We start from the raw sequence: 55,891 nt of genomic DNA, 5'->3' as shown, positions 1-55,891 counted from the left end.
CCTCGTCGGCGCGCCGCCGCTGTTCCTCCAGCAGCTCCTCCAGTCGCTCCAGGAGCCGGGCCGGGGCGGGGACCGCCTTGCGCACGGCGAACTCCTCGACGAGGAGCCGGGTTTCGACGACGTCGGCGATCTCCTGCGCGGAGACGGCGAGGACCAGGGCGCCCTTCTTGGGGTAGAGCTTCAGCAGCCCTTCCATCTCCAGCTTGAGCAGCGCTTCGCGCACGGGCGTACGGGACACCCCGACGGCCTCGGCGAGCTCCCCCTCGGTGAGGAGCGTCCCGCCCTGGTAACGGCGGTCGAGGACGGCTTGCTTGACATGGGTGTAGACGCGGTCGGCTGCGGGAGGGGCGGAAGGCATGCACACAGCATAGATACAAGAGGGGTGCATCAGGGGCCTGTCATGGGGATGTGGGGCGGAACTCACAAGCCCCACGAGCCTCCTGTGCCCCACGTCACGTGGTCCGCGTCACATGGGTCGCTCCTCCTCAGGAATTTCCGGACTCCCGTACATCCCTCGGGGGCGTTCGAGGGTCTCCTCTTGGGCACCGGTTTTCCCGCCCGCCAGGTTGAGGCGTTTTCGACGTACTCGAGACTCGAACTCGGAGCGTTTTGTTTTGATATCGATGAACGCGGCCGTGCGCCGCACCGCGACGGTTGTCCTCACGGGCGGTCTGCTGCTGACCGCCTCCCCGCTCGCGGCACCGGCCGCGGCGGCCACGCCGATCCCCTCCATCAGCGCCAAGGGCGGCTTCATGGTGGACCAGGCGGACGGCAAGGCCATCTACGGCAAGGCGAACACGACCCGCCGCCAGATGGCCAGCACGACGAAGATCACGACCGCGATCGTGGTCCTCACCACACCGGGCGTGGACCTCAATCGCAAGGTGACCATCAAGCAGGCGTACCGCGACTACGTCGTCCGCACGGGTGCCAGCACCGCCGACCTGAAGACCGGCGACAAGCTCACCGTCCGGCAGCTGCTGTCCGCGCTGATGCTGCCCTCCGGCTGCGACGCCGCGTACGCCCTCGCCGACACCTTCGGCACAGGTACGACCACCGCCGCCCGCACCAAGTCGTTCATCGGCAAGATGAACGCCAAGGCGAAGCAGCTCGGCCTGACCAACACCAACTACGACTCGTTCGACGGCATCTCGACGACCGGGGCCAACTACACGACCCCGCCGGAGCTGGCGAAGATGGCCCGCCACGCCTTCAGCAGCTCCGTCTTCCGCGAGGTCGTCAAGGCGACCTCGTACCGGACCACGGCGACCACCAGCACCGGCGCCACGCGCACGTACACCTGGTACAACACCAACAAGCTGCTCGGCTCCTACAGCGGCGCCAACGGCATCAAGACCGGCACCGGTACGGCCGCCGGCCCGTGCCTGGTCTTCGCCGCCACCCGCGGCACCAAGACCTACGTGGGCGTCGTCCTGAACGCCCCCGACCGCTTCAACGACGCGGCCAAGCTGCTGGACTTCGGCTTCGGTTCCACGACGGCCAGCACCATGGAGCTGCGCTCGCTGCCGACGGGCGCCCAGCGCGACTGACCGGCACGCACACGGTGAAGGGCCCGGACGCGCCGTCGCGTCCGGGCCCTTCCGCCTACCGGGCTCAGGCCCAGGTGATCAGCCGCTTGGGCTGCTCCAGGATCGCGGCGATGTCCGCGAGCACCTTGGAGCCCAGCTCGCCGTCGACCAGCCGGTGGTCGAACGAGAGCGCCAGCGTGGTGACCTGACGGGGCTTCACCTTGCCCTTGTGGACCCACGGCTGGAGCTTGATCGCCCCGACCGCGAGGATCGCCGACTCGCCCGGGTTGAGGATCGGCGTCCCGGTGTCGACGCCGAAGACGCCGACATTGGTGATGGTCACCGTGCCGCCCTGCATGGCCGCCGGGGTCGTCTTCCCCTCGCGGGCCGTGGACACCAGTTCACCCAGGGAGGCGGCCAGTTCGGGCAGCGTCTTGTCGTGCGCGTCCTTGATGTTCGGCACGATCAGGCCGCGCGGCGTGGCGGCCGCGATGCCCAGGTTGACGTAGTGCTTGAGCACGATCTCCTGGGCGGCCTCGTCCCAGGAGGCGTTGATCTCCGGGTTGCGCTTGATCGCGACCAGCAGGGCCTTCGCCACGAGCAGCAGCGGATTGACCCGGAGCCCGGCCATGTCCTTGTCGGACTTGAGCTCCTCGACCAGCTTCATCGTGCGGGTGACGTCGACCGTGATGAACTCGGTGACGTGCGGCGCGGTGAAGGCGGAGCCGATCATCGCCTGGGCCGTCGCCTTGCGGACGCCCTTGATGGGGATCCGGGTCTCGCGGCCGGCCGCCGGCTGTGCCTGCGGCTGGGGCTGCGGGACCTCGACGGCCTGCGGCTGTACGGGGACGGCCGCGGGCGCGGCGACCGAGGCGGCGGCCAGGTCCACCGCCGCGTGCACGTCCTCGCGGGTGATGATCCCGTCCGGGCCGGTCGGGGTCACCGTCGCCAGGTCGACCCCCAGGTCCTTGGCCAGCTTCCGCACGGGCGGCTTGGCCAGCGGCCGGGTACCGGCGGGCGCGGTGGCGGCGGGGGCGGCCTGGGGGACGCTCACATGGCCGTTCAGCTCGCTCTGGACGGCCGCCTGGACGGCCGCCTGCTCCACCGGGGCCGCGGCCCCCTTGCGCGGGCGGCGCTTGGTGGACGTCTCGGCGACGCCGTAGCCGACCAGCACGGGCTGGCGGCCGGTCGGCTCGGCGGCCTCACCGGCACCGGCGGCCTCCTTGGCGGCGGGCTCCTCGGCGGCGGGCTGGGCGGTCTGCGGCTGCTCGCCGGCGTCACCGCCGACGTTCACCGAGATGATCACCTCGCCGACGTCGACCGTCGTGCCCTCGGGGAAGCGCAGCTCGTGCACGACGCCGTCGTACGGGCTCGGCAGCTCGACGGCCGCCTTCGCCGTCTCCACCTCGCAGACGACCTGCCCGTCGGTGACGGTGTCACCGGGCTGGACGTACCACTTGAGGATCTCGGCCTCGGTGAGCCCCTCGCCGACGTCCGGCATCTTGAAATCGCGGATCACAGCGGGTCTCCCTAGTACGCGAGCGAGCGGTCGACGGCGTCGAGCACCCGGTCGAGGCCCGGCAGGTATTCCTCTTCCAGCCGTGCCGGCGGATACGGCGCGTGGTAGCCGCCCACGCGGAGGACCGGTGCCTCCAGGTGGTAGAAGCAGCGCTCGGTGATGCGGGCGGCGATCTCGGCACCGGAACCGTAGAAGACGGGCGCCTCGTGGACGACGACCAGCCGGCGGGTCTTCTCCACCGACGCCTGGACGGCGTCGAAGTCGATCGGGGACATCGACCGCAGGTCGAGGACCTCCACCGACCGGCCCTCCTCCGCGGCGACCGCGGCGGCCTCCAGGCACAGCTTCACCATCGGGCCGTACGCCGCGAGGGTCAGGTCGGTGCCCTCGCGCACGGTGCGGGCCTTGTGCAGCTCGCCCGGGATGGCCTCGGTGTCGACCTCGCCCTTGTCCCAGTAGCGCCGCTTCGGCTCGAAGAAGATCACCGGGTCGTCGCTCTGGATGGCCTGCTGGAGCATCCAGTACGCGTCCGACGAGTTCGACGGCGAGACCACCTTGAGGCCCGCGACGTGCGCGAACAGCGCCTCGGGCGACTCGCTGTGGTGCTCGACGGCGCCGATGCCGCCGCCGTAGGGGATGCGGACGACGACCGGCAGCTTGATCTTGCCGAGCGCACGGGCGTGCATCTTGGCGAGCTGGGTGACGATCTGGTCGTACGCGGGGAAGACGAACCCGTCGAACTGGATCTCCACGACCGGGCGGTAGCCGCGCAGCGCGAGTCCGATCGCGGTGCCGACGATGCCCGACTCGGCGAGCGGGGTGTCGATGACCCGCTCCTCGCCGAAGTCCTTCTGGAGCCCGTCGGTCACCCGGAACACGCCGCCGAGCTTTCCGACGTCCTCGCCCATGACGAGGACCTTGGGGTCGGTCTCCAGGGCCTTGCGCAGCGACTCGTTGAGCGCCTTGGCGAGGGGAAGCTTCTGTACAGCCATGGTTACTTGACCTCCCCGTCCGCGAAGGACGCCTGGTAGGCGGCGAACTGCGCGCGCTCCTCGTCGACGAGTGCGTGCCCGTCGGCGTACACATGGTCGAACATCGCCATGTGATCGGGGTCGGGCATGGCTCGAACGGCCTCGCGGACACGCTTGCCGAGCGACTCCGACTCCGTCTCCAGCTCCTCGAAGTACGCGGCGTCCGCGAGTCCCTGCTTCTCCAGGTACGTGCGCAGCCGCAGGATCGGGTCCTTGGCCTCCCACGCCGCCCGCTCGTCGTCGAGGCGGTAGCGGGTCGGGTCGTCGGAGGTGGTGTGGGCGCCCATGCGGTAGGTGAACGCCTCGACGAGCGTCGGGCCCTCGCCGCGGCGGGCGCGCTCCAGGGCGGAGCGGGTCACGGCCAGGCAGGCCAGGACGTCGTTGCCGTCGACGCGCACGCCCGGGAAGCCGAAGCCCTGCGCGCGCTGGTAGAGCGGGACGCGGGTCTGCTTCTCGGTCGGCTCGCTGATGGCCCACTGGTTGTTCTGGCAGAAGAACACGACCGGGGCGTTGTAGACCGCGGAGAAGGTGAACGATTCGGCGACGTCGCCCTGGCTGGAGGCGCCGTCCCCGAAGTACGCGATGACGGCGCTGTCGGCACCGTCCTTGGCGACGCCCATGGCGTAGCCGGTGGCGTGCAGGGTCTGCGATCCGATGACGATCGTGTACAGGTGGAAATTGTTGCTGGTGGGGTCCCAGCCGCCGTGGTTAACGCCACGGAACATTCCGAGCAGATTGGTCGGATCGACCCCGCGGCACCAGGCGACTCCGTGCTCGCGGTAGGTGGGGAAGACGTAGTCGTCGTCCCTGAGGGCCCGGCCGGAACCGATCTGGGCGGCCTCCTGCCCGAGCAGCGAGGCCCACAGGCCCAGCTCGCCCTGGCGCTGGAGGGAGGTGGCCTCGGCATCGAACCGGCGGGTCAGCACCATGTCGCGGTACAGGCCGCGCAGCTCTTCGGGGCTGAGGTCGATGTCGTACTCCGGGTGCTGAACGCGCTCACCCTCGGGCGTCAGCAGCTGTACGAGCTGGGGCTCGGCGCTCTGGGCGCCGGATGCCTTGGTTCCGCTCGCGCTGGTGCGCTTACTGCTGCGTCGCGGCTTGCGCGCGGCAGTGCCTTCCACGGTCACGTGCGTGCTCCTCCGTCTGTCCGGCCCCCGGGGTCCGCCGGGTGGGCCAGTGGGACTCGCCTGTCTCCGTACGTGTGCACGGGGTGGGTGCCCTCGGCCGGGAACAGGCGTGACAGGTGCCCCGGCGAGCTCCCTGTCCTAGGCACGTTACCCAGTGCACCGCATTACTGCGAAACCCCCTTTGACCTGCGTTTTTGCTTGGATTTCCAAGTAAATCGCAAAGGGGTGGACAAATGACTGGTCAGAGCCTTGTGAGCCGCCGGAACAGGGGGCACGTTATCCCGCGCACCCCGGGCACGGGAAGAGTCAGTATGTGAGACTGAGGCCGTGCGTGAAGATGGAAAAATCACCGTATTTCTGTTGGACGACCACGAAGTCGTCCGACGCGGCGTTCACGAAATGCTCTCCGTCGAGGACGGCATCGAGGTCGTCGGAGAGGCCGGTACGGCGGCAGACGCCCTGGTCAGGATTCCGGCGACCCGTCCGGACGTCGCGATTCTCGACGTACGCCTCCCCGACGGCAGCGGTGTCGAGGTGTGCCGCGAGGTACGGGCCCTGGATGAATCCATCAAATGTCTGATGCTCACCTCCTTCGCGGACGACGAGGCCCTCTTCGACGCGATCATGGCCGGTGCCTCCGGGTACGTCCTCAAGGCCATCCGGGGCAACGAGCTCCTGAACGCGGTACGGGACGTGGCGGCCGGCAAGTCCCTGCTGGACCCGGCGGCCACGGCGCGCGTGCTGGAGCGGCTGCGCGACGGCGACGGCCCCAGGGGCGACGACCGGCCGGGCGACGACCGGCTGGCGGCCCTGACCGAGCAGGAGCGCCGGATCCTCGACCTGATCGGTGAGGGGCTCACCAACCGCGCGATCGGCGAGCGGCTGCACCTGGCGGAGAAGACCATCAAGAACTACGTCTCCGGCCTGCTGTCGAAGCTGGGCATGGAGCGCCGCTCGCAGGCGGCGGCGTACGTGGCACGGATGCGGGCCGAGCGCCAGCACTGACGTGCGCGAGCGAACCGCTGGGCCGGGTGCGCCCCGGCCGAGCCGCACGAGCACGGTGGTCCCGTCCCGCCGCACCACGGCCCGGGTCGTCACCCGACCGGGTGCTCGCGCGGTGCGGACCGGCGACGCCCCGGATGGACGGCGATTCGTTCGAACCGGCGCCCTCGCGAATCGAACCCGGGTTCGCCGCCGTCCACTACCTGGACTGTTCCGCCGAGCGACTTTTTCAACACGCTGCGTGATCTAACATTTGGTGAGTGCCGCGCTCATCTGCAACCGCCGCCCCACCCGTGAGTGCGCTACTGCGCCGCTACGACAACCCGGGCGAGCCCCTCTCCTGCGTACCCGTCACCCAGGGCCTCCTCAACCGCGGTTACCGGCTCGCCACCACCCACGGCGCCTACTTCCTCAAACAGCACCTGGACGCCCCCACCGCCGACCGCGACACCATCGTCCGCCAGCACCGCGCCACCCAGCGCCTGCACGCCCTCGGCGTCCCCGTGGCCCCGCCGCTGCCCGACGCGGAGGGCGACACCGTCGCGGAGATCGAGGGACGCTGCTACGCCCTGCACCCGTGGATCGAGGGGCGCCACCGGGCGGGGGCCCAGCTCTCGACGGCCGGCTCCCGCCGCCTCGGCGCGCTGCTCGGGCTGGTGCACACCTGCCTGGAGCAGGTCATGGAACCCCACAGCGGCCGCCGTCACCGCAGCGCCGACCCGGACGAGACGTTCCGGGTCATCGACCGGCTGCTGGTGCTGGCGCGGGCCCGACGGCCCCGGGACGCCTTCGACGAGCTCGCCGAGCACCGGCTGCTGGAGCGGCGGCGGCTGCTGGCCGACCACGCGCACCGCCGGCCGCCTCCGGCGTCGGCGGGCGGCTGGGTGCACGGGGACTTCCACCCGCTGAACCTGCTCTACCGGGGCGCCGAACCCGCCGCGATCATCGACTGGGACCGGCTGGGCGTGCAGCCCCGGGCGGAGGAGGCGGTCCGGGCCGCCGCGATCTTCTTCGTACAGCCGGCCGGTGGTCTGGAGCTGGACAAGGTCCGCGCGTACGCCCGCGCGTACCGGCGCGCGGCCGGGGCGGATTCGGCGGAGCTGGCGGCGGCGGTGCACCGCGTGTGGTGGGAGCGGCTGAACGACTTCTGGATACTGCGCTGGCGCTACCAGTTGCACGACCGCAGGGCCGACCCGCAGTTTCCTGCGGCGTCGGCCCTGGCGGTGTGGTGGACGCGGGAGTACGAGGCGGTGTGCGACGCCTTCGCCGGATGAGCGGCCGCGCGGGCGGCCGCCCGCGCGGCTCAGGCGCCGCCGACGCCGGTGGTGGTCCCGCCCTGGTCGGTGGTGCCGGTGGTGGTGCCGCCCTGGTCGGTACCGCCGTCCGTGGTGCCGCCCTGGTCCGTGCCACCGTCCGTGGTGCCGCCCTGGTCGGTCTGACCGTCGGTCGTGCCGCCCTGGTCGGTCTGACCGTCGGTCGTGCCGCCCTGGTCCGTCTGACCGTCGGTGGTCCCGCCCTGGTCCGTCTGACCGTCGGTGGTGCCACCCTGGTCGGTGCCCTCGGTGGTGCCGGGGCTGGACGGCTGGCCGCCGGTGGGCGGGGGCGGGTTGTTCGTCTGGGGCTGCGACGGATAGTCGGGGTTCTGGTTGCCCCAGTTGCTGCCGTTGCCGCCGTTGCCGCCGCCCGTCGAGCCGCCCGGGTCCTGCGACTGCTCGTCCGTCTTCTGGTCGGACGGCGTGGGCTTGGTGGTGTCGCCGGGCTTGGACGGCGCGGTGGAGGCCGGGGGCTTCTTGTCCTTGTCGTCCGTCGTCTTCTTGGTCTGGTCGAGCGCGTACGCCACACCCGCCACGATCGCGATCAGGGCGAACGCCGCGAACAGCCACATCTTGCCCCGGCCGCCCCTACGGCCCTGCCCGCCGTCGTACGCGTAGGCGCCGTCGTCCGGGTTCGGCGGCGGCAGGAGCGGGCCCTGCGAGGTGTCGCCGTGCATCGGGTGGCCCATCGCGGTGGTCGCCGCGACACCGCCCGCCGCCGGGCGCCCGCCCTCGTGCATCTCGACCGGACCGGTGTTCCAGGTACCGGCGTGGCTGCCCTGCTGCTGGAGCATCTGGAGCCCGTACTGGACCAGCCCGCGCATCTCCTCGGCGCTCTGGAACCGGTCGTCCGGGTCCTTCGCGAGGGCGCGCATGGCCAGGCCGTCGAGCTCCGGCGGGGCGACGTCGGAGACCTCGGACGGCGGGACCGGGATGTCCTGGACGTGCTGGTAGACGACCGACAACGGTGTCTCGCCGGTGAAGGGCGGCCGCAGCGCCAGCAGCTCGTACAGCAGACAGCCCGTGGCGTACAGGTCCGAGCGGTGGTCGACGGCCTTGCCGAGGGCCTGCTCGGGGGAGAGGTACTGAGGGGTGCCCATGACCATGCCGGTCTGGGTCATCGTCGACTGCGCGCCGTGCAGGGCGCGCGCGATGCCGAAGTCCATCACCTTGACCGCGCCGCCGTGCGTGATGATCACGTTCGCAGGCTTGATGTCCCGGTGCACGATGCCGTGCTGGTGCGAGTAGGCGAGGGCCTCCAGCACACCGGAGACGATGATCAGCGCCTGCTCGGGCGGCGGCGCCTCCGCGTTGATCAGCAGGTCACGGATGGTGCGGCCCTCGACCAGCTCCATCACGATGTACGGCACCGACTGGCCGTTCACCACGTCCTCGCCGGAGTCGTACACGGCGACGATGGCGTGGTGGTTCAGCCCGGCGACCGACTGGGCCTCGCGCGTGAAGCGGGCCTTGGACACCGGGTCCTCGGCGAGGTCCGCGCGCAGCAGCTTCACGGCCACGGTGCGTCCCAGCCGGACGTCCTCGGCCGCGAACACCTCCGCCATGCCGCCGCGGCCGAGACGATGGGTCAGCCGGTAACGGCCGTCTCCGACGAGTCCGCCGACGCCCCACTCGGCGGACTCCGGCGCTCCGCCGCCGCCTGCCTCGGATTCGGATGCCATCAGTCCTCGCCGTCGTTTCTGTCCGCTTGCTCTGCGCGTGCGGTGTGCCGCCGTGTCTTAAGGGGTACTACGCCACGTCACGCTACAGCCTTCGCGCGCCGCGCCGGTTCGAGATTGACCGGCCATCCAACCGCCTCCACGTACACCTGTGCAAATTCCACGCCGGTTCCATGGCGGTGCCGTACGGGTCCGGTAACACTTCCGAGACGCTTCTTGTGCGTACGGTCACGGAACGGGCACCCGGCTTGACGTGTCACTGCCCTCGGGCAGACTTGGCCCGTAAAAACCGGATCACCGCGATTCACCGCGGCCACCACGGACGCGCGCGCACGGGGGAGCAAGACATGAGCCAGGACGGCGCACAGGGCCGCTATGCGGGCGGCTCGGTGGCGAACGGCCGGTACCAGCTTCGCGACCTGCTCGGCGAAGGCGGCATGGCGTCCGTATATCTGGCGTACGACAGTGCGCTGGACCGGCAGGTCGCCATCAAGACGCTGCACACCGAGCTGGGGCGCGAGCAGTCGTTCCGCGAGCGCTTCCGCCGCGAGGCACAGGCCGTCGCCAAGCTGCAGCACACCAACATCGTCTCGGTGTTCGACACCGGCGAGGACGACCTCGGCGGCTCGCTGATGCCGTACATCGTCATGGAGTACGTGGAGGGCCAGCCGCTCGGCTCGGTGCTCCAGGCCGACATCCAGGCGCACGGTGCCATGCCGGCCGACAAGGCGCTGAAGGTGACCGCCGACGTGCTCGCCGCGCTGGAGACCAGCCACGAGATGGGCCTGGTCCACCGGGACATCAAGCCGGGCAACGTGATGATGACCAAGCGCGGCGTCGTCAAGGTCATGGACTTCGGCATCGCGCGGGCCATGCAGTCGGGCGTCACCTCGATGACGCAGACCGGCATGGTCGTCGGCACCCCGCAGTACCTGTCGCCGGAGCAGGCGCTGGGGCGCGGTGTCGACGCGCGCTCCGACCTGTACTCGGTCGGCATCATGCTGTTCCAGCTACTGACGGGGCGGATCCCGTTCGACGCGGACTCGCCGCTGGCCATCGCGTACGCCCATGTGCAGGAGGAGCCGGTCGCGCCGTCCTCCATCAACCGGTCGATCACCCCGGCGATGGACGCGCTCGTGGCGCGCGCGCTGAAGAAGAACCCGAACGAGCGCTTCCCGAGCGCCGCCGCGATGCGCGACGAGTGCCTGCGGCTGCTGTCGGCGGGCCAGGGCCAGACGGGCGCGCCGGTCATCGTGCAGGGCGCGCCGCACGCGAACAGCGGCGCGGGCGTCGGCTCCGCGGTGTTCCCGCCGGTCGACCACACCACCCCGGCGCCGGGCCCGCACAGCGTCCAGACGCCGTACCAGCCCTACGGCACCCCGGCACCCACTCCTTCTTACGGGTACCCGCAGCAGCCGCAGCCGCAGGCTCCCGCGTACCAGACGCCCGCCCCGCCGCCGTACACGATCTCCCCGCAGGGCCCGGCGCCGGCTCCTTCGAGCGGAAGCGGCGGCGGCAAGAGCAACATGCCGGTGATCGTGGGCGCGATCGCGGTCGCCGTGCTCGTGATCGGCGGCCTCGTCACGGCGGTGTCCCTGAGCGGCGGCGAGGACGACCCGGGCACGGACCCCCGTGGCGGCGCCAGCCAGTCGTCGGAGGAGTCCCAGGCGGGCCACAAGCCCCCGGAGCGCCACCGGACGATGGAGACGACCGAGTGCACGGACGCCTCGGAGGACAGTGACGACCCGGCGAAGGTCCAGGCGCCCAGCTTCACCTACAAGGACATCATCTCGGTGAAGAGCTGCCTCCAGGCGGCGGGCTGGAAGTACACGGTCAAGGAAGTGGACGACCCCCAGTTCGCGGAGGACCAGGTCGTCGACCAGTTCCCGACCGAGGGGACGGCCGTGGTGCCCGGCAACCAGACCTTCGAGCTGACCGTCGCGACCGGAGACTCCGGCTGATCGGCGCACGGCCCCGGCCACCGGTGCGGGTCGACCGCAGCCACCGTCTCCGGCAGGGACCCCGTGTCGCAGCCACCGTCTCCGGGGCAGGGGCCCCGTGTCCCTCCTGTGGGTGGCTCCGGGGGCGCCCGGGATGCCGGAGGGCCACCGGCGTGTGACGCTGAGTGCGTTGTGGAGCCGGTCGCGGTTGCGACGGCTCCTGGCGGCTCGGTACGGGAGGGGGTCACTCGGTGGCTCCAAGGTTCGACGCACGGTGCGTGACGGTGGTCGCGGTGCTGCTGCTGGCGGCGTCCTCGGTGGCGGGCGTCCCGGCCGCGTACGCGGAGGACACCGACCCCGCCGCCGATCCCGGCGTGGGTCTCGTCCGGCCCAGTGACGCCGCCAGTGCGCCTGTTTCCGCTTCTCCGTCCTCGTCGCCCTCCGCCTCCCGGTCGGGGGCCGGGGTCGGTACCGGGCCCGGTTCCGGTTCCGTGCTCGGGCCGACGCGGAACGCCGCCGCCTCGCCGTCCCTCGCCGGGCGGCCGGCCGGCGAGGGGCGACAGCGGCCGGGGCGGCCCGCCTCGCCGTCCGTGAGCGCGCCCCCTGAGGAATCGCCGGCCCCGTCGTCCGGCCCGGCCGACCCGCCACGTACCAAAACGGCAACAGCGCCGCGGCTGCCGTGGGGCGAGGAGCCCGAGGCGGAAGCGGTACCCGAGACGGAGTCCCCGGCGGCCGCCGACCCGCCGCACTCGCCGCCCGCCGCCGCGTACGAACACGCCGCGCAGGCCGCGGACACCCTCGCTGACCGGCAGATTCCCGTACTCACCCTGGGCGTGGGGCTGGCCATGATGGGGCTCGGGCTCGGCTTCCTCGGGTTGCGGATAAGGCGCCGCTGACAGGTCGCCGTCCTCCTTGAGACGGACGTTCGAGGTCCCCCTGAAGACGCTTGTCGGCATCGGCATACTCGGTATACATACTGAGTATGTCCATCCGCCACGGGCTCCTCGCCCTTCTCGAACGCGGCCCACGCTACGGCTCACAGCTCCGTACGGAGTTCGAGTCGCGCACCGGCTCGACCTGGCCACTGAACGTCGGCCAGGTCTACACGACACTCAGCCGCCTGGAACGCGACGGTCTGGTCGAACAGGGCGGCGAGGACGAGGCGGGGCACGCGCTCTACGCGATCACCGACGCCGGCCGGGAGGAACTCCGGGTCTGGTTCGAGAAGCCGGTCGACCGCACCAGCCCCGCCCGTGACGAACTGGCCATCAAGCTCGCCATGGCGGTCGGCGCCCCCGGGGTGGACATCCGCAACGTGATCCAGTCGCAGCGCCGCCACACCATCAAGGCGATGCAGGACTACACCCGGCTCAAGGCGCAGGCCATCACCGCGCTGGAGAGCGGGGCGGCGCGGGAACGGGACGACGTGGCGTGGCTGCTCGTCCTGGAACAGCTCATCTTCCAGACGGAGGCCGAGGCGCGGTGGCTCGACCACTGTGAGGCGCGCCTGATCCGGCTCTCCGCCTCCGCCACCGCCGCTACGAACACCACCTCGAACGCCCGGGCCGCCGTACCCCCGCACGTGCCCGAGCCGAGCCGGGCGGCCCCCCGGCCGGGGACCTGACCCCCCCGCCGTCCGCCGCACCGACCATCCCGTACACATCCGCTCCGTACGCCTGCTCCGCGCGCGTACGTCCAAGGGGGGACCCCTCTCCATGACATCGCCAGCCCGCTCGTCCCAGCAGCCCCCGCAGCCCGTGCTGCAACTCCAGAACCTGACCCGTGTCCACGGGTCCGGGGCCACCGAGGTGCACGCCCTGCGCGGCATCGACCTCGACGTCTTCCCCGGTGAACTCGTCGCCGTGATGGGCCCCTCGGGCTCCGGCAAGTCCACGCTCCTCACCATCGCGGGCGGCCTGGACAACCCCAGCTCCGGCCGGGTGATCGTGGAGAACACCGACATCACCGCCGCCGACCGCAAGACGCTCGCCGCCCTCCGCCGGCGGAGCATCGGGTACGTCTTCCAGGACTACAACCTCATCCCGGCGCTCACCGCCGCCGAGAACGTCGCCCTGCCGCGCGAACTCGACGGGATGTCCGCCCGCAAGGCCCGCCGCGAGGCGATCGCCGCCCTGGAGGAGATGGATCTCGGGCACCTCGCCGACCGGTTCCCGGACGAGATGTCCGGCGGTCAGCAGCAGCGCGTGGCCATAGCCCGGGCGCTGGTGGGCGACCGGCGGCTCGTCCTCGCCGACGAACCGACCGGCGCCCTGGACTCGGAGACCGGCGAGTCCGTGCTCGCGCTGCTGCGCGCCCGGTGCGACGCGGGCGCGGCGGGCGTCCTGGTCACGCACGAGCCGCGGTTCGCCGCCTGGGCGGACCGGGTGGTGTTCCTGCGGGACGGCGCGGTCGTCGACCAGACGATCCGCAGCGACGCCGACTCCCTGCTCACGGGCCAGGCGGCCGAGCGGTGAACAACTGGTTCCACTCATGGCGCGCCGCGGTGCGTATCGCCCGCCGTGACGCCTGGCGCTTCAAGGGCCGCAGTTTCCTCGTCCTGGCGATGATCGCCCTGCCGATCCTCGGTGTCAGCGCCGCCGATCTGACGGTGCGCACGGCGGAGTTGTCCACCGAGGAGCACCTGGCCCGCACGCTCGGTGCCGCCGACGCCCGGATCATCGATCCCCGCCTCGGCGGAGTGCCGATCTTCCAGCACCCGGTGGAAGAGAACGCCATGCCGGTGGGCGACTTCGAGGACAAGCCGTGGCCCGAGGGCGAGACCGACGTCGCCAAGGCCTTCCCCGCCAACTCCACGGTCCTGACCGACTCCGTGGGCGGCGGAAAGGTCCGCACCGCCCACGGGCTCCTCCAGACCGAGATCCGGGAGCTCAAGGCGGCCGACCCGATGGCCAGGGGCATCCTGTCCCTCCAGGACGGCCGGTTCCCCGAGAGGCCCGACGAGGTCGCGGCGACGACCCACTTCCTGGAGTCCAGCGGGCTCGGCATCGGCTCGACGGTGGCCGCGCGGGGGCTCGACCGCGAGTACCGGATCGTCGGCGCCTATGAGCTGCCCGACGACCTCAAGGCCGACCAGCTCAATGCGCTGCCCGGAGCCTTCCTGGACCCGCTGGGCAAGGCGGTGGACGCCGCCGGGCTGGCGGGGACGGGCAAGAGCACCACGCACCTGCTCGCTCTGCCCCGCTCGGCGGGTGGTGATGGTTTCACGTGGAACATGGTCAAGGAGGCCAACGCCAAGGGCGTCCAGGTGATGTCGCGTGCGGTCGCCCTCGCCCCGCCGGCCGACTCCGACGTACCGATGTTCCAGCAGGAGGGCTGGGGCAACTACGGCGACAGCGCCGCCGCCAAGGCCGCCGCTCTCGCCGCCGCCGGAACGATCGTCGGTCTCGCGATGCTGGAGATCTGCCTGCTGGCCGGCCCCGCCTTCGCCGTCGGCGCCCGACGCTCGCGGCGCCAGCTCGGGCTGGTCGGTGCCAACGGTGGCGACCGCCGCCACATCAGGGCGATCGTCCTGGCCGGCGGCCTGGTCATCGGCGCTGCCGCCGCCGTCGTCGGCACGGTGCTCGGACTGGTCCTGACCTTCGCGCTCCAGCCCGTGCTGGAGGACTACATGGGCCAGCGCTTCGGCTCCTTCGACATCCGGCCGCTCGAGCTGCTCGGTATCGGGCTGCTCGCCGTCCTCACCGGCCTGCTGGCCGCGGTGGTTCCGGCGGTCACGGCGTCCCGTCAGACGGTCCTCGCCTCACTCACCGGCCGCCGGGGCGTGCGCCGCGCCAGCCGGGTGCTGCCCGTCGTGGGCCTGATCGCCGCCCTGCTGGGTGCCGCGATCGCGCTGTACGGTTCGGTCGTCTCGGACGAGTTCCTCCTCGTCGCGGGCGGCAGCGCCCTCGCCGAGCTGGGTGTCGTCGCGATGACCCCCGCGCTGGTGGGCCTGTTCGGACGCACCGGCCGCTGGCTGCCGCTCTCGCCGCGCCTGGCGCTGCGGGACGCGGTGCGCAACCGGGGGCGTACGGCCCCCGCCGTCGCCGCGGTGCTGGCCGCGGTGGCGGGCACGGTCGCCGTGGCCACGTACCAGGCGAGCGACGACGCCCAGCAGCGGGCGGCCTACGAGGCCCGGCTGCCGCACGGGGCGGTCTCGGTCGTGGTCACGGAGGGCGGCGGCCGGGACGTCCCGGCGGTGAGCGACGCGGTGCAGAAGAACCTGCCCGTCGATGTGCGGGCGGATGTGAGCCGGATCGTGGTGGGCAAGGCCACCTGCGAGATGTACGGGGACGCCAAGGGCTGCGGCCGGCACGAGGTCGTCATCCCGGTGGCCAACCGGTGCCCGCTGTGGGTGTACACCCCCGACGGCTCGGACCCCGCGGAGAAGTACACCAAGGCCGAGCGCCGCAAGCTCGCCAAGGACTGGCGGTGCAGCGAGACGCCGAGCATGGCGTACACCGAGACCGGCCTGGTCGTCGCCGACGCCAAGCTGCTGAAGGTGCTGGAGATCGAGGACCCGGCGGCCGAGAAGGCGCTGGCCGAGGGCAAGGTCGTGACGTTCTCCCGCACGATGGTCGACGCCAAGGGCAAGCTGGGCATCAAGCTGATCACCGACACCGCCAAGGCCGACGAGGTCATGGGGCAGGGCAAGGAAGCGCCGGGCGAGATCAAGTCGTTCGACGTGTACCAGGCCGCCCGGGGCACCAACGCCTACGGCCTGGCGGGCATCGTGCCGCCGGCCGCGGCCAAGGCGGCGGGCATCACGACGGTGCCGTTCGGCGCGTACTTCTCTACCGACCGGACGCCGACCACGGAGCAGCGCCAGAAGCTGGACGAGGAGCTCGCCACGACGGGTGCCGGTGCCGAGCTCCACGTGGAGGAGGGCTTCGTCAGCGAGAACAGCATCGTGCTGCTGGCGCTGACCGTCTTCGCCGGGCTGATCACGATCGGCGCGGCCGGTATCGCCACCGGTCTGGCCCAGGCGGACGCCGAGGCCGACCTGAAGACGCTGGCCGCCGTCGGTGCGCCGCCGCGCGTGCGGCGGACGCTGAGCGGCTTCCAGTGCGGGGTGGTCGCCGTGATGGGCGTGCTGCTCGGTTCGGCGGCAGGCGTCCTGCCGGCGGTCGGGCTGCGGCTGACCGAGCGGCGCCAGCAGCTGAGCTGGTACGAGACGGCGCTGGACCAGGGCGGGCTGATGGACATGCCGCAGGTGCCGATCATCGTCCCGTGGGGGACCCTGGCCGCCCTGCTGGTCGCCGTGCCGCTGGGCGCCGCGCTCCTGGCCGCCCTCGTCACCCGCTCGCGCGGGGCGCTGGCCCGCCGCGCGGCGACGTAACGGGCACGGTCCTCGACGTTGTGCCCCCGTACGAGGGTGGATCACCCTCGTACGGGGGCAGACCGTGTGATGACGCACCCGTGCGAGAGAATGGCTGGCATGGAGATGCCGAGGAATGAACGGTCGCACGAGAACCCTCAGATCCTGGTCGTGGGCCAGGACGGCATGGCGCTCGGCGGCGGTGACGGTGACGACGAGTCGCGCGAGGTCCCGGTGACGGAGATGGTCGAACAGCCCGCCAAGGTCATGCGCATCGGCAGCATGATCAAGCAGCTTCTGGAAGAAGTACGCGCGGCACCTTTGGACGAGGCCAGCCGGGTGCGCCTGAAGGACATCCACGCCAGCTCGGTGAAGGAGCTGGAGGACGGTCTGGCACCGGAGCTGGTGGAGGAACTCGAGCGTCTCTCCCTGCCGTTCACGGACGAGGCCATCCCCTCCGAGGCGGAACTGCGCATCGCGCAGGCTCAGTTGGTGGGCTGGCTGGAAGGCCTGTTCCACGGCATCCAGACGGCGCTGTTCGCCCAGCAGATGGCGGCCCGGGCCCAGCTTGAGCAGATGCGCCGGGCGCTGCCGCCGGGCGCCCCGACCGATGACGACGACGACCGCGGCCACGGCGCCATCCGCTCGGGCCCGTACCTGTAGTCCCACCTGAAGCACCCGGCCGAGGCCCATACCTGTAGTCCCCTGAAGCACCTGGCCAAGGCCCGGCCCACCCCGTGTGTGCCGGGCCTCGCGCCCCGGCTCAGGCGGCGGTCGGTGCGACCAGCAGGACCTTGCCGACGTGGGAGCTCGCCTCCAGCGTCCGGTGGGCCTCCGGCGCCTCCGGCATGGGGTACGTGCGGTCCACCACCGGGCGGATCGAGCCCGTGCCGATCAGCGGCCAGACGTGCTCACGTACCGCCGCGATGATCGCCGTCTTCTCCTCCAGCGGCCGCTTCCGCAGCGACGTCGCCGTCACCGCCGCCCGCTTGTTCAGCAGAGCCCCCAGATCGAGCTCGGCCTTCCGCCCGCCCTGGAGGCCGATCACCGCGAGTCGCCCGTTCACGGCGAGCGCCTTCACGTTCCGCTCCAGGTACTTGGCGCCCATGATGTCGAGGATGACGTCCGCGCCCGCCCCGTCCGTCGCCTTGTGCAGCTCCTCGACGAAGTCCTGTTCGCGGTAGTCGATCAGGATGTCCGCGCCCAGCTCGGCGCAGCGCGCCAGCTTCTCCGGACCGCCCGCCGTCACCGCGACCCGGGCGCCCACCGCCTTGGCGAGCTGAACGGCCATCGTGCCGATGCCACTGGCGCCTCCGTGGACCAGCAGCGTCTCGCCCGGCCGCAGGTGCGCGACCATGAACACGTTCGACCAGACCGTCGCGGTCACCTCGGGCAGTGCCGCCGCCGTCACCAGGTCCACGCCCTCGGGCACGGGCAGCAACTGCCCCACCGGCACGCTGACCTTCTCGGCATAGCCACCGCCCGCCAGCAGGGCACACACCTCGTCTCCGACGGCCCAACCCGTCACCCCCGGCCCGAGAGCCGCGATACGGCCGGAGCATTCGAGGCCCGGGTACGGGGACGCACCGGGCGGCGGATTGTAGAAGCCCTGCCGCTGCAGGAGATCGGCACGGTTGACGGCGCTCGCCACCACCTCGACGAGGACCTCGCCCGTGCCGGGCACGGGGTCGGGCACCTCCGCCCAGACGAGCGCCTCGGGGCCACCGGGTTCGGGAATCGTGATCGCATGCATGGCCGCGAGGCTACTCCGGCGGTGTGCTGAGCGGCGGCACACTGCTCGCCCGCACGATCGTGATCAGACGGTCCGTCAACTGAAGCGGGCTCGCCGCCGGATCGTCGTAGCCGAGCAACCGGTGCCCGCGCAGGACACTGATCACCAGATCGTCCGTCTCGCGCACGTTCTTGCCCACCTCGGCCTTTATGACCGGCCGTTCGACCAGGTCGAGACCGCTGCCCTGCTGGATGAGGTCCTCCATCACCGTGCCCGCGCTGGGGCTCAGTACGGACAGGCCCAGCAGCCGGCCGGCCGCGCTCGCGCTGGTGATCACGGCGTCCGCTCCGGACTGGCGCAGCAGCGGCGCGTTCTCCTCCTCCCGCACCGCCGCGACGATCTTTGCGCCGCGGTTGAGCTGGCGAGCGGTCAGCGCCACCAGCACCGCGGTGTCGTCGCGCTGTGTCGCGATGACGATCTGCCGGGCGCGCTGCACTTCGGCGCGCAGCAGTACGTCGCTGCGGGTCGCGTCGCCGATCACGCCCGTGAACCCGTCCGCGTTCGCCGTCTCGATGACCTTGCTGCTCGGGTCGACGATGACGATCTGGTCCCTCTTCAGGCCCGTGGCGCACAGCGTCTGAATCGCCGACCGGCCCTTCGTACCGAAGCCGATGATGACGGTGTGGTCGCGCAATGTGGACCTCCAGCGCTTGAGCCGCCACTCTTCCCGGGTCCGTTGGGTGAGGACCTCGAGAGTGGTACCGACCAGGATGATCAGGAAGAGCACGCGCAGCGGCGTCACGAGCAGCACGTTGACCAGCCGCGCGCTGTCGCTGTGCGGAACGATGTCGCCGTAACCCGTCGTCGACAGGGTCACGGTCGCGTAGTAGACGGCGTCAAGGAAGTCGACGCCCTCGTCGGCGTTGTCGTGATAGCCGCCACGGTCGACATAGACGATGAGGACGGTCAGCGCGAGGACGAACAGCGCCATCAGCAGCCGCTTGCCGACCTGACGGAGAGGCTTCTGGACGATCGGGTTGGGGAGCCGGATCTGGCCGCCCACGAGTTGCTCCTCGGCGCGGCGGGCCATCGCATCCTGGCCAGGAAGTTTCACGTGAAACACCCCTCGGTGGTCGCAGCCCAGGGCAGGTCGAGGATCTCCAGTACGTCACCGGGGCGGGCGCCACCCGGCGGGACGACCGCCAGCCCGTCGGCCGCCGCGATCCCGCGCAGCATGGCCGGGCCGTTGTAGTGCAGGGGTACGACGGGCCCGGAACCGTGCCCGGGGGCGTGATCGGGGGTGCGGCTGGGGCCGTGGTCGGGGGTGCGGCTGGAGCCGTGCCCGGGGGCGCGGTCGGGGGCGCGGCCCGTCGTACGGGTGACAGGCACGAGCCGGGTGTCGTGGGGGTGGCCGTGCACCTCGTCACGCACGGCGGCCCGGTACGGTGCCGGGGCCCGGCGTCCGGCGAGACCTCGGAGCAGCGGCTCGGCGAGGGTGAGGAGGCCCGAGACGGCCGCGAGCGGGTTGCCGGGCAGACCGACCAGGTAGGTGGCCGGGGTGAGCCGGGCGAGCAGCATCGGGTGACCGGGGCGGACCTTCACCCCGTCGACCAGCAGCTCGGCCCCCGCCTTGCGCAGCACGGGGTGGACGTGGTCGACGGGACCCGACGCGGTGCCTCCGGTGGTGATCACCACGTCCGCCCCGGACTCGGTCACCGCCGCGTACAGCGCGTCGGCGTCGTCCCCGATGCGCCGGGTCACGCCCACGTCCGCGCCGAGCGCGCGCAGCCAGGGCGCGAGCATGGGGCCGAGGGCGTCACGGATGAGCCCGTCGTGCGGAAGACCGGCCGTGAGGAGCTCGTCGCCGAGGACCAGGACGTCCACCCGTGGGCGTTCCACAGTGGTGAGCTCGTCGTACCCGGCGGCGGCGGCCAGTCCCATGACGGCGGGCGTGACGGGCGTTCCGGCGGGCAGGAGCTGGTCGCCGGAGCGGCACTCCTGGCCGCGCGGCCGGATGTCCTGCCCGTGGGTCACCTCACGCCGGGCGTGCAGGTGGCCGGTCGCGTCCGTACGGGAGTGCTCACTGCGGACCACGGCGGTGGCGCCGACCGGGACGCGGGCGCCGGTGGCGATCCGTACCGCCTCGCCGTCGGGCAGCGGGGGCGTCCGGGCGTGCCCGGCCAGGACGGAGCCGCCTTCACTGATCCGCCAGGGGCCAGGGCCCGCGACGGCCCATCCGTCCATGGCGGAGGTGTCGAACGACGGCAGGTCGGTGAGCGCCGCCAGCGGCTGGGCGAGCACTCTGCCCAGCGACTCCGCGAGCGCCACCCGCCGGGTCCGGGCGGGGCGGGCCGCGCCCAGGCGTGCGGCGACGGACCGGGCCTCGGCCCAGGGTGTGGCGCGGTGCCGCTCCTGCTTCGGGGCCTGGGGCCCGACCAGGGCGAGCGCTTCGTCGACGCCGTCGGCGTCCGGATCGGTCATCCGGCGCCGGTCCCGCTGTCGGTTCCGTTGCCGGAGTCGCCGCCGGTCCCGCCGTTCGCTCCCCCGGCGGTCCCGCCGTCGGCCTCGTTCGCCCAGCGGCCGGCCAGGGCGGACGCCTTGCGTGAGGCTTCGGCGACGGCCGCGGACACGGCTTCCGGGCCGCCCTCGGCGGCCCTGGCGGCGGCGTACCCGACCAGGAAGGTGGTGAGCGGCGCGGCGGGCCGGGCGACGCCGTGGGCGGCGTCGCGGGCCAGGTCGAGCAGGACGCCGGTGTCGACGTCCAGTTCGATGCCGAGCTCGTCCTTGACTGCGGTGATCCATTCGTCCAGCACGTTCCCATGCTCCCTGATCGCGGCCCGGGCGGTGGCGATGTCTTCCCAGGTGTCGCAGTCGAAGGAGGCGAGGGGGGCGGACGGGATCCGGAGGACGTCCAGCTCCTGCACGAGCAGACGCAGGGGCAGTCCTGTCAGGTTGCCGTGTTCGGCTGCCAGGAGGGCCAGTTCGCGGCGCAGCGGTTCGGTCCGGTACGCGGCGACCAGCGGCTGGTCCCGCCCGCCGGGGTCCACGGACAGCACGCCCTCGGCGCTCCCGCCCGCCAGCGCGTCGACCAGGGCGCGCACACCACCGTCCTTGAGGAACGGCAGATCACCGCTGAGGACGACCACGGTGTCGGCCTCCACATGCCGCACGCCCGCCGCCAGCGCGGCCAGCGGCCCGCTGCCCGGCGGTTCCTCCCGTGCCCAGACCACGGGCCGCACGGTGGCCCGCCGCCCGCCCACGACCACGGCGCGTCCGGCCTCACGGGAGGCTCCGAGCACGCGGTCGAGCAGGGTCCGCCCGCCGATGCTCACGGCCGGCTTGTCCACGCCCCCGAGCCGCCTGGCGGCACCCCCGGCGAGCACGACGACGTCAAATGGGCTCACGGCACCAGTATCTCCAGGCGCGCTTCCGCACCCACCCCCGGGGCGGCCGTGGCCGGGGGCTGTACGCCCCCGGCCCGGGTCTCCGGACCGTCAGAGGGTCCGCAGCAGCACCGCCGGATGCTCCACACAGTCCGCCACGTAGCGGAGGAAGCCGCCCGCCGTGCCTCCGTCGCACACGCGGTGGTCGAAGGTCAGCGACAGCTGGACGACCTGCCGGACGGCCAGCTCGCCCTCGTGCACCCACGGCTTGGGGATGATCTGGCCGACGCCCAGCATCGCGGCCTCGGGGTGGTTGATGATCGGGGTCGAGCCGTCGACCCCGAACACGCCGTAGTTGTTCAGCGTGAACGTCCCGCCCGTCAGCTCGGCGGGCGTCAGGGTCCCGGCCCTGGCGGCCTCCGTCAGACGGGCGAACTCCGCCGTCAGGGACTCCGCCGTACGGCTGTGCGCGTCACGGACGACAGGGACGACCAGGCCGCGGTCGGTCTGCGCCGCGAAGCCCAGGTGCACCTCGGGCAGACGCACGATCTCCCGCGCGGCCATGTCCACCCTGGAGTTGAGCTCCGGGTGGCGCGCGAGCGCGGCGACACAGATCCGGGCGAGGAGCGCCAGCAAGGAGATCTTCGGGGCCCCGGCCGCGTTCATCGCGGCGCGTGCGGCCATGAGCTCCGTCGCGTCCGCGTCGACCCAGCAGGTCGCGTCGGGGATCTCGGTCCGGCTGCGGGAGAGCTTGTCGGCCACGGCGCCGCGTACGCCGCGCAGCGGCACCCGCTCACCGGTGCCGGCCGCGACCGCCGTCACGGGCGCGGGCCTCGTCGCCGTTGCCGTCGGAGTGACCGCCGCCGGGGCGGCCGACGCCCGCTCCACATCGGCGCGCAGGATGAGCCCGTCGGGCCCGGAGCCACGCAACTGCCGCAGGTCGAGACCCTTTTCGCGGGCCAGCTTCCGTACGAGTGGTGAGATGACCGGCACCGGTCCGTCGGAAGGCGCGGGAGCCACCGGCGCGGCGACCGTCGCCGAAGCGGCCGGTACGGCCGGTCCGGGGGTGGCCGGTGCCGCGGTCGCCGGTCCGGGAGTCACCGGTCCGGGAGTCACCGGTGCCGCGGTCGCCGGTGCCGACGACGGGGCGGCCGCGTCCCGCAGGACCCGCCGCCGTCGCGCCGCCGGGGCGGCCGTGCCGTACCCGACGAGCACGTTCCCCGAGCCCTCCTCGGTGGAGCCGGACGGGCCGGCCGAGCCCGAGGAGGCGGCCGGGAGAACCGCGTCCGGCGCGGACGTCGCACCGACCGCCACCGTAAGCAGCGGGGCGCCGACGGGCAGTTCCGTCCCCTCCTCGCCGAACCGCGCGGTCACCACGCCCCCGTAGGGGCACGGCACCTCGACCATCGCCTTGGCGGTCTCGACCTCGACGACCGGCTGGTCGATGGCGACGACGTCCCCGACGTTCACCAGCCAGCGCACGATCTCCGCCTCGGTGAGGCCTTCGCCGAGGTCCGGCAGCTTGAACTCCAGCACCTGGGCCATCAGCTCTGTGCCTCCCACTGCAGTCGCGCCACGGTGTCCAGGATGCGGTCCACGCCCGGCAGGTGGTGCCGCTCCAGCATGGGCGGCGGGTAGGGGATGTCGAAACCGGCGACCCTCAGCACCGGCGCCTCCAGGTAGTGGAAGCACCGCTCCGTGACGCGCGCGGCGATCTCCCCGCCCGGTCCGCCGAAGCCGGACGACTCGTGGACGACGACCGCGCGTCCCGTGCGCCGCACCGACGCGCAGACCGTCTCGTCGTCGAACGGCACCAGCGACCTCAGGTCGACGACCTCCAGGTCCCAGCCCTCCGCCTGCGCGGCCTCGGCGGCCTCCAGGCACACGGGCAGGGACGGCCCGTACGTGATGAGGGTGGCGCTGCGGCCGGTCCGGCGCACCACCGCGCGCCCTATCGGCTCGACCGGGTCGGGCGCGTCGGGCGACCACTGGGCCTTCGACCAGTACAGCCGCTTGGGCTCCAGGAAGACGACCGGGTCGTCGGAGGCGATCGCCGCCCGCAACAGCCCGTACGCGTCGGCGACCGTCGCGGGCGTGACGACATGGAGCCCCGGAGTCGCCATGTAGTACGCCTCGGACGAGTCGCTGTGGTGCTCGACGCCGCCGATCCCACCGCCGTACGGCACGCGCACGACGATCGGCAGCGGCATCGCGCCCCTGGTCCGGTTGCGCATCTTCGCGACATGGCTGAGCAACTGCTCGAACGCCGGGTAGGCGAAGGCGTCGAACTGCATCTCCACGACCGGCCGCAGCCCGTACATCGCCATGCCGACGGCCGTGCCGAGGATGCCCGCCTCGGCGAGCGGGGTGTCCGTGCAGCGGTCCTCGCCGAACTCCTTGGCGAGCCCGTCGGTGACCCGGAAGACGCCGCCGAGCGTCCCGACGTCCTCTCCCATGACGTGGACGGACGGGTCCTCGGCCATCGCGTCGCGCATGGCGCGCTGGAGGGCCTGCGCCATGGTGGCGGGCTTGGTCGCGGACTTGGGCGCCGCGTTCGCCACGGTCGTCATCGGGTCTCACCCTCGGCTTCGAGCTCGGCGCGCAACTGGGCGGCCTGTTCACGCAGTTGTGTCGTCTGCTCGGCGTACACATGCGCGAACAGGTCCATCGGGTCGAGCTGGGCGTCCGCGTTCATCCGCTCGCGCAGCCGCGCGGCCATCGTCTCGGCGTCCTCGGCCGCCTGCCGTTTGCCGTCCTCGTCGAGGAGGCCGCGCTCGGTCAGCTCGCGCTCCAGCAGCCGGATCGGGTCGTGCTCCCGCCACGCCTCGACCTCGCTGTCGCCCCGGTACCGGGTGGCGTCGTCGGCGTTGGTGTGGGCGTCGATGCGGTACGTCACGGCCTCGACGAGCGTGGGCCCGCCACCGCGCCGCGCGCGGGCGAACGCCTCGGAGAGCACCTGGTGCACGGCCGCCGCGTCATTGCCGTCGACGAGCCGGCCCGGCATCCCGTACCCGACGGCCTTGTGGGCCAGGGACGGGGCCGCGGTCTGCTTGGCGAGCGGAACGGAGATCGCGAAGCCGTTGTTCTGCACGAGGAAGACGACCGGGGCCTGCCAGACCGCCGCGAAGTTCAGTGCCTCGTGGAAGTCGCCCTCGCTGGTGCCGCCGTCGCCGACCATCGCCAGGGCCACCACGTCGTCGCCCTTGAGGCGGGCGGCGTGCGCCAGGCCCACGGCGTGCGGCAGCTGCGTGGCGAGGGGCGTGGAGAGCGGCGCGACGCGGTGCTCGTGCGGGTCGTACCCGGTGTGCCAGTCGCCCCGCAGCAGGGTCAGGGCCTGTACGGGGTCGAGGCCGCGCGCCACGGCGGCGAGGGTGTCCCGGTACGACGGGAAGAGCCAGTCCCGGTCCTCCAGCACCAGGGCGGCGGCGACCTCGCAGGCCTCCTGCCCCGTGCTCGACGGGTAGACCGCCAGCCTGCCCTGCTTGGTGAGTGCCGTCGCCTGCGTGTTGTACCGGCGGCCGCGCACGAGCTCGGCGTAGAGCCTGCGCAGCAGCTCGGGCGAGAACCCGGCCGCCGCGTCCGTGCCCAGCACCCGGTACGGCTCGGGGTCCGGGAGCAGCGGTGCGGGGTCGGTACGCGGCTTCCACGCCGGGGGCGGGGTGGGCCGGTAAGGGGCGGCACCGGGCAGCTCTTGGACCGTCATGACAGCACCTCCTCGTGGGAGCGGGCATAAGACCCGAAGGGGGACGCGACTGTGACGCGCCTCACCTACCGATTGTTCGGTCGTGGCGGCATTTTGGCTACAGGCGCCTTCGGTCTGTGGACAAACGGTTCTCCACAGCCTGGGATAGAGACAGGTCGTCCATGGATGAGAGGCGGGGGGACATGGCAGCTGAACAAATGGCCGACGGCAGGGACCAGGGTCAGCCGGGCGACGAGCATCAGGTGCCGCCGCGGCCGCTCGACGCGATCGACCGCGACATCCTCCGCATCCTCCAAACGGATGGCCGCGCCTCGATACGCTCCGTGGCCGACCGCGTGCATGTGTCGCGCGCGAACGCCTACGCGCGGATCAACCGGCTCATCGAGGACGGGGTGATCCGCGGCTTCAGCGCCCGCGTCAACCACGAGCGGGCGGGTCAGGGCGCGTCCGCGTACATCACGCTGAAGATCGTGCAGAACTCGTGGCGCACGGTCCGCGAGCAGCTCAGGGCGCTGCCGGGGGCTGCGCACATCGCGCTGGTCAGCGGAGACTTCGACGTACTGCTGCTGGTGCACACGCCGGACAACCGCACCTTGCGGGAACTGGTCCTGACCAGGCTCCAGGCGATCCCGGAGGTGCTCTCCACGCGCACGCTGCTGGTCTTCGAGGAGACGGACCTCAACCGGCGACCCTTGACGGACGAGCTCTGACGGACGCGCTCCACCGGGCGCTCTGGCGGACGCGCTGTGACGGACGCGCTCCACCGGACGCTCCAGGTGGACGCGCTGTGACGGGCGTGCCCTGAGGGACGGGGTCTTACGGCGCCCCGCCCCTCAGGCCTCGCGTGGGGGTTTCAGTGGCTCGTACGCAGGCCGTCGAAGGCCAGGTGGACGATCGTCTCGACGACCTGCCGGCGCTCGGCGTCGCCGCCCGGCTGCGGCCGGTACCACTCCACCAGCGAATTGACCATGCCGAACAGCAGCCGGGTGGCGAGCCGTATGTCCACGTCCGAACGCAGGTCACCGTCCGCCGCGGCGGCCTTGAGCAGGTCGGCGACCCGGTGGTCGAACTCGCGGCGGCGCTCCAGCGCCCACCGCTCGGTCGTGGTGTTGCCGCGTACGCGCAGCAACAGCGTCACGTACGGCAGCTCGTCCATCAGGACCTCGACGGTGCGCCGGGTCACGTACTCGACCCGCTCGATGGCCCGCCCGCGCGCGGCGCCGGGCTCGTCGAGGACCGCGAAGAGGCCGTCGAGCGCCCGGCTGACGGCGCGCCGCAGCAGCTCCTCCTTGCCCGCGACATGGTGGTAGATCGAGGACTTGGAGATACCGGCCGCCTTGGAGAGGTGCTCCATGGAGGTGCCGTCGTAGCCGCGTTCGTTGAAGACGCGGACGGCGACGGACAGCAGCGTCTCAGGGGTGTACGTGTCGCGCTTGGCGGTGGTCATCGGCTGTCCCGGTCCTTCGTGGCGGCCAACTCCTCGTGCTCCTTGCGCCGGACCGCGAGGCTGGGAGCGTAGCGGCCGGTCGGGTAGCGCTCGTGCAACGCGGTGAGCAGCTCCGACACCCGCTCGTAGCCCAGCAGGGCGGCCCACTCGAAAGGCCCGGCCGGGTAGTTGACGCCGAGGCGCATGGCCGTGTCGATGTCCTCGGCGGAGGCGACGCCCCGTTCGACGGCGTCGGAGGCGAGGTCGACCAGCATCGCGACGGTACGGGCGACGATCATGCCCGGTGCGTCGCCGATCACCGTGACGTCCTTGCCGAGCGCCTGGAAGAGGCCGATGGCCTCCTGGAGGGCCTCGTGAGAGGTCGTGGGCGCGGTGGACAACGCGATGCGGGTGGCGGTCGTGTAGTCGTGGGCGAGGTCGAAGCGGATGATGTCCTCGCCCTCGTACTCGAAGGCGGTCTCGCCGTCGGCGAGCCGGAGCTGTCCTCCGCTCGGGAGGACGAGGTGGTCGCCGTGCTTCCTGCGGCGGACCTTGATCCCGGCTTGCTCGATCATGCCGACGAGCGGCTCGGCGTGGCCCAGGCGGCCGTGGACGACGACCGTCGCCGGCGCGGGTGCCGGGGCCTCGGTGGCGGCGGCCGGCCGCTCGGCGCCCTCGGCGTACGCGTACCAGCCCTGGCCCGTCTTGCGGCCCAGCCGTCCGGATTCGACCAGGCGCCGCTGCGCCAGGGACGGGGTGAACTTCGGGTCCTGGAAGAAGGCCTCCCAGACGGACCGGGTGACGGCCTCGTTGACGTCCTGTCCGATCAGGTCGGTCAGCTCGAAGGGGCCCATCCTGAACCCGCCGGACTCACGCAGGACGGCGTCGATGGTGGCCGGGTCGGCGGCCCGCTCCTCGTACAGGCGCAGCGCCTCCGCATAGAAGGGGCGGGCGATGCGGTTGACGATGAATCCGGGGGTGTCGGCGCAGCGCACCGGCGTCTTGCCCCACTCCTTGGCGGTGGCGTACGCGCGCGTGGCAGCCGCTTCGTCGGTGGCGAAGCCGCTGACGACCTCGACCAGCGGGAGCAGCGGGGCGGGGTTGAAGAAGTGCATGCCGACGAAACGGCCCGGCAGGCGCAGCCCGCCCGCGATGGCGGTGACGGAGAGCGACGAGGTGTTGGTGGCGAGCAGGCAGTCGTCGGGGACGATCTTCTCCAGTGCGGCGAAGAGCTCCTGCTTGACGTCGAGCCGCTCGACGATCGCCTCGACCACGAGGGCGGCGTCCGCGAGGCCGTCGAGGGTGTCCGCCACGCGGAGGCGGCCGGCCGCCTCGTCCCTCTCGACCGGCGACATCCGGCCCTTCTCGACGAGCCGGTCGAGCCGTCCGGTGAGGGCTTCGGCGGCCTGTCGGGCACGGTCGGGCACGGTGTCGTGGAGGCGTACGGGGTGCCCGGCGACCAGGGCGACCTGGGCGATGCCCTGACCCATGGTGCCGGTGCCCACGACGGCGACGGTGCGGCTCCGCTCGATGGCCATGTTGTCGGTCATGACAGTGATCCTCCCCGATGAGTTGTCCACAGGTTCGGGAGGCCCCCTTGTCCCGACCGATCGTTCGGTTACTCTAGCTCTGTCCGCCTGTCCCTGCCCAGCTCGACGAGGAGTTGGTCCGTCATGGCCGCCGCTCAGCTCACCACCGACCACCTGACCGAGAGGCACCGCTCCACGCTGGAACAGGCCCTCGAAGCCATCCGCACACGGGCCTACTGGTCCCCGCACCCCGAGCACCCGAAGGCGTACGGGGAGAACGGCTCGCAGAGCGCCGCCGAGGGCCTCGAGGCCCACAAGGCCACTCTGGGCGCCCGCTTCGAGCTGGACCAGCCGGGCACGGACGGCTGGACCGGCGGTGAGGTCTCGCCGTACGGCCCGGAGCTGGGCGTGGAGTATCCGCACGCCGACGTGGACGTCCTGCTGCCCGCGATGCGCGCGGGCATGGGTGCCTGGCGTGACGCCGGCCCCGAGACCCGCGCGCTGGTCTGCCTGGAGATCCTGGCTCGTATCAGTGCCCGTACGCACGAGTTCGCGCACGCGGTGATGCACACCAGCGGGCAGGCGTTCATGATGGCGTTCCAGGCGGGCGGGCCGCACGCGCAGGACCGCGGCCTGGAGGCCGTGGCGTACGCGTACGCGGAGCAGGTCCGCACCCCGCTGGTCGCCGACTGGTCCAAGCCGCAGGGCAAGCGGGACCCGCTGGAGCTGCGCAAGGCGTTCACCCCGGTGCCGCGCGGCATCTCCCTGCTGATCGGCTGCAACACCTTCCCGACGTGGAACGGCTACCCGGGCCTGTTCGCCTCCCTGGCCACCGGCAACCCCGTCCTGGTCAAGCCGCATCCGCGCGCCGTGCTCCCCCTCGCCCTGACCGTACGGGTGGCGCGCGAGGTGCTGGCCGAGGCGGGCTTCGACCCGAACCTGGTCGCGCTGGCCGTCGAGCGGCCCGGGGAGGGCATCGCCAAGGACCTGGCCGTCCGCCCCGAGATCCGGATCATCGACTACACCGGCTCCACCTCCTTCGGCGACTGGCTGGAGGCCAACGCCCGGCAGGCGCAGGTGTACACGGAGAAGGCCGGCGTCAACACGGTCGTCGTCGACTCGACCGACGACTACAAGGGGATGCTGTCCAACCTGGCCTTCTCCCTCTCCCTGTACAGCGGCCAGATGTGCACCACCCCGCAGAACCTGCTGATCCCCGGCGAGGGCATCGCGACGGACGCGGGCCCCAAGTCCTACGACGAGGTGGTCACCGACCTCGCCGCCGCGGTGTCCGGACTGCTCGGTGACGACGCCCGGGCGAACGCCCTGCTGGGCGCCATCGTCAACCCGGACGTGAAGGCCCGGCTGGAAGCCGCCGCGGGTCTCGGCGAGGTCGCCCTGGCCTCGCGCGAGGTGGCCAACCCCGACTTCCCGGGCGCCGTCGTCCGCACGCCCGTCCTGGTCAAGCTCGACGGTTCCAAGCCGGACGCGGAAGCGGCGTACATGTCCGAGTGCTTCGGCCCGGTCGCCTTCACCGTCTCCGTCGGGTCGACCGCCGACGCGCTGGAGCTGCTGCGGCGCACGATCCGCGAGAAGGGCGCGATGACGGTCGGCGCGTACACGACCTCACCGGACGTCGAGCGGGCCGTCGAGGAGGTCTGCCTGGAGGAGTCGGCGCAGCTCTCGCTCAACCTGACGGGCGGGGTGTACGTCAACCAGACCGCGGCGTTCTCCGACTTCCACGGCTCCGGCGGCAACCCGGCGGCGAACGCCGCCCTGTGCGACAGCGCGTTCGTCGCGAACCGCTTCCGGGTCGTCGAGGTGCGCCGCCCTGCGTGATCCTCGGGCTCACGCCTCCGGCACGGAGATCTCCGCGTACCGCTGCACCCAGGCGTGCATGGCGATCGCCGCGGCCGCACCCGCGTTGATCGACCGGGTGGAGCCGAACTGGGCGATCGAGCAGACCATCGCGGCGTGCTTGCGGGCCTCGTCGGTGAGGCCCGGGCCCTCCTGCCCGAACAGCAGGACGCAGCGGCGGGGCAGCTCGGTCCGTTCCAGCGGCACGGCGCCGGGGAGGTTGTCGATCCCGATGATCGGCAGCCCCTCGGCGTCCGCCCAGGCGGTCAGCGACTCGGTGTCCGGGTGGTGGCGCACATGCTGGTACCTGTCGGTGACCATGGCGCCGCGCCGGTTCCAGCGGCGGCGGCCCACGATGTGGACCTGCTTGGCGAGGAAGGCGTTGGCGGTCCGGACGACGGAGCCGATGTTGAAGTCGTGGCCCCAGTTCTCCACGGCCACGTGGAAGTCATGGCGCCGGGTGTCCAGGTCGGCGACGATCGCCTCGCGCCTCCAGTAGCGGTAGCGGTCGACGACATTGCGCCGGTCGCCGTCGGCGAGCAGCTCGGGGTCGTACCGCTCGTCCTCCGGCCAGGGCCGGGGGTGCGGGCCGACGCCGATCTCGGTGCCGTAACCGTCGTCGTACTGGAGTGGGGTTTCGCTGCTCACCCCACGAGGGTACGGGGGGTCGGCTCCTCGCCGGCGTGCCGCTGCCGCGGCGGCACCTGCCGGGTGCGCGGCAGCAGCCGCTCCCCGCCGCGCCGGACGCGGGCGCCCAGCCAGACCAGGAAGACCGTCGGCAGGAAGACGGCATCGGCGGCGATCATGGCGAGCGAGAAGAACGGCAGCCCGAGCAGCACGGCGATACCGGCGTGCTCCAGCATCATCGCCACCAGCAGGACGTTCTTGACCCGCCGGTTGAACAGCGTGAAGGGGAAGGCCACCTGCACGATCACCGTGCCGTACGTCACGAGCATGACCATCACACCGCTGGCGGCGAGCAGGTCGGAGAGGAACGGCCAGGGGGTGAAGTAGTCCAGCTTGAGCGGGTAGTACAGCGCGGTGCCGTCCTGCCAGCGGGAGCCCTGGATCTTGTACCAGCCGGCCGTTGCGTAGATCAGGCACACCTCCGCCATGATCACGGCGAGGGTGGCGTTGTGGACGAGGTTGGCGATGACGTCGGCCAGGACGTGCGGCTGGCCGGGCGCGTACCGGCACACCAGCCACCACAGCCCTTGCGCGGCCCACAGCAGCCACAGCAGCCACAGCAGCCATGTCTCGCCGGTCCGGTCGATGAACAGCGTCGCCGCCACCAGACCGAGGGCGAGGACCGCCCACATCACCGGTCCCAGCCGGTCGCGCCGGGGATCCGGGCGGGCCGCCCGGCGGGCGTCGACGGACCAGACCTGGCTGCACCGGGTCAGGACGAGGTAGACGGCCATCAGGTGGATGACGTTGTCGCCGCCGTCTCCCATGAAGATGGAGCGGTTCTGCAGCGACAGCACGCCCACCATGAACAGCACCGACATGGTGCGGGTGCGCCAGCCGATCAGCAGCAGGACGCTCGACAGCACAGCTAGGGCGTACACGCTCTCGAACCAGAGCGCGCTGTCCGACCACATCAGGACCGTGAAGGCGTGGTTGTTGGCGATGAGCTGCTGGCCCATGTCCCACGACCAGGGGCCGTCCGGCCCGTACAGCTCGTGACGGTTGGGGAATTCCCGCAGCAGGAACAGCAGCCAGGCGGCCGAGAAGCCGATGCGCACGACGGCGGTCTGGTACGGGCCGAGGGCCGCACCGGTGACGCGCTGGATGGCGCGGGCGAGCCGGCGGTCGAGCGGCTCGGTGCGGACGCGGGCGTTGCTCGGGTTCACTTGTCCGCCTCCGTACGGCCGCCGCTGACGCCACCGGGCAGATCCGCCTCGGTCACGGTCCACCACGGCAGCACCCGGTAGTAGGGCCGCGTGTCGGTCTTCTCGTCACTCCAGACTGGGGCCTCGACGCCCTGGGTGGCGGAGCGCAGCTGTATCCGCTCGATCCTGCCGCCCAGTTGGTGCGCCTCGAGCCGCAGCATGGCGATACGCCGGATGTAGCGCTCGGAGAGCTGACCGCGCATGCCATGGGGGCGGTTGTCGTTGGTGTGCGAGTTCACGTAGAAGTCCCAGCCGCGGCGGAGCTCGTTCTGGTTCACATGGCTGGGGAAGAGGTTGCCCCGGATGGCTTCGCCGTCGTCTGCGGACAGGTCCATCCACCCGGTGGTCCTCCGCCCGCCGTCGCTCCCGACGATCTCGGCGCGGACGTGGACGGCGATGTTCTGCTGGAGCGGGTTGGGGGCGAAGAGCTTCCAGTTCTGCTCGAACTCGGGGAAGACCCAGTCGTCCACGGCCTTGCCGTGCTGCTTGGTGAGCGTGTTCGAGGGCGCGACGTGCAGGAACGCCATGGCCAGGTGGAGGCAGGCGAACATGCCGACGACGGCGAGCGAAACGGCCGCCACGACCTGGTACGGCAACGACAACGCGGCCACCCCGACGGCCCCTGGGCCGCCCGGGGCCTCCCCCGGCCCGTACACGGGCTCCCGCATCCCGGACGTGGCCTGCCGCCCGTACGCGGTCTGCCCGGGTCCGCCGGGCCATGCGCCTGCCGCCCCGGGCTGGGGAGCGGGCGCGGGGGCCACGCCGGTCACGGAGCCGGACGCGGTGGCCGAGCCCGCCACGGAGCCGGACGCGGTGGCCGAGCCCGGCGCGGGAGCTGCGTCGCCACCGAGGGCGCGGGCGGCACTCGGCGCGGGGTCGGGGTCCGGCGCGGGGTCGGGGTCCGCTCCCGGGACAGCGCCCGGCCCGGTGCCTGCGCCCGGCGCGATGCCGGCCCTCGGCCCGGTGACCGCACTCGGCCCGGAGCCCGAGCCCGGGCCAGTACCCGGCCCGGTGCCGGTGCCAGTACCCGTCTCGGAGTCGGCGCCCTGCCCGATGCCGGCCCTCGGCCCGGTGCCCGGCGTGGACCAGGACGGGGCGGTGGCGCGGGTGCGGGGGAGCGCCCGGTCCGGGTCCGGCGCCGGCTCCGGCGCCGCAGGGTCGGAGTCCTGGGAGGTCGCTCGATCGGCGCAACCGGCGGTCGGGGATGTGCGCCCGGGGCCGGGGGCAGGTGTGGGCACCTGCTCGGGGCCGGATTCCGGGCCGGGGGCGTCGGCGTGCGCGGGATCGATCGGAGGAGCCACGGAGTCGGAGCCCTCCGGGTCGGTGGCGCGCCGGGCGCGGCCACCGGCCTCCTTGTCGTACGAGTCCATCCCGCCCCGTCCCCGTTCCCCATCGCTCAGCCGGAGTTATCCACAGGGTTGACACCATACGGGCCGCCGACTCACCATTGAAGTCATTCAACCGAACGATCGGTCGGTAGGGGGCCCGATGACGGCAGTGACTGCGGACACGCAGGAGGCGTACGAGGCGGTGTTCGACGCCGCCGTGGCCGCCGATGAGCGGATCGAACCGCGCGACTGGATGCCGGAGGCCTATCGCGCCACGCTCGTCCGGCAGATCGCCCAGCACGCCCACTCCGAGATCATCGGCATGCAGCCTGAGGCGAACTGGATCACCCGTGCGCCCTCGCTGCGGCGCAAGGCGATCCTCATGGCCAAGGTGCAGGACGAGGCCGGGCACGGCCTGTATCTCTACAGCGCCGCCGAGACCCTCGGCACCGGCCGGGACGAGCTGCTCGACAAGCTCCACACCGGCCGCCAGAAGTACTCGTCCATCTTCAACTACCCCACGCTGACCTGGGCCGACGTCGGCGCCATCGGCTGGCTCGTGGACGGCGCGGCGATCACCAACCAGGTGCCGCTGTGCCGCTGCTCCTACGGTCCGTACGCCCGCGCGATGGTGCGGATCTGCAAGGAGGAGTCGTTCCACCAGCGCCAGGGGTACGAGTCGCTCCTCGCCCTCTCACGCGGGACGCCGGAGCAGCACGAGATGGCCCAGGACGCGGTGAACCGCTGGTGGTGGCCGTCGCTGATGATGTTCGGTCCGCCGGACGACGAGTCGTCGCACTCGGCGCAGTCCATGGCCTGGAAGATCAAGAGGCACTCGAACGACGAGCTGCGCCAGCGGTTCGTCGACATCTGCGTCCCCCAGGCGGAGGCACTGGGCCTCACCCTCCCCGACCCCGACCTCCGGTGGAACGAGGAGCGCGGGCACTACGACTTCGGTCCGATCGACTGGACCGAGTTCTGGGAGGTCCTCAAGGGCAACGGGCCCTGCAACGAACAGCGCATCACCCAGCGCCGCCGCGCCCACGAGGAAGGTGCCTGGGTCAGGGAGGCCGCGGCGGCGTACGCGGCGAAGCACGGGGAGGCGACGGCATGACGACCAGCGACTGGCCGCTGTGGGAGGTGTTCGTGCGCTCGCGCCGCGGGCTGTCCCACACTCACGCGGGAAGCCTCCACGCGCCTGACGCGCAGATGGCGCTCCGCAATGCCCGCGACCTGTACACCCGCCGCAGTGAGGGCGTCTCCATCTGGGTGGTGCCGTCGGGGGCGATCACCGCCTCCTCGCCCGACGAGAAGGACCCGTTCTTCGAGCCGGCCGCCGACAAGCCCTACCGGCACCCGACGTTCTACGAGGTCCCCGAGGGGGTGAAGAACCTGTGACCACCACCGCGAACACCGCCGCGGCGCTCGCCCTCGGCGACGACGCTCTTGTGCTGTCGCACCGGCTGGGGGAGTGGGCGGGACACGCGCCCGTCCTGGAGGAGGAGGTCGCGCTCGCCAACATCGCGCTGGACCTGCTGGGCCAGGCACGGGTTCTGCTGTCCCTCGTGGGGGACGAGGACGAGCTGGCGTATCTGCGCGAGGAGCGGGCGTTCCGCAATGTGCAGCTGGTCGAGCAGCCGAACGGCGACTTCGCCCACACCATCGTCCGGCAGCTGTACTTCTCCACCTACCAGCGGCTGCTGTACGGCCGGCTGGTGGCGACGGGCGACGCCGGCGGTGAGCTGACCGGGCTCGCGGCGAAGGCCGTCAAGGAGGTCGCGTACCACCAGGATCACGCCGAGCAGTGGACGTTGCGGCTGGGTGACGGCACCGCCGAGAGCCATGAGCGGACGCAGCACGCCTGCACGGCGCTGTGGCGCTTCACGGGCGAGCTGTTCCAGCCGGTGGCAGGGCTGGACGTCGACTGGCAGGAGCTGGAGTCCGACTGGCTGGCCTCCGTGACGGCGATCCTGGAGCGGGCCACGCTCACCGTGCCGGAGGGACCGCGCACGGGAGCGTGGAGTGCCGGTGCGGGACGCCAGGGCCTGCACACCGAGAGCTTCGGCCGGATGATCGCCGAGATGCAGCACCTGCACCGCAGCCACCCGGGGGCGTCATGGTGACCGGCACGGCGGACATGACCGCCTTGGAGGAGGAGCTGAGCCGGCTCGCCGGCTCGGTCCCCGACCCCGAGCTGCCCGTGTTGACACTGGAGGAGCTCGGAGTTCTGCGCGGGGTGCACGTCCTCGCCCCCGGCCGGGTCAAGGTCGAGCTGACGCCGACATACACCGGCTGCCCCGCCGTCGAGGCGATGTCCTCGGACATCGAGCGGGTGCTGCACGAGCACGGCATGGCGGAGGTCTCGGTCGTCACGGTGCTGTCCCCCGCCTGGTCGACCGACGACATCAGCGAGGAGGGGCGCCGCAAGCTCGCCGAGTTCGGCATAGCGCCGCCCCGTCACCAGGGCACGGGCGGCGGCCCGGTGCCGGTCACGCTGGCGATCCGCTGCCCGCACTGCGGCTCGACCGACACGGAGTTGCTGAGCCGCTTCTCCTCCACCGCCTGCAAGGCGCTGCGCCGCTGCACCGCCTGCCGTGAACCGTTCGACCACTTCAAGGAGTTGTAGATGTTCCATCCGCTCCGGGTGAGCGAGGTCGAGCGGCTCACGGACGACTCGGTCGCCGTCACCTTCGCGGTCCCGCCCGAGCTGCGCGAGGCCTTCCGTCACGTCCCCGGCCAGCACCTCGCCCTGCGCCGCCAGAGCACGAGCGGCGAGGAGATCCGCCGTACGTACTCGATCTGTTCTCCCGCCGCCCCCGAGGGCGAGGACCCGGTGCTGCGGGTCGGCATCCGGCTGGTGGACGGTGGCGAGTTCTCCACGTACGCGCTCAAGGAGCTCGCGGTCGGGGACACGGTGGAGGTCATGGAGCCGATGGGCCGGTTCCTCCTGCCGCCGCGGCCCGGGCACTTCGCGGCGATCGTGGGCGGCAGCGGGATCACCCCCGTGCTGTCCATGGCCTCGACGCTGCTGGCCCGGGAACCGCAGGCCCGGTTCTGCCTCATACGCAGTGACCGTACGGCGGCCTCGACGATGTTCCTGGAGGAGGTCGCCGACCTGAAGGACCGGTACCCGGACCGGTTCCAGCTGGTGACCGTGCTGTCGCGGGAGGAGCAGCAGTCGGGGCTGCCGTCCGGGCGGCTGGACCAGGAGCGGCTGACCGCTCTGCTTCCCGCGCTACTGGCGGTCGACGAGGTGGACGGCTGGTTCCTGTGCGGGCCGTTCGGGCTGGTCCTGGGCGCCGAGCGGGCGCTGCGCGGGCTGGGCGTGGACCGTGGCCGTATCCACCAGGAGATCTTCCACGTGGACGACGGTTCCGCGCCCGCCGCCCTGCGGGCGGCCGCTGTTCCGGCGCACGCCACGCTCACCGCCACTCTCGACGGCCGGTCGGGCACCTGGCCGGTACAGGAGGGTGAGTCGCTGCTGGAGACGGTGTTGCGGAGTCGCTCGGACGCGCCGTACGCGTGCAAGGGCGGCGTCTGTGGCACCTGCCGTGCCTTCCTGGTCACCGGCGAGGTCCGGATGGACCGCAACTACGCCCTGGAGGCCGAGGAGACGGACGCCGGATACGTACTGGCCTGCCAGTCGCACCCGGTGACGCCGGAGGTGGAGCTCGACTTCGACCGCTGAGCCCGCTTCCTCGAGCCCATTCCCTTCCCCTAGAACCTGTTCTATCTTGACGGTCCGTCAGATAAGGATGGCGCGCGGGGAGGCAGGGCTGTGGACTTCACCTTCAGCGAGGAGCAGCAGGCGGCCGTCGAAGCGGCGAAGGCGGTCTTCTCGGCCGTCACGCCCGACGGTGTACCGAGCCCCGCGCTCACACCGGGCGCGGTGGCCGAGGAGTTCGACCGGCCCCTGTGGGCGAGGCTCGCGGCGGCGGACCTGCTGAGCCTGGTGCTCGCCCCCCGGCACGGCGGTGCGGGCCTGGACCCCGTCGCCCTGTGTCTGGTGCTGCGCGAGTCCGCCAAGGTGCTGGCCCGGGTGCCGCTGCTGGAGACCAGCGCGGTCGCTATGGCCGTGGAGCGCTACGGGGACGCCGAGTTGGCCGCCGAGCTGCTCCCCCGGGTCGGCCGGGGCGAGCTGGTGCTCACGGTCGGCGCCCATGGCCGCACCGGCCACGATCCGGCGGAGCTGGCGGTGACGGCCCGCGGGGACGGCGACCGCTGGGTGCTCGAAGGGATGCAGACGGGCGTCCCCTGGGCCCGGTGCGCGGACCGTATCGCGATACCGGCACACACCCCCGAGGGCCGCGCGGTCATCGCCCTGGTGCCCCGCGACCGCGAGGGCATCACCCTCGCCGACCAGGTCTCCACCAGCGGAGAGCTGCTCGCCGAAGTACGGCTGGACTCCGTGCGGGTCACCGATCAGGAGGTGATCGGCACCGAGGGCGCCTGGGAGTGGCTGCGCGGGCTGCTCACCACCGGCACGTGTGCGCTGTCGCTCGGCCTCGGCGAGGCCGTCCTCACGATGACCGCGGCGTACACCGGCAAGCGCGAACAGTTCGGGCACCCGATCGCGACCTTCCAGGCCGTCGCCGTCCAGGCCGCCGACCGCTACATCGACCTCCGGGCCATGGAGGTCACCCTCTGGCAGGCGGCCTGGCGGATCGGCTCGGGTGCCTCCGGGGCGCTGCCCGCCGCCGGGGACATCGCCGTCGCGAAGATCTGGGCCTCCGAGGGCGTCCGGCGAGTCGTACAGACGGCTCAGCACCTCCACGGCGGCTTCGGCGCGGACACCGACTATCCGCTGCACCGCTACCACGCCTGGGCCAAACAGCTGGAGCTGTCCCTCGGCCCCGCCGCCGCCCACGAAGAAGCGCTCGGCGACCTCCTCGCCGCCCACCCCCTGGCCTGACCCACCGGGCCGGCCGCCGACCGACCGCCGCCCGGCGCGCCGGGCGGCCCGTGGCACCACCCTTCGGCCGGCCGACCGCCGGACTGGTCCGCCCATGCCGCCCACGCATCGCGGACGACCCGGGCGACCACCGGCCCGGTCGGCCGACAGCTCTGTACCGACCCACGCGGCCAACCACCCGGCCGGCCCACGCGGACGCCACGCGGACGCCACCCGGGCGGCCCGCCCGGCCCTCGCGGTCAACCACCGGGCCGACTAACCGGGCGACCACCCAGGCCGATCCGACCCACACGACCACCCACCCAGACCGACCACCCAGGTCGACCCGACCCACGCGGCCAACCACCCAGGCCGACCACCCGGGCCGACCGCCAGGCCGGTCCGGCGGGCTACAGGACGACCGCGGGGCTGCCGTTGTCGGTGACCATGGGGCGGCCGGCGCCTTCCCAGGCGAGCATGCCGCCGTCGATGTTCACGGCGTCGACGCCCTGCTGCACCAGGTACTGGGTCACCTGGGCGGACCGGCCGCCGACCCGGCACATCACATAGGCGCGGCGCCCGTCGGCGACCGCCTCGGTCACCTCGCCGAAGCGGGCCACGAAGTCGCTCATCGGCACATGCAGCGCGCCCTCGACGTGCCCGGCCGCCCACTCGTCGTCCTCGCGGACGTCGAGCACCAGTCCGTCGGCCGGTACCGACGCGGCGTCCACGGTGGGCAGCGGTGCGAAGTTCATGGCTCAGGCTTTCTCTCGTCGGTGGGATACATCCCGACGCTACTCCACAACCGCTACTGAGCGAGCGCGGCCAGTTCAGCCTCACGCTCGGCGACCTGCGCCAGCAGTTGCTCGGCGATGTCCTCCAGCAGCCGGTCGGGGTCGTCGGGAGCCATCCGGAGCATCGCGCCGATCGCGCTGTCCTCCAGGTCCCGCGCCACCACGGTCAGCAGCTCCTTGCGCCGGGCCAGCCATTCCAGCCTGGCGTAGAGCTCCTCGCTCTCGCTGAGCTCGGTGGCCGCCGGTGCCGGGCCCGACGCCCATTCCTCGGACAGCTCCCGCAGCAGCGCTTCGTCGCCGCGCCCGTACGCGGCGTTCACGCGGGTGATGAACTCCTCGCGCCGCTGCCGCTCCTTCTCCTCACGCGCCAGGTCCGGATGCGCCTTGCGGGCCAGCTCGCGGTAGAGCTTGCGCGCCTCGTCGCTCGGCCGGACCCGCTTGGGCGGCTGCACCGGCCGGTCGGTGAGCATCGCGGCCGCCTCGGGGGGCAGGCCGTCGGAGTCCATCCAGTCGCCGAACAGCTCGTCGACACCGGGCATGGGCATCACCAGCGCCCGCGCCGCCTGCGCCTTGAGCAGGTCCTCCGGATCACCGGAGCGCGCCGCCTTCGCCTCCGCGATCAGGGCGTCCAGCTCGTCCAGTCGCGTGTACATCGGGCCGAGCTTCTGGTGGTGCAGCCGGGAGAAGTTCTCCACCTCCACCCGGAACGTCTCCACCGCGATCTCGAACTCGATCAGCGCCTGTTCCGCCGCGCGCACCGCCCGCTCCAGCCGCGCCTCCGGCCGCTCGGCCGCGTCATCGGCGGGGCCGGCGGCCGCGTCATCGGGCGCACCGGCCACGTCGTCGGTCGAGGCACCGGCCACGTCGTCGGTCGGGGCACCGGTCACGTCGTCGTTCGGGGTCGTCACCCGACCAGCGTACGGGCGACGGGCCCCGGCCCGTCACACCCCCAGCTCGGCGGCTATGCGCCCGCTCCTGACCGCCGTGAGGAGATCGGCGTGATCCGCCTCCGTCCGGTCGGCGTACGCCACGGCGAACCGCGCCACGGCCTCGTCCAGCTCGTCGTTCTTGCCGCAGTACCCGGCGAGGAGCCGGGGGTCGGCGCTGTGCGCGTGCGCCCGGGCCAGCAGGGCGCCGGTCATCCGTCCGTAGTCGTCGACCTGGTCGGCCGAGAGCGCCGCCGGATCGACGCTGCCCTTGCGGTTGCGGAACTGCCGCACCTGGTACGGCCTGCCCTCGACCGTCGTCCACCCCAGCAAGCTGTCGCTGACGACCTGCATGCGCTTCTGCCCGAGCACCACGCGCCGCCCCTCGTGTGCCACCTCCGCCTCGGGGAAGCCCACCCGGTGCAGGTGGGGCAGCAGCGCGGAGGGCCGAGCCTCCTTGACCTGGAGCACCAGCGGCTCGCCCCGGTGGTCCAGCAGCAGCACGACGTACGAACGCGTCCCCACGCTCCCGGTGCCCACCACCCGGAACGCCACGTCGTGGATCGCGTACCGCGCCAGCAGCGGCAGCCGGTCCTCCGGCAGCGTCTCCACATACGCGCCCAGCGAGGCGGCGACCGCCGCGGCCTCCGCGTCCGGTACACGACGCAGCACGGGCGGCGCGTCCACGAACCGACGCCCGCCGTCCGGGCACTCCTCCGTCGCCTTGGCGGCGAACCGGGCACTGGTGTTGCCGCGCGCCTTCTCCGCCACCCGCTCCAGCGTGCCCAGCAGGTCACGGGCGTCGGTGTGCGAGACCAGCTCCTCGTCGGCGATCGCGTTCCAGGCGTCGAGCACGGGGAGCTTGGCCAGCAGCCGCATCGTGCGCCGGTAGGCGCCCACCGCGTCGAACGCCGCCGCCCGGCACACGTCCTCGTCCGCGCCCGCCTCCCGCCCGGCCAGTACCAGCGACGTCGCGAGCCGCTTGACGTCCCACTCCCAGGGGCCGACCACGGTCTCGTCGAAGTCGTTCAGGTCGATCACGAGCCGGCCGCGCGCATCGCCGTACAGCCCGAAGTTCGCCGCGTGCGCGTCCCCGCAAATCTGCGCGCCGATACCGGTGACCGGCGTCCCCGCCAGGTCGTACGCCATCAGCCCGGCGGCACCGCGCAGGAACGCGAACGGCGTGGCGGCCATCCTGCCCACCCGTATCGGCGCCAGGCCCGGCACCCGGCCGCGGCTCGACTCCTCCACCGCCCGCACCGCATCCGGCCGCCCGTCGGCGAGCTCCAGCGAACCGTGCGACGAGCGCGGCACCCGCTCCCGCAGCGCCTTACCGCGCTCCTTCGGGGAGCCCTCTCCCCGCTCGGCGGTGGCGAACCCCGGCACCACCGGGATGCGCCCGCCGCCGGTTCCGCGCTGTGTCGCCACCGCCGCCCGGATGTCGCCCATGACCCCGCCCCCGTCCACCATCGCCCAGTTGCCAAGTTGCCAAGTTGCCAAGTGCCCAGACGGTACCTCCACCACCGGCCACACGTCCCGGCCTGTGGACAACGTGAGCAGCGTGAACGGCGGTGAACAGCCAGAACGGCAGGGACCACCACCGGACCCCACCCGCCATCAGAACCCGCCGTCAGACGGCCACTGCCTCCTCCATCTCCTCCTCGGCACCGGCGCCACCGCGCACCTCCCGCGTCACACGCCGCCGCGCCTCCGCTGCCCCCGCCGCGCCCATGGCGACGACACCGGCGAGCAGCCACAGGGCCAGCACGAGCACGTTGCCTCCCAGACCGTGGCCGCCGAAGTACACATGGGCCCGCACGCCCTCGACGAACCCGGCGCCGTTCCAGAAGGCGTGCAGCGACGCGAAGAACCCGGGCTGCAGCTCCGGCCGGAACACCCCGCCCGAGCTGGTGAAGTTCAGCATCACGAACAGCACCATCACGCCCAGCGTCGTCCACCGCCTCAGGAACGTATGCAGACCGACACCGATCAGCAGGACCCCCGCCGAGTACAGCCACGCCATCGCCCAGACGCCACCCAGTCCCTCGTCCACCAGGTGGAAGAGCGGTCCCGCGAACACCGCTCCGATCACGCTCACGACCAGCGACATCCCGGCCGCGAGCAGCGCCCGGATCCGCAGCGGCAGAACGGCACCGGCCCCGCCGATCACGGCGACCGACGCGTAGGAACCGATCGACAGCGCCACCAGCAGGAAGAAGATGCCCTGCCCGGTCGGATCGCCTTCCGACACAGGCACCACATCCGTCACCTTCAGGGGCGCGCCCCGCTCCGCCGCGACATCGGTGAAGACCTTCTCCACCACCGTGGCGCTGGTGTCCGAGGCCGCCGAGGCGACCAGCAACTCCGGCCTCGCCCCCGGCACATACGCCCCGAAGACCTCCTGCCTTTCAAGGGCCTCGACCGCCTCGTCGCGACCGGTGGCGGTACGCACGTCCAGCGCCCCGTCGCCCTTGTCGTGGAGCGTCTGCGCCAGTACCTGGGCAGCGGGCCCGGAGCCGACCACGTCGACCCGCAGAGCGTGCGGCTCGGGGGCGTGGAAAGCGCCCAGGTAGGCAAGACCCATGCCGACGCACATCAGCAGGGGGGTCAGCAGATGACCGAGCACATGACGGAGCGGGCCCGCGGTACCCGTAGCGGCGCCGGTACCGGCGTGCGCCCTCCGCGCCGGGGCCGAGAGCGAAGACACCGAGGACGGCATGACGGAATACCTCCAGCAGTTGGCTTTTACAACCTCTTATCCTGTTGTACTGTACAACTGACACGCGAAGGACGAGGTGACGCAGACCATGCCGGCGGGACGCGACGAGTCGGTCGACATCATCCAGCGCGAGTTGACGGCGTTCGCCCGCCGCGCCCGCGCCGCGGCCGCGCGGCTCCACCCGGAGCTGTCGCTCGTGTCGTACACGCTGCTCGCGCACATCGACGACCGGCACGGTTGCCGCGCCACCGACCTCGCCGCCCACTACATGCTGGACAAGTCGACCGTCAGCCGACAGGTCGCCGCCCTCGAAAAGCTGGGCCTCGTCGAGCGCCGCCCCGATCCCGACGACCACCGCGTCCAGGTGTTGCACCCCACCGAGGCCGGCACCAGGGTGCTTTCGTCCACCCACGCCAGCCGCCGCGCCGCCTACCAGGAACGCCTCGCCGACTGGTCCACCGAGGACCTCGACCGCTTCGCCGCCTACCTGCTGCGCTACAACCGCAACGCCTGACCGGTCGGCGGTCACTCCCGGCCGCGACCGGCCGCGACCGGCCGGAAGGACGGCCACCCGCCCCCAGACGGCCACCCGCCCCCAGACGGCAGCCGGCTCCCGGACGGCCGCCTATCCGCGACCCGAACCCTGCTCGGCGCTTCCCCCCGCGGGTGCCGCCGGTTTCGCGTGGAGGACCTCACGGGCCTGCTCCGCGGCGCGGGCGATGCTCTCGCAGACGAAGTCGAGGAAGCGGGCGACGTTCTCGAGGCGCGCGCCGGCCGGAGTACCCGGGCCGAGGATGCCGACGCCCTGCCGTGCGGTCTCGACGACCTGGGCGGTGGACCGGAGGCTGGCCATCATCGACCGGTACCAGATGTCGTCATCGACGACGTAGCGCTCGCGGCGGCGTTCGTCGCGTTCCCGGCGAACGAAACCCTGACTGTCGAGGAACGCGACCGCTTTGGAGATGGACGCCGGGCTGACCTGCAGGTGCTGGGCGAGTTCGGACGCGGTGAGGCTGCCGGTGTCGGTGAGGGTGAGGCAGGCCATCACCCGGGACATCATCTTGGGCATGCCCGAGGCCATGAGGACGGTGGTGAACACCTCCTCGTACTCGCGTACGGCCTCGGCGTCGCGACCGTCGGCCCGCGGGCGTGTCCGGGGCCCCCTGGGTGCGGTCTGCCTGCGCCGGTGGGCGCGGCGTTCGGTGGCCCGGTGGGCGAGGTCGGCGCGGTAGGCGGTGGGGCCGCCGTTGCGCATCACCTCGCGCGTGATCGTGGAGGTCGGGCGATCGAGACGGCGGGCGATCTCGGCGTAGGGGAGGCTGTCGGCCAGCCCCAGCGCGATCTGCTGGCGGTCCTGCTGAGTGAGCCTGCCTCCCGGCATCGCGATCTCCTTGGTGGTCCTTCGCAGTGGTTCCCGACTCCCCCACTATAGCGTTCACCTTCTACTCATTGCAATGAATGAACCTTTGTCATTGCGTTACTTTCTTCCCCGTTGCAACACTTTCTATCACTTGACCTGCGCAAACACATCTACCGTGCAACGGACTTATTGTCACACACTGGAAAGCAACGTAGCGTTTGCGATGTCAGAAACAAGGAACCGCACAGGAGAGCAATCATGCAGAAGTTCGCCACCTCCGCTCCGATCACCGCCGCCCTGAACATCCCCGCCGGACGCATCCAGTTCATCGCCGCCGACCGCGCCGACACCACCGTCGAGGTGCTCCCCGCCAACCCCTCCAAGAGCCGCGACGTCCAGCTCGCCGAGCAGACCACCGTCACCTACGCCGACGGCGTCCTGCGGATCCGCACCCCCGAGCCCAAGAACCAGCTCTTCGGCCCCTCCGGGTCGGTGGAGGTCACCGTCCAGCTGCCCGCCGGCTCCCACGTCGAGGCCACGACGGCGAGCTCCGAGCTGCGCGGCGTCGGCCGCCTCGGCGACGTCACCTTCGAAGGCGCGTACCGCCAGATCAAGATCGACGAGGCCGCGAGCGTCCGCCTCACCGCGATCGACGGCGACGTCGAGGTCGGCCGGCTCAACGGCCCCGCGGAGATCAGCACCGCCAGGGGCGACATCCGGATCACCGAGGCCGCGCGCGGCACGGTCGTGCTCCGCACCCAGTCCGGCGACATCTCGGTCGCCGCCGCCGCCGGTGTCTCGGCCGCCCTGGACGCGGGCACCGGCTACGGCCGCGTCAGCAACGCCCTCAAGAACGACGGCACCACCGGACTCGACATCCGCGCCACCACGTCCCACGGCGACATCGACGCCCGCAGCCTCTGAGACCTCACAACCGGCACAGCCCCCAAGGCCTGCACAGCCTCTGAAGGCTGCACCGCCTCCGAAGTCTCCACAGCCTCTCGAAGGAGCACCCCACATGACCGGCTCGGCCATCACGGCGAACGGGCTGCGCAAGTCCTACGGCGACAAGGTCGTACTGGACGGCGTGGACCTGACCGTCCCCGAAGGAACGATCTTCTCCCTGCTCGGCCCGAACGGCGCCGGCAAGACGACCGCCGTCAAGATCCTCTCCACCCTCATCTCGCCCGACCCGGCCTCGGGCGAGATCCGGGTCGGCGGCCACGACCTCGCCGCCGACCCGCAGGCGGTCCGCGCCACCATCGGCGTCACCGGGCAGTTCTCCGCCGTCGACGGCCTGATCACCGGCGAGGAGAACATGCTCCTCATGGCGGACCTGCACCACCTGTCCAAGCGCGAGGGGCGGCGGGTCACCGCCGAGCTGCTGGAGCGCTTCGACCTGGTCGAGGCCGCGAAGAAGCCCGCCTCCACCTACTCCGGCGGCATGAAGCGGCGCCTCGACATCGCCATGACCCTGGTCGGCGATCCGCGGATCATCTTCCTCGACGAACCGACCACCGGCCTCGACCCGCGCAGCCGCCACAACATGTGGCTGATCATCCGCGAGCTGGTCAGGGACGGTGTCACCGTCTTCCTCACCACCCAGTACCTGGAGGAGGCCGACCAGCTCGCCGACCGCATCGCCGTGCTCAACGACGGCAAGATCGCCGCCCATGGCACCGCCGAGGAGCTCAAGCGGCTGATCCCCGGCGGCCACGTCCGGCTCCGCTTCTCCGACCCGTCCGCGTACCGCAGCGCCGCCTCCGCCCTGGGCGAGGTCGCCCGGGACGACGAGGCGCTGGCGCTGCAGGTCCCCAGCGACGGCACCCAGCGGGAGCTGCGCCTCATCCTCGACCGGCTGGACTCCGCCGGCATCGAGGCCGACGAGCTCACCGTGCACACCCCCGACCTCGACGACGTGTTCTTCGCCCTGACCGGCACCGCCCCGCAGCCCGGCCGGCCCGGCCGGACCACCCAGCCCAAGGAGGCTGTCCGATGAGCACCCCCCAGGCCCCCGCCCGCCCGGCCCGGCTCTCCCTCGCCGTACGCGACTCGTCCACGATGCTGCGCCGCAACCTCCTGCACGCACGGCGCTACCCGTCCCTCACCCTGAACCTGCTGCTCACGCCGGTCATGCTGCTGTTGCTCTTCGTCTACGTCTTCGGCGACGTCATGAGCGCGGGCATCGGCGGCGGCGGCGCCGACCGCTCCGATTACATCGCCTACGTCGTGCCGGGCATCCTGCTGATGACCATCGGAGGCACCGTCGTCGGGACCGCGGTGTCCGTCTCCAACGACATGACCGAGGGCATCATCGCCCGCTTCCGCACGATGGCGATCCACCGCGGATCCGTGATCATCGGCCACGTCATCGGCAGCGTGCTCCAGTCGGTCATGAGCGTGGTCCTCGTGGGCGCCGTCGCCGTGGCCATCGGCTTCCGTTCCACCGACGCCACCGCCCTGGAGTGGCTGGCCGCGTTCGGGCTGCTCGTCCTCTTCGCCACGGCGCTCACCTGGATCGCGGTCGGCATGGGTCTGATCAGCCCGAACGCCGAGGCAGCCAGCAACAACGCGATGCCGATGATCCTGCTGCCGCTCCTGTCCAGCGCCTTCGTCCCGGTCGCCGCGATGCCGGGCTGGTTCCGGCCCATCGCCGAGTACCAGCCGTTCACGCCCGCCATCGAGACCCTGCGCGGGCTCCTGCTCGGCAGCGAGATCGGCCACAACGGGTGGCTCGCGGTCGCCTGGTGCCTGGGCCTCGCGGTGCTCGGCTACTTCTGGTCGGCCGCCAAGTTCAACGGCGACCCGAAGTAACCGCCATGACGGCGCGGGCCACCTCCCGCCACTCGTACCGCCCGAGGGCGGCGCACTCCGACACCACGTCGGTGTACGCCGCCCCGCTCGCGTCCCGGACGCACCCGACCGCCCCGGCAGTGACTTCGGTCACTCCCCGGGGTCTTCGCGCGCCCGCCGCCCGAGACCTCCTCCGGACCGGGCGGCACAACGAGAAACGGGCCCTCGCCCGGACTTTCGTCTCTGGCGAGAACCCGTTTCATCGGTTTCTCATGGTGCGCGAGGGGGGAGTTGAACCCCCACGCCCTTGCGGGCACTGGAACCTGAATCCAGCGCGTCTGCCTATTCCGCCACCCGCGCATTGGGTGTTGCCGCTTGGTTTCCCACCGTTTTCCCGGTGCGTCCCCCTGGCGACATCAGAAGATTAGCACGACGCGGGAGGTGGATTCACATCCGTTTGTTTCGGGCACCCCGACGGCGAACAGAGAGCGGAGGGGGCGGTCAGCGGGAGGGAAGGAGCGAGGTACGAACCCGACACACCAGCCACACGGCACACCTGCGCCACACCCGTCCCACAGGAACGTCACAGGAGACACCGCGGGCGGACACAGGGAACGGGATCCCGCCGTACCCACTCCTCCAGGGTGCACGTCAGGTGCGGGACACTGTCCGGAGGGCGCCTCTACGATCCCTGTGAGAGGTGACACTCGTCCACAGGGCAGAGAAGGGGAACCAGCCGATTTCCCGACGCGTGGATACGATCAGTAAGCAGTACCAGGACGGCAACGACGGAGGAGGTGCCCCATGGGAGTCCTGAAGCGTTTCGAGCAGCGTCTCGAAGGTCTGGTCAACGGCACCTTCGCCAAAGTCTTCAAGTCCGAGGTCCAGCCCGTCGAGATCGCGGGTGCCCTCCAGCGCGAGTGCGACAACAACGCCTCGATCTGGAACCGCGACCGTACGGTCGTCCCGAACGACTTCATCGTGGAGCTGAGCGCGCCGGACTACGAGCGCCTCAGCCCGTACTCGGGCCAGCTCGGGGACGAGCTGTCGGGCCTGGTCCGCGACTACGCCAAGCAGCAGCGGTACACCTTCATGGGCCCGATCAAGGTCCACCTGGAGAAGGCGGACGACCTCGACACGGGCCTGTACCGGGTACGCAGCCGGACGCTCGCGTCGAGTACGTCACAGTCGCAGGCACCGTCCGGTCCCGCCGGCCACGTCGGCCAGGCCGGTCCGGCCGCGCCGCCCGCCGGCCGCCCCGGTGGCTACGGCTACCCTCCCGCCGCCGCTCCTCCGATGCCGGCGGCCCCGCCGCCCGGTATGAACCGTCCGCCCGCCGGCCGCCCGCAGGGCGCCGCGGGCCCCATGCCCGGCGCCCAGGTGCGCCACTGGATCGAGATCAACGGCACCCGCCACCAGATCTCCCGCCCGACGCTGGTGCTGGGCCGCAGCACCGAAGCCGACGTGCGGATCGACGACCCCGGCGTATCGCGCCGCCACTGCGAGATCCGGACCGGAACGCCCTCGACGATCCAGGATCTCGGGTCCACCAACGGCATCGTGGTGGACGGGCAGCACACAACCCGCGCTACGCTCCGCGACGGCTCGCGGATCGTCGTGGGCAGTACCACCATCGTTTACCGGCAAGCCGAAGGGTGAAGCGGGGGCAATGTCAGAGCTGACCCTCACGGTCATGCGGTTGGGTTTCCTCGCCGTACTGTGGCTGTTCGTCATCGTGGCCGTTCAGGTCATCCGAAGCGACCTGTTCGGGACGCGTGTCACGCAGCGCGGTTCGCGCCGCGAGGCCGCACGGCCCCAGCAGGCCGCCCGTCAGCAGGCTGCGGCACCGCCGCAGCAGCGCCAGCAGTCCGGCCGTCAGCGCCGCGGTGCGCCGACCAAGCTGGTCGTCTCCGAGGGCACCCTCACGGGCACCACGGTCGCCCTCCAGGGCCAGACGATCACCCTGGGACGCGCGCACGACTCCACGATCGTCCTGGACGACGACTACGCGTCCAGCAGGCATGCCAGGATCTACCCGGACCGTGACGGCCAGTGGATCGTCGAGGATCTCGGGTCCACCAACGGCACGTATCTCGACCGGACCCGACTCACCACCCCGACACCGATTCCGCTGGGCGCGCCGATCCGCATCGGCAAGACCGTCATCGAGCTGCGGAAGTAGTACGACAATGAGCGAGCGGAGCGAGCGAGCCGCAGCGGTGCCCACAGGTGACCGGCACAGGCTCCCGACCGGAGGGTGGGCAGTGTGGCTCGAGACCGGCTGTACCCGGAGGCGTCGGAGTCGACAGGGCAGGTGCGCATGAGTCTGTCACTGCGTTTCGCCGCCGGATCGCACAAGGGCATGATCCGCGAGGGCAACGAGGACTCCGGGTACGCCGGACCACGCCTCCTCGCGATCGCCGACGGCATGGGCGGCCAGGCCGCCGGTGAGGTCGCCTCCTCCGAGGTGATCTCCACGCTCGTCACCCTCGACGACGACGTGCCCGGCTCCGACATCCTCACCTCACTCGGTACGGCGGTGCAGCGCGCCAACGACCAACTGCGGCTGATGGTCGAGGAGGACCCGCAGCTCGAGGGCATGGGGACCACCCTGACCGCCCTGCTGTGGACGGGCCAGCGCCTCGGCCTGGTCCACGTCGGCGACTCCCGCGCGTACCTCCTCCGTGACGGCGTCCTCACGCAGATCACCCAGGACCACACGTGGGTGCAGCGCCTCGTGGACGAGGGCAGGATCACCGAGGAGGAAGCCACCACCCATCCGCAGCGCTCGCTCCTGATGCGCGCGCTGGGCAGTGGCGACCACGTCGAGCCGGACCTCTCCATCCGTGAGGTGCGGGCCGGCGACCGGTACCTGATCTGCTCGGACGGCCTGTCCGGCGTCGTCTCCCACCAGACGATGGAGGAGACCCTCGCCAGCTACCAGGGGCCCCAGGAGACCGTCCAGGACCTGATCCAGCTCGCGCTGCGCGGCGGCGGCCCCGACAACATCACCGTGATCGTCGCCGACGTCCTCGACGTCGACGGCGGCGACACCCTGGCCGGGCAGCTCAGCGACACCCCGGTCATCGTGGGCGCGGTCGCCGAGAACCAGCAGCAGCTGAACGACGGCGGCGCCATGGAGACCCCCGCGGGCCGCGCCGCCGGCCTGGGCCGCCAGGCCCCGCCGCCGCCCGGCGGTGGCTTCGGCCCGCCCGGCAGCGGTGACGACCTCGGATACGGCGGCATGCCGCCGGAGGGCAGCTTCGGCGCGTACAGCGACGCCGACTTCACCAAGCCGCGCAGCGGCCGCAAATGGCTGAAGAGATCGTTCTTCCTCGTGCTCGCGCTGGCCGTGGTCGGCGGGGCGACGTACGGCGGTTACCGCTGGACCCAGACGCAGTACTACGTCGGGACCAAGGACGATCACGTCGCCCTCTACCGCGGCATCAGCCAGGACCTGGCGTGGGTCTCGCTCTCGGAGGTCGAGAAGGACCACCCCGAGATCGAACTCAAGTACCTCCCCGACTACCAGCGCAAGCAGGTCCAGGAGACCATCGCCGGCGGCAGCCTCACCAAAGCCCGGGACAAGATCGAGGAGCTCGCCAACCAGGCGTCCGCCTGCAAGAAGCAGGAGCAGCGCCAGCAGGCGGCCGACCGGGCACCCGCCGCACCTCCCGGCGAGGGGCAGGCAGGCGGCACCACCGGTCTCCCGACCGCGCCCACGCCCACGCCCAAGCCGTCCACCAGCACCGCAGCCACTCCCACTCCGGGCCCCACCCTCTCGGAGGAGGAGCAGAAGCTGGCCTCGAACTGCGGCAAGAGCTAAGCACCCGTAGGGGGCCTTTCACCACCATGAGCGTTGTCACCAACACGACCACGATCGGCGCGATCGATCTGCCGAGCCGCCGGAACACCGAGCTGGCGCTGCTCGGCTTCGCCGTCGCCATCCCGGTCTTCGCGTACCTGAACGTGGGCCTCGCCCTGGACGGCAAGGTCCCGGCGGGCATGCTCGGCTACGGCATCGGGCTGGGCCTGCTGGCGGGCATCGCCCACCTGCTGGTGCGGCGGTTCGCGAAGTACGCCGACCCGATCCTGCTGCCGCTGGCGACGCTGCTCAACGGTCTGGGGCTGGTGCTGATCTGGCGGCTGGACCAGTCGCCGCGCATCATCGCCCGGTACGACACGTTCACGCCGGACGCGCCGAAGCAGCTGATGTACTCGGCGATCGGCGTCGCGCTGTTCCTGCTGGTGCTGATCTTCCTGAAGGACCACCGCGTCCTGCAGCGCTACACGTACATCTCCATGGTGGCGGCGGTCATCCTGCTGCTGCTGCCGCTGGTGCCGGGCCTCGGCTCGGACGTCTTCGGCGCCAAGATCTGGATCAAGGTCGGCCCGTTCTCCATCCAGCCCGGTGAGTTCGCCAAGATCGTGATCGCGGTCTTCTTCTCCGGCTACCTGATGGTGAAACGGGACGCGCTCGCTCTGGCCAGCCGCCGTTTCATGGGCCTTTACCTGCCCCGTGGCCGCGACCTCGGCCCGATCCTCACGATCTGGGCAGTCAGCCTGCTCATCCTGGTCTTCGAGAACGACCTCGGTACGTCGCTGCTGTTCTTCGGCATGTTCGTGATCATGCTGTACGTGGCGACCGAGCGGACCAGCTGGATCATCATGGGTCTGCTGATGGCCGTGGGCGGCGCGGTGGTCGTCGGCTCGACCGCCAGCCACGTCAAGTCCCGGGTGGCGGCCTGGCTCGACCCCTTCGGCTGCCGTGAAACGGCGCCCGAGGGCTCCAACATGATCGAGGCCTGCGACCAGATGACCCAGGTGTTGATGTCGTTCGGCTCCGGCGGCACCCTCGGCACCGGTCTCGGGCAGGGCAACTCCGACCTGGTCGGCTTCGCCGCCAACTCCGACTTCATCTTCGCCACCGTCGGCGAGGAGCTCGGCCTGGCCGGCGTCATGGCCTTCCTGCTCCTGTACGGCCTGATCGTCGAGCGGGGTCTGCGCACCGCGCTCGCCGCCCGCGACCCGTTCGGCAAGCTGCTCGCGACCGGCCTGTCCGGCGCCTTCGCGCTGCAGATCTTCGTCGTCGCCGGCGGTGTCATGGGCCTCATTCCGCTGACCGGTATGACCATGCCGTTCCTCGCGTACGGCGGTTCTTCCGTGATCGCCAACTGGGCCCTGATCGCGATCCTGCTGAGGATCAGCGACACCGCCCGCCGTCCCGCGCCGGCGCCCGCCCCGTCCCCCGACGCCGAGATGACCCAGGTGGTCCGACCGTGAACAAGCCCCTGCGCCATATCGCGATCTTCTGCGGCCTGCTGGTGCTCGCCCTGCTGATCCGGGACAACTGGCTCCAGTACGTCCGCGCCGACGAGCTGAGCACCCACAAGAACAACCGCCGGGTCACGATCGAGCGGTACGCCAACGTCCGCGGCAACATCATCGTGGACGGCAAGCCGATCACCGGCACGATCGACTCGAAGGACCCGTACTACAGGTTCAAGCGCACCTACGTGAACGGCCCCATGTGGGCGCCCGTGACCGGGTACGCGTCCCAGGCCTTCGACGCGAACCAGCTGGAGAAGCTGCACGACGGCATCCTCACCGGCAACGACGACCGGCTCTTCTTCGACCGCACCCTGTCGATGTTCACGGGCGACAAGAAGAAGGGCGGCGACGTCGTCACCACCCTGAACGGCGCCGCCCAGAAGGCCGCCTTCGAGCGCCTCGGCGATAAGAAGGGCGCCGTCGCGGCCATCGAGCCGTCGACCGGCAAGATCCTGGCGCTGGCGTCGACGCCTTCGTACGACCCGTCCTCCTTCGCCGGTTACCGGGACAAGGACGCCAAGGCGTGGCAGACGCTGGAGAAGGACAAGGACAAGCCGAAGCTGAACCGCGCGCTGCGCGAGATCTACCCGCCCGGCTCCACCTTCAAGGTGCTGACGGCCGCCGCGGCGCTGGAGAACGGCAAGGTCACGGACATCAACGCGGCCACGGACACGCCCGAGCCGTACCTCCTGCCCGACACCAGCACGCCGATGAAGAACCACGCCCCCGGCTGCGAGAACGCCACGCTGAAGTACGCGATGGAAGTGTCCTGCAACTCGGTCTTCGCCAAGCTCGGCCATGAGGTCGGCCGCGACAAGATGGTCGAGATGGCGGAGAAGTTCGGCTTCAACAACGCGGAGATCGACACTCCGGTCCGCGCCTCCATGTCCGTCTACGACCGGAAGATGGACCGCCCGCAGAACGCGCTTTCCTCCATCGGGCAGTTCAACACCGCCACCACCCCCCTCCAGATGGCCATGGTGGCGGCGGCCATCGCCAACGACGGCAAGCTGATGAAGCCGTACATGGTGGACGAGCTGCGCTCCCCGGACCTCGACGTGCTGGAGAAGCACGAGCCCGAGGAGATGAGCCAGCCGATGTCGCCCAAGACCGCTCAGCTCGTCCAGGAGATGATGGAGAGCGTCGTCAACAGCCAGAACGGCACCGGCGGCAAGGCGAAGATCGACGGTGTGACGGTCGGTGGCAAGACCGGTACCGCCCAGCACGGCGAGAAGAACAAGGCCCGCCCCTATGCCTGGTTCATCTCGTACGCCAAGACGGACAACGGTTCCCCGGTCGCCGTCGCCGTCGTGGTCGAGGACTCCGACGCGACCCGTGACGACATCAGCGGTGGCGGCCTCGCCGGGCCGATCGCCCGCGAGGTGATGAAGGCGGTGCTCGACAGCAAGAAGTGACGCGTGAGCCGCGACCGCGTCTGAGTGCCGGTGTGTACCGGTCCCGTATCAGGTAGTGGTCGCGGTCCGATCGACTTCCCGTGGCCGGTAGCGTATGCGCGAACAGCACACCGCCGGACCACACGCGGGTGCGGTCGGGACTGACGGAGAGGGCTGGAACAGTTATGGAAGAGCCGCGTCGCCTCGGCGGCCGGTACGAGCTGGGCTCGGTGCTCGGCCGCGGTGGCATGGCGGAGGTCTACCTCGCCCACGACACCCGGCTCGGCCGCACCGTCGCCGTGAAGACGCTGCGGGCCGACCTCGCCCGTGACCCGTCCTTCCAGGCCCGGTTCCGCCGTGAGGCCCAGTCGGCCGCCTCGCTCAACCACCCGGCGATCGTCGCGGTCTACGACACCGGCGAGGACTACGTCGACAACATCTCCATCCCGTACATCGTGATGGAGTACGTCGACGGTTCCACCCTGCGTGAGCTGCTGCACTCGGGCCGCAAGCTGCTGCCCGAGCGCACGCTGGAGATGACGGTCGGCATCCTCCAGGCCCTGGAGTACTCGCACCGGGCCGGCATCGTCCACCGCGACATCAAGCCGGCGAACGTCATGCTGACCCGCACCGGCCAGGTCAAGGTCATGGACTTCGGCATCGCCCGTGCCATGGGCGACTCCGGGATGACCATGACGCAGACCGCGGCGGTGATCGGCACCGCCCAGTACCTCTCCCCGGAGCAGGCCAAGGGCGAGCAGGTCGACGCCCGCTCCGACCTGTACTCCACCGGCTGTCTGCTGTACGAGCTGCTGACCGTCCGCCCGCCGTTCGTGGGCGACTCCCCGGTCGCGGTGGCGTACCAGCACGTGCGCGAGGAGCCGCAGCCGCCCAGCAACTTCGACCCCGAGATCACGCCCGAGATGGACGCCATCGTCCTGAAGGCACTGGTCAAGGACCCGGACTACCGGTACCAGTCGGCCGACGAGATGCGCGCCGACATCGAGGCGTGCCTCGACGGCCAGCCGGTCGCCGCGACGGCGGCGATGGGCGCGGCCGGGTACGGGGGCTTCGGCCCCGACGACCAGCCCACCACGGCGATGCGCCCGGCCGACCCGGCCGGTCAGACGTCGATGCTGCCGCCCATGAACCCGGACGACGGCGGCTTCGGCTACGACGACCGCCCGGACCGCCGCCGTCAGAGGAAGTCGAACCTGTCGACGATCCTGCTGATCCTCGCGGGCATCCTGGTGCTGGTCGGCGCGATCCTGATCGGCAAGGTGGTCTTCGACGGCAAGAGCGGCGGCGGCTCGGACACCGTCGACGTACCCAACGTGGTCGGCAAGCCGTTCCCTGAGGCGGAGCGGACGGTGGAGGCCGCGGGGCTGAAGATCGCCCGGGCGGGCACCGACGCCTGCGACCGGCCGAAGGGCTCGGTCTGCAGCCAGACGCCCGAATCCGGGCCGATGGCGAAGGGCGAGACCATCTCGGTCATCGTCTCCGAGGGCGCCGCGAAGATCGAGGTGCCGAGCGTCGTCGAGCAGTCGGAGAAGACCGCCAGGCAGAACCTGGAGAACAAGGGCTTCACCGTCAAGGTCGACTACAAGGAGTCCGACAAGCAGCCGGGGGAGGTCCTGGACCAGACCCCGCCGGGCGGCTCCAAGGCCGAGAAGGGCACCGAGGTCACCCTCACGGTGTCCAAGCAGGCCGAGCAGGACGTGCCTCCGGTCACCGGCCAGCAGTTCGACGCCGCGAAGGCGCAGCTCGAGACGCTCGGCTTCACCGTCAAGCGCGAGGACGTCGACTCGGACCAGCCCGCGGGCACCGTCGTGGAGCAGAACCCGCAGGGTGGCAAGGCCCCCAAGGGCAGCGAGGTCACCCTGAAGGTCTCCAAGGGCCAGCAGCAGCCGCAGCAGGTCCCGGTGCCCGAGATGCGGCTGCAGCAGCTGGGCCAGGCCAAGCAGACGCTGGCGGCCAGCGGGTTCACCAACGTCCAGGTCGCCCAGGGCTGCCCGGCCGACGACTCCGCCATCGTGGCCAACAGCGACCCGCAGCCCGGCACGCCGGTGGACCCGGCGACCACCACGGTCACACTGACCACCGTGGGCTGCCAGGGCGGCGGCGGCAACGGGAACGGCGGCAACGACAACAACGGCGACAACGACGGTGACAACGACGGAGGCTTCTTCGGCGGCCCGTCGGGGATCACCTTCCGCGAGCAGGGCTGAGCCCCACCGCGTACGGGGGGGGGGGGGGGGGGGGGGGGGGGGGGGGTGGGTGGGGGGGGGGGGGGGGTGGGGGGGGGGGGAGGAGGGGGGCCAGCACGGACAGGAGTTCGGCGACCCGTATCCACCACAGGAACGGTGACCCTATGACCAG

Annotated in this window: 50 protein-coding genes and 1 tRNA gene (1 of these 51 cut by a window edge); 27 read left to right on the top strand and 24 right to left on the bottom strand. The window is 71.6% G+C overall.

The annotated features are described in order from the left end of the window. Positions 1-358 carry the 5' portion of a GntR family transcriptional regulator gene (locus ACZ6C1_RS14760; protein ID WP_469240928.1) on the bottom strand. Its footprint begins 284 nt before the window's first position, so the window shows 358 of its 642 coding nt (coding positions 1-358); it begins with the start codon at positions 356-358; the stop codon falls past the left edge of the window. A gap of 265 nt (positions 359-623) precedes the next feature. On the opposite strand from ACZ6C1_RS14760, the gene ACZ6C1_RS14755 reads away from it, so the two are divergent. Continuing rightward, complete coding sequence (locus ACZ6C1_RS14755) at positions 624-1,550, top strand: D-alanyl-D-alanine carboxypeptidase family protein (RefSeq protein ID WP_469240926.1); 927 nt, start codon at positions 624-626, stop codon at positions 1,548-1,550. Between the two features lie 64 nt (positions 1,551-1,614). On the opposite strand, the gene ACZ6C1_RS14750 is transcribed toward ACZ6C1_RS14755, so the two are convergent. The 3 genes from ACZ6C1_RS14750 to pdhA (ACZ6C1_RS14740) are packed head-to-tail and all read right to left on the bottom strand — an operon-like array spanning position 1,615 to position 5,206. Next, complete coding sequence (locus ACZ6C1_RS14750; RefSeq protein WP_469241235.1) at positions 1,615-3,030, bottom strand: dihydrolipoamide acetyltransferase family protein; 1,416 nt, start codon at positions 3,028-3,030, stop codon at positions 1,615-1,617. 29 nt (positions 3,031-3,059) lie between these two features. Further along, positions 3,060-4,040, bottom strand: coding sequence for an alpha-ketoacid dehydrogenase subunit beta (locus ACZ6C1_RS14745; RefSeq protein ID WP_189549814.1), 981 nt, complete (start codon positions 4,038-4,040; stop codon positions 3,060-3,062). A 2-nt stretch (positions 4,041-4,042) separates the two neighbouring features. Further along, positions 4,043-5,206 carry a pyruvate dehydrogenase (acetyl-transferring) E1 component subunit alpha gene (gene pdhA, locus ACZ6C1_RS14740; RefSeq protein ID WP_469240924.1) on the bottom strand — a complete coding sequence of 388 codons (1,164 nt, stop codon included), beginning with the start codon at positions 5,204-5,206 and terminating at the stop codon, positions 4,043-4,045. 327 nt (positions 5,207-5,533) lie between these two features. Here pdhA (ACZ6C1_RS14740) and ACZ6C1_RS14735 point away from each other — a divergent pair, with 327 nt between their 5' ends. Together ACZ6C1_RS14735 and ACZ6C1_RS14730 are read left to right on the top strand one after the other, a co-directional pair. Beyond that, positions 5,534-6,211 carry a response regulator gene (locus ACZ6C1_RS14735; protein ID WP_469240923.1) on the top strand — a complete coding sequence of 226 codons (678 nt, stop codon included), beginning with the start codon at positions 5,534-5,536 and terminating at the stop codon, positions 6,209-6,211. Between the two features lie 257 nt (positions 6,212-6,468). Continuing rightward, complete coding sequence (locus ACZ6C1_RS14730; RefSeq protein ID WP_469240921.1) at positions 6,469-7,482, top strand: phosphotransferase; 1,014 nt, start codon at positions 6,469-6,471, stop codon at positions 7,480-7,482. Between the two features lie 29 nt (positions 7,483-7,511). Here ACZ6C1_RS14730 and ACZ6C1_RS14725 read toward each other — a convergent pair whose 3' ends face one another. After that, positions 7,512-9,203, bottom strand: a complete 1,692-nt coding sequence (locus ACZ6C1_RS14725) for a protein kinase domain-containing protein (RefSeq protein ID WP_469240919.1) — start codon at positions 9,201-9,203, stop codon at positions 7,512-7,514. A gap of 344 nt (positions 9,204-9,547) precedes the next feature. Between ACZ6C1_RS14725 and ACZ6C1_RS14720 the strand changes: the two genes are divergently transcribed. The 6 genes from ACZ6C1_RS14720 (at position 9,548) to ACZ6C1_RS14695 (ending at position 17,117) form a co-directional block, all read left to right on the top strand. After that, entirely contained in the window at positions 9,548-11,161 is a 1,614-nt protein-coding gene (locus ACZ6C1_RS14720) for a protein kinase domain-containing protein (protein WP_469240918.1), read from the top strand. 257 nt (positions 11,162-11,418) lie between these two features. Continuing rightward, the gene (locus ACZ6C1_RS14715) at positions 11,419-12,036 is read left to right on the top strand and encodes a hypothetical protein (protein ID WP_469240916.1); all 618 of its coding nucleotides are present in this window, start codon (positions 11,419-11,421) and stop codon (positions 12,034-12,036) included. Between the two features lie 86 nt (positions 12,037-12,122). After that, on the top strand, positions 12,123-12,764 hold the full coding sequence (locus ACZ6C1_RS14710; RefSeq protein ID WP_469240914.1) for a PadR family transcriptional regulator: 642 nt from the start codon (positions 12,123-12,125) through the stop codon (positions 12,762-12,764). A 91-nt stretch (positions 12,765-12,855) separates the two neighbouring features. After that, positions 12,856-13,614, top strand: coding sequence for an ABC transporter ATP-binding protein (locus tag ACZ6C1_RS14705; RefSeq protein ID WP_469240912.1), 759 nt, complete (start codon positions 12,856-12,858; stop codon positions 13,612-13,614). Then, a complete protein-coding gene (locus ACZ6C1_RS14700) occupies positions 13,611-16,475 on the top strand; it encodes an ABC transporter permease (protein WP_469240910.1) in 2,865 nt (954 codons plus the stop codon). The genes ACZ6C1_RS14705 and ACZ6C1_RS14700 overlap by 4 nt, the downstream gene beginning before the upstream one ends. A 99-nt stretch (positions 16,476-16,574) precedes the next feature. Further along, entirely contained in the window at positions 16,575-17,117 is a 543-nt protein-coding gene (locus ACZ6C1_RS14695) for a bacterial proteasome activator family protein (protein ID WP_469240908.1), read from the top strand. A 100-nt stretch (positions 17,118-17,217) separates the two neighbouring features. On the opposite strand, the gene ACZ6C1_RS14690 is transcribed toward ACZ6C1_RS14695, so the two are convergent. The 7 genes from ACZ6C1_RS14690 to pdhA (ACZ6C1_RS14660) form a co-directional block, all read right to left on the bottom strand. After that, positions 17,218-18,207, bottom strand: coding sequence for an NAD(P)H-quinone oxidoreductase (locus tag ACZ6C1_RS14690; protein WP_469240906.1), 990 nt, complete (start codon positions 18,205-18,207; stop codon positions 17,218-17,220). A gap of 10 nt (positions 18,208-18,217) precedes the next feature. Continuing rightward, on the bottom strand, positions 18,218-19,276 hold the full coding sequence (locus ACZ6C1_RS14685) for a potassium channel family protein (protein ID WP_469241233.1): 1,059 nt from the start codon (positions 19,274-19,276) through the stop codon (positions 18,218-18,220). A gap of 20 nt (positions 19,277-19,296) precedes the next feature. Continuing rightward, positions 19,297-20,667: a molybdopterin molybdotransferase MoeA gene (locus tag ACZ6C1_RS14680; protein ID WP_469240904.1), complete on the bottom strand. Its 1,371-nt coding sequence runs from the start codon at positions 20,665-20,667 to the stop codon at positions 19,297-19,299. After that, positions 20,664-21,590: an NTP transferase domain-containing protein gene (locus ACZ6C1_RS14675; RefSeq protein WP_469240901.1), complete on the bottom strand. Its 927-nt coding sequence runs from the start codon at positions 21,588-21,590 to the stop codon at positions 20,664-20,666. Before ACZ6C1_RS14675 ends, ACZ6C1_RS14680 begins: the two co-directional genes overlap by 4 nt. A gap of 90 nt (positions 21,591-21,680) precedes the next feature. Further along, positions 21,681-23,114 (bottom strand): dihydrolipoamide acetyltransferase family protein, encoded by a 1,434-nt coding sequence (locus ACZ6C1_RS14670; protein WP_469241231.1) that lies wholly within the window; start codon positions 23,112-23,114, stop codon positions 21,681-21,683. Next, positions 23,114-24,139 (bottom strand): alpha-ketoacid dehydrogenase subunit beta, encoded by a 1,026-nt coding sequence (locus ACZ6C1_RS14665; protein WP_469240899.1) that lies wholly within the window; start codon positions 24,137-24,139, stop codon positions 23,114-23,116. The genes ACZ6C1_RS14670 and ACZ6C1_RS14665 overlap by 1 nt, the downstream gene beginning before the upstream one ends. Then, a complete protein-coding gene (gene pdhA / locus ACZ6C1_RS14660; RefSeq protein WP_469240898.1) occupies positions 24,136-25,272 on the bottom strand; it encodes a pyruvate dehydrogenase (acetyl-transferring) E1 component subunit alpha in 1,137 nt (378 codons plus the stop codon). Before pdhA (ACZ6C1_RS14660) ends, ACZ6C1_RS14665 begins: the two co-directional genes overlap by 4 nt. A gap of 182 nt (positions 25,273-25,454) precedes the next feature. Here pdhA (ACZ6C1_RS14660) and ACZ6C1_RS14655 point away from each other — a divergent pair, with 182 nt between their 5' ends. Continuing rightward, positions 25,455-25,982: an Lrp/AsnC family transcriptional regulator gene (locus ACZ6C1_RS14655; RefSeq protein ID WP_469240896.1), complete on the top strand. Its 528-nt coding sequence runs from the start codon at positions 25,455-25,457 to the stop codon at positions 25,980-25,982. A 143-nt stretch (positions 25,983-26,125) separates the two neighbouring features. Here the strand turns inward: ACZ6C1_RS14655 and ACZ6C1_RS14650 are convergent, their stop codons facing one another. Further along, positions 26,126-26,719: a TetR/AcrR family transcriptional regulator gene (locus tag ACZ6C1_RS14650; protein ID WP_469240894.1), complete on the bottom strand. Its 594-nt coding sequence runs from the start codon at positions 26,717-26,719 to the stop codon at positions 26,126-26,128. Then, on the bottom strand, positions 26,716-28,248 hold the full coding sequence (locus ACZ6C1_RS14645; protein ID WP_469240892.1) for a 3-hydroxyacyl-CoA dehydrogenase: 1,533 nt from the start codon (positions 28,246-28,248) through the stop codon (positions 26,716-26,718). Before ACZ6C1_RS14645 ends, ACZ6C1_RS14650 begins: the two co-directional genes overlap by 4 nt. 123 nt (positions 28,249-28,371) lie before the next feature. On the opposite strand from ACZ6C1_RS14645, the gene paaN reads away from it, so the two are divergent. Further along, complete coding sequence (gene paaN, locus ACZ6C1_RS14640) at positions 28,372-30,066, top strand: phenylacetic acid degradation protein PaaN (protein ID WP_469240891.1); 1,695 nt, start codon at positions 28,372-28,374, stop codon at positions 30,064-30,066. 9 nt (positions 30,067-30,075) lie between these two features. On the opposite strand, the gene ACZ6C1_RS14635 is transcribed toward paaN, so the two are convergent. The 3 genes from ACZ6C1_RS14635 to ACZ6C1_RS14625 are packed head-to-tail and all read right to left on the bottom strand — an operon-like array spanning position 30,076 to position 32,923. Next, a complete protein-coding gene (locus ACZ6C1_RS14635; RefSeq protein WP_469240889.1) occupies positions 30,076-30,732 on the bottom strand; it encodes a TrmH family RNA methyltransferase in 657 nt (218 codons plus the stop codon). Next, positions 30,729-31,937, bottom strand: a complete 1,209-nt coding sequence (locus ACZ6C1_RS14630) for an HTTM domain-containing protein (protein WP_469240887.1) — start codon at positions 31,935-31,937, stop codon at positions 30,729-30,731. The genes ACZ6C1_RS14635 and ACZ6C1_RS14630 overlap by 4 nt, the downstream gene beginning before the upstream one ends. Continuing rightward, entirely contained in the window at positions 31,934-32,923 is a 990-nt protein-coding gene (locus ACZ6C1_RS14625) for a DUF5819 family protein (protein WP_469241230.1), read from the bottom strand. The genes ACZ6C1_RS14630 and ACZ6C1_RS14625 overlap by 4 nt, the downstream gene beginning before the upstream one ends. A 541-nt stretch (positions 32,924-33,464) precedes the next feature. Between ACZ6C1_RS14625 and paaA the strand changes: the two genes are divergently transcribed. From paaA to ACZ6C1_RS14595, 6 genes are all read left to right on the top strand, one after another. Beyond that, entirely contained in the window at positions 33,465-34,418 is a 954-nt protein-coding gene (gene paaA, locus ACZ6C1_RS14620) for a 1,2-phenylacetyl-CoA epoxidase subunit PaaA (RefSeq protein ID WP_469240885.1), read from the top strand. Further along, positions 34,415-34,702 (top strand): 1,2-phenylacetyl-CoA epoxidase subunit PaaB, encoded by a 288-nt coding sequence (gene paaB, locus ACZ6C1_RS14615; RefSeq protein WP_469240883.1) that lies wholly within the window; start codon positions 34,415-34,417, stop codon positions 34,700-34,702. The genes paaA and paaB overlap by 4 nt, the downstream gene beginning before the upstream one ends. Next, entirely contained in the window at positions 34,699-35,427 is a 729-nt protein-coding gene (gene paaC / locus ACZ6C1_RS14610) for a 1,2-phenylacetyl-CoA epoxidase subunit PaaC (protein ID WP_469240881.1), read from the top strand. Before paaB ends, paaC begins: the two co-directional genes overlap by 4 nt. Then, entirely contained in the window at positions 35,421-35,930 is a 510-nt protein-coding gene (gene paaD / locus ACZ6C1_RS14605; protein WP_469240878.1) for a 1,2-phenylacetyl-CoA epoxidase subunit PaaD, read from the top strand. The genes paaC and paaD overlap by 7 nt, the downstream gene beginning before the upstream one ends. Next, complete coding sequence (locus ACZ6C1_RS14600; protein ID WP_469240876.1) at positions 35,931-36,992, top strand: 2Fe-2S iron-sulfur cluster-binding protein; 1,062 nt, start codon at positions 35,931-35,933, stop codon at positions 36,990-36,992. It abuts the gene before it with no gap. Positions 36,993-37,082: 90 nt separating this feature from the next. Then, the gene (locus ACZ6C1_RS14595) at positions 37,083-38,216 is read left to right on the top strand and encodes an acyl-CoA dehydrogenase family protein (RefSeq protein ID WP_469240875.1); all 1,134 of its coding nucleotides are present in this window, start codon (positions 37,083-37,085) and stop codon (positions 38,214-38,216) included. 389 nt (positions 38,217-38,605) lie between these two features. Here ACZ6C1_RS14595 and ACZ6C1_RS14590 read toward each other — a convergent pair whose 3' ends face one another. The 4 genes from ACZ6C1_RS14590 to ACZ6C1_RS14575 form a co-directional block, all read right to left on the bottom strand. Further along, on the bottom strand, positions 38,606-38,950 hold the full coding sequence (locus ACZ6C1_RS14590) for a rhodanese-like domain-containing protein (protein ID WP_469240873.1): 345 nt from the start codon (positions 38,948-38,950) through the stop codon (positions 38,606-38,608). A gap of 53 nt (positions 38,951-39,003) precedes the next feature. Further along, complete coding sequence (locus tag ACZ6C1_RS14585) at positions 39,004-39,828, bottom strand: hypothetical protein (protein WP_469241228.1); 825 nt, start codon at positions 39,826-39,828, stop codon at positions 39,004-39,006. A gap of 102 nt (positions 39,829-39,930) precedes the next feature. Beyond that, positions 39,931-41,364 carry a DUF2252 domain-containing protein gene (locus tag ACZ6C1_RS14580; RefSeq protein ID WP_469241226.1) on the bottom strand — a complete coding sequence of 478 codons (1,434 nt, stop codon included), beginning with the start codon at positions 41,362-41,364 and terminating at the stop codon, positions 39,931-39,933. 181 nt (positions 41,365-41,545) lie between these two features. After that, a complete protein-coding gene (locus ACZ6C1_RS14575; RefSeq protein WP_469240870.1) occupies positions 41,546-42,634 on the bottom strand; it encodes a hypothetical protein in 1,089 nt (362 codons plus the stop codon). An 88-nt stretch (positions 42,635-42,722) separates the two neighbouring features. On the opposite strand from ACZ6C1_RS14575, the gene ACZ6C1_RS14570 reads away from it, so the two are divergent. Continuing rightward, positions 42,723-43,148 carry a MarR family winged helix-turn-helix transcriptional regulator gene (locus ACZ6C1_RS14570; RefSeq protein WP_469240868.1) on the top strand — a complete coding sequence of 142 codons (426 nt, stop codon included), beginning with the start codon at positions 42,723-42,725 and terminating at the stop codon, positions 43,146-43,148. Between the two features lie 111 nt (positions 43,149-43,259). On the opposite strand, the gene ACZ6C1_RS14565 is transcribed toward ACZ6C1_RS14570, so the two are convergent. Then, positions 43,260-44,015 (bottom strand): helix-turn-helix domain-containing protein, encoded by a 756-nt coding sequence (locus ACZ6C1_RS14565; protein WP_469240867.1) that lies wholly within the window; start codon positions 44,013-44,015, stop codon positions 43,260-43,262. Between the two features lie 237 nt (positions 44,016-44,252). On the opposite strand from ACZ6C1_RS14565, the gene ACZ6C1_RS14560 reads away from it, so the two are divergent. From ACZ6C1_RS14560 to ACZ6C1_RS14550, 3 genes are all read left to right on the top strand, one after another. Further along, a complete protein-coding gene (locus tag ACZ6C1_RS14560; RefSeq protein ID WP_469240865.1) occupies positions 44,253-44,918 on the top strand; it encodes a DUF4097 family beta strand repeat-containing protein in 666 nt (221 codons plus the stop codon). 94 nt (positions 44,919-45,012) lie between these two features. Further along, positions 45,013-45,993 (top strand): ATP-binding cassette domain-containing protein, encoded by a 981-nt coding sequence (locus ACZ6C1_RS14555; protein WP_469240863.1) that lies wholly within the window; start codon positions 45,013-45,015, stop codon positions 45,991-45,993. Continuing rightward, entirely contained in the window at positions 45,990-46,808 is an 819-nt protein-coding gene (locus ACZ6C1_RS14550; RefSeq protein ID WP_469240861.1) for an ABC transporter permease, read from the top strand. The genes ACZ6C1_RS14555 and ACZ6C1_RS14550 overlap by 4 nt, the downstream gene beginning before the upstream one ends. Here the strand turns inward: ACZ6C1_RS14550 and ACZ6C1_RS14545 are convergent. Both ACZ6C1_RS14545 and ACZ6C1_RS14540 read right to left on the bottom strand, forming a co-directional pair. Beyond that, positions 46,789-46,941, bottom strand: coding sequence for a hypothetical protein (locus ACZ6C1_RS14545; protein ID WP_469240859.1), 153 nt, complete (start codon positions 46,939-46,941; stop codon positions 46,789-46,791). The two genes, ACZ6C1_RS14550 and ACZ6C1_RS14545, sit on opposite strands and share 20 nt — an antisense overlap. 119 nt (positions 46,942-47,060) lie before the next feature. Further along, positions 47,061-47,147, bottom strand: a tRNA-Leu gene (locus tag ACZ6C1_RS14540). A gap of 444 nt (positions 47,148-47,591) precedes the next feature. Here ACZ6C1_RS14540 and ACZ6C1_RS14535 point away from each other — a divergent pair. The 6 genes from ACZ6C1_RS14535 to pknB all read left to right on the top strand — a co-directional run bounded on the left by ACZ6C1_RS14535 (position 47,592) and on the right by pknB (position 55,740). Beyond that, positions 47,592-48,446 (top strand): FhaA domain-containing protein, encoded by an 855-nt coding sequence (locus ACZ6C1_RS14535; RefSeq protein WP_469240858.1) that lies wholly within the window; start codon positions 47,592-47,594, stop codon positions 48,444-48,446. A gap of 10 nt (positions 48,447-48,456) precedes the next feature. Next, entirely contained in the window at positions 48,457-48,969 is a 513-nt protein-coding gene (locus ACZ6C1_RS14530) for an FHA domain-containing protein FhaB/FipA (RefSeq protein WP_392275665.1), read from the top strand. 138 nt (positions 48,970-49,107) lie between these two features. Continuing rightward, entirely contained in the window at positions 49,108-50,613 is a 1,506-nt protein-coding gene (locus ACZ6C1_RS14525) for a Stp1/IreP family PP2C-type Ser/Thr phosphatase (protein WP_469240855.1), read from the top strand. Between the two features lie 26 nt (positions 50,614-50,639). Continuing rightward, positions 50,640-52,070, top strand: a complete 1,431-nt coding sequence (locus ACZ6C1_RS14520; RefSeq protein ID WP_469240853.1) for an FtsW/RodA/SpoVE family cell cycle protein — start codon at positions 50,640-50,642, stop codon at positions 52,068-52,070. Further along, a complete protein-coding gene (locus tag ACZ6C1_RS14515; protein WP_469240851.1) occupies positions 52,067-53,533 on the top strand; it encodes a peptidoglycan D,D-transpeptidase FtsI family protein in 1,467 nt (488 codons plus the stop codon). The genes ACZ6C1_RS14520 and ACZ6C1_RS14515 overlap by 4 nt, the downstream gene beginning before the upstream one ends. Positions 53,534-53,697: 164 nt before the next feature. Further along, positions 53,698-55,740 carry a Stk1 family PASTA domain-containing Ser/Thr kinase gene (gene pknB, locus ACZ6C1_RS14510; RefSeq protein WP_469240849.1) on the top strand — a complete coding sequence of 681 codons (2,043 nt, stop codon included), beginning with the start codon at positions 53,698-53,700 and terminating at the stop codon, positions 55,738-55,740. The last annotated feature ends 151 nt before the right edge of the window (positions 55,741-55,891 follow it).

Source organism: Streptomyces sp. NPDC041796 (assembly GCF_055590785.1).
The sequence above is the reverse complement of the archived record's forward strand: the minus strand, read 5'-3'. Positions and strand labels throughout refer to the sequence as shown.

Bases quoted from the DNA above. Each gene is read 5' to 3' on its own strand.
- ACZ6C1_RS14755 (WP_469240926.1), top strand. From the start codon at position 624: ATGAACGCGGCCGTGCGCCGCACCGCGACGGTTGTCCTCACGGGCGGT.
- ACZ6C1_RS14750 (WP_469241235.1), bottom strand. From the start codon at position 3,030: ATGCCGGACGTCGGCGAGGGGCTCACCGAGGCCGAGATCCTCAAGTGG.
- ACZ6C1_RS14745 (WP_189549814.1), bottom strand. From the start codon at position 4,040: ATGGCTGTACAGAAGCTTCCCCTCGCCAAGGCGCTCAACGAGTCGCTG.
- ACZ6C1_RS14725 (WP_469240919.1), bottom strand. From the start codon at position 9,203: ATGGCATCCGAATCCGAGGCAGGCGGCGGCGGAGCGCCGGAGTCCGCC.
- ACZ6C1_RS14720 (WP_469240918.1), top strand. From the start codon at position 9,548: ATGAGCCAGGACGGCGCACAGGGCCGCTATGCGGGCGGCTCGGTGGCG.
- ACZ6C1_RS14710 (WP_469240914.1), top strand. From the start codon at position 12,123: ATGTCCATCCGCCACGGGCTCCTCGCCCTTCTCGAACGCGGCCCACGC.
- ACZ6C1_RS14705 (WP_469240912.1), top strand. From the start codon at position 12,856: ATGACATCGCCAGCCCGCTCGTCCCAGCAGCCCCCGCAGCCCGTGCTG.
- ACZ6C1_RS14695 (WP_469240908.1), top strand. From the start codon at position 16,575: ATGGAGATGCCGAGGAATGAACGGTCGCACGAGAACCCTCAGATCCTG.
- ACZ6C1_RS14690 (WP_469240906.1), bottom strand. From the start codon at position 18,207: ATGCATGCGATCACGATTCCCGAACCCGGTGGCCCCGAGGCGCTCGTC.
- ACZ6C1_RS14685 (WP_469241233.1), bottom strand. From the start codon at position 19,276: ATGGCCCGCCGCGCCGAGGAGCAACTCGTGGGCGGCCAGATCCGGCTC.
- ACZ6C1_RS14680 (WP_469240904.1), bottom strand. From the start codon at position 20,667: ATGACCGATCCGGACGCCGACGGCGTCGACGAAGCGCTCGCCCTGGTC.
- ACZ6C1_RS14670 (WP_469241231.1), bottom strand. From the start codon at position 23,114: ATGGCCCAGGTGCTGGAGTTCAAGCTGCCGGACCTCGGCGAAGGCCTC.
- ACZ6C1_RS14665 (WP_469240899.1), bottom strand. From the start codon at position 24,139: ATGACGACCGTGGCGAACGCGGCGCCCAAGTCCGCGACCAAGCCCGCC.
- pdhA (WP_469240898.1), bottom strand. From the start codon at position 25,272: ATGACGGTCCAAGAGCTGCCCGGTGCCGCCCCTTACCGGCCCACCCCG.
- ACZ6C1_RS14655 (WP_469240896.1), top strand. From the start codon at position 25,455: ATGGCAGCTGAACAAATGGCCGACGGCAGGGACCAGGGTCAGCCGGGC.
- ACZ6C1_RS14650 (WP_469240894.1), bottom strand. From the start codon at position 26,719: ATGACCACCGCCAAGCGCGACACGTACACCCCTGAGACGCTGCTGTCC.
- ACZ6C1_RS14645 (WP_469240892.1), bottom strand. From the start codon at position 28,248: ATGACCGACAACATGGCCATCGAGCGGAGCCGCACCGTCGCCGTCGTG.
- paaN (WP_469240891.1), top strand. From the start codon at position 28,372: ATGGCCGCCGCTCAGCTCACCACCGACCACCTGACCGAGAGGCACCGC.
- paaA (WP_469240885.1), top strand. From the start codon at position 33,465: ATGACGGCAGTGACTGCGGACACGCAGGAGGCGTACGAGGCGGTGTTC.
- paaB (WP_469240883.1), top strand. From the start codon at position 34,415: ATGACGACCAGCGACTGGCCGCTGTGGGAGGTGTTCGTGCGCTCGCGC.
- paaD (WP_469240878.1), top strand. From the start codon at position 35,421: ATGGTGACCGGCACGGCGGACATGACCGCCTTGGAGGAGGAGCTGAGC.
- ACZ6C1_RS14600 (WP_469240876.1), top strand. From the start codon at position 35,931: ATGTTCCATCCGCTCCGGGTGAGCGAGGTCGAGCGGCTCACGGACGAC.
- ACZ6C1_RS14590 (WP_469240873.1), bottom strand. From the start codon at position 38,950: ATGAACTTCGCACCGCTGCCCACCGTGGACGCCGCGTCGGTACCGGCC.
- ACZ6C1_RS14580 (WP_469241226.1), bottom strand. From the start codon at position 41,364: ATGGGCGACATCCGGGCGGCGGTGGCGACACAGCGCGGAACCGGCGGC.
- ACZ6C1_RS14575 (WP_469240870.1), bottom strand. From the start codon at position 42,634: ATGCCGTCCTCGGTGTCTTCGCTCTCGGCCCCGGCGCGGAGGGCGCAC.
- ACZ6C1_RS14570 (WP_469240868.1), top strand. From the start codon at position 42,723: ATGCCGGCGGGACGCGACGAGTCGGTCGACATCATCCAGCGCGAGTTG.
- ACZ6C1_RS14565 (WP_469240867.1), bottom strand. From the start codon at position 44,015: ATGCCGGGAGGCAGGCTCACTCAGCAGGACCGCCAGCAGATCGCGCTG.
- ACZ6C1_RS14560 (WP_469240865.1), top strand. From the start codon at position 44,253: ATGCAGAAGTTCGCCACCTCCGCTCCGATCACCGCCGCCCTGAACATC.
- ACZ6C1_RS14555 (WP_469240863.1), top strand. From the start codon at position 45,013: ATGACCGGCTCGGCCATCACGGCGAACGGGCTGCGCAAGTCCTACGGC.
- ACZ6C1_RS14550 (WP_469240861.1), top strand. From the start codon at position 45,990: ATGAGCACCCCCCAGGCCCCCGCCCGCCCGGCCCGGCTCTCCCTCGCC.
- ACZ6C1_RS14535 (WP_469240858.1), top strand. From the start codon at position 47,592: ATGGGAGTCCTGAAGCGTTTCGAGCAGCGTCTCGAAGGTCTGGTCAAC.
- ACZ6C1_RS14530 (WP_392275665.1), top strand. From the start codon at position 48,457: ATGTCAGAGCTGACCCTCACGGTCATGCGGTTGGGTTTCCTCGCCGTA.
- ACZ6C1_RS14525 (WP_469240855.1), top strand. From the start codon at position 49,108: ATGAGTCTGTCACTGCGTTTCGCCGCCGGATCGCACAAGGGCATGATC.
- ACZ6C1_RS14520 (WP_469240853.1), top strand. From the start codon at position 50,640: ATGAGCGTTGTCACCAACACGACCACGATCGGCGCGATCGATCTGCCG.
- pknB (WP_469240849.1), top strand. From the start codon at position 53,698: ATGGAAGAGCCGCGTCGCCTCGGCGGCCGGTACGAGCTGGGCTCGGTG.